The sequence below is a fragment of the Propioniciclava soli genome, from assembly GCF_038502305.1.
Taxonomy (GTDB): Bacteria; Actinomycetota; Actinomycetes; order Propionibacteriales; family Propionibacteriaceae; genus Propioniciclava; species Propioniciclava soli.
Map to the genome: position 1 here is coordinate 114,409 of NZ_CP115965.1, position 56,805 is coordinate 171,213.

47 protein-coding genes and 3 pseudogenes (2 of these 50 cut by a window edge) are annotated in these 56,805 nt (G+C 70.5%); 13 read left to right on the forward strand and 37 right to left on the reverse strand.

Annotated features, from left to right (window positions below):
* The 3 genes in view from ureC to PCC79_RS00530 are tightly spaced (at most 27 nt apart) and all read right to left on the reverse strand, a layout consistent with a single transcriptional unit that may run on beyond the window.
* On the reverse strand, positions 1 to 1,324 hold the 5' portion of the coding sequence (gene ureC / locus PCC79_RS00520; protein WP_232549331.1) for an urease subunit alpha. It extends 389 nt beyond the left edge of the window; only the first 1,324 of its 1,713 coding nucleotides appear in the window; its start codon is at positions 1,322 to 1,324; its stop codon lies beyond the left edge, outside the window.
* A 27-nt stretch (positions 1,325 to 1,351) separates the two neighbouring features.
* Complete coding sequence (locus PCC79_RS00525; protein WP_232549332.1) at positions 1,352 to 1,660, reverse strand: urease subunit beta; 309 nt, start codon at positions 1,658 to 1,660, stop codon at positions 1,352 to 1,354.
* A 12-nt stretch (positions 1,661 to 1,672) separates the two neighbouring features.
* On the reverse strand, positions 1,673 to 1,975 hold the full coding sequence (locus PCC79_RS00530) for an urease subunit gamma (protein WP_232549333.1): 303 nt from the start codon (positions 1,973 to 1,975) through the stop codon (positions 1,673 to 1,675).
* 337 nt (positions 1,976 to 2,312) lie between these two features.
* On the opposite strand from PCC79_RS00530, the gene PCC79_RS00535 reads away from it, so the two are divergent.
* Both PCC79_RS00535 and PCC79_RS00540 read left to right on the forward strand, forming a co-directional pair.
* Entirely contained in the window at positions 2,313 to 3,311 is a 999-nt protein-coding gene (locus tag PCC79_RS00535; protein ID WP_342372694.1) for a zinc-dependent alcohol dehydrogenase, read from the forward strand.
* Between the two features lie 9 nt (positions 3,312 to 3,320).
* Positions 3,321 to 4,412 (forward strand): ketopantoate reductase family protein, encoded by a 1,092-nt coding sequence (locus PCC79_RS00540; protein WP_342372695.1) that lies wholly within the window; start codon positions 3,321 to 3,323, stop codon positions 4,410 to 4,412.
* On the opposite strand, the gene PCC79_RS00545 is transcribed toward PCC79_RS00540, so the two are convergent.
* The 4 genes from PCC79_RS00545 to PCC79_RS00560 all read right to left on the reverse strand — a co-directional run bounded on the left by PCC79_RS00545 (position 4,399) and on the right by PCC79_RS00560 (position 9,252).
* Positions 4,399 to 4,773: a nuclear transport factor 2 family protein gene (locus PCC79_RS00545; protein WP_232549336.1), complete on the reverse strand. Its 375-nt coding sequence runs from the start codon at positions 4,771 to 4,773 to the stop codon at positions 4,399 to 4,401. The two genes, PCC79_RS00540 and PCC79_RS00545, sit on opposite strands and share 14 nt — an antisense overlap.
* A 26-nt stretch (positions 4,774 to 4,799) precedes the next feature.
* The gene (locus PCC79_RS00550) at positions 4,800 to 5,786 is read right to left on the reverse strand and encodes an acetylxylan esterase (RefSeq protein WP_232549337.1); all 987 of its coding nucleotides are present in this window, start codon (positions 5,784 to 5,786) and stop codon (positions 4,800 to 4,802) included.
* Positions 5,787 to 5,789: 3 nt separating this feature from the next.
* Positions 5,790 to 8,087 carry a glycoside hydrolase family 3 protein gene (locus tag PCC79_RS00555; protein WP_342372696.1) on the reverse strand — a complete coding sequence of 766 codons (2,298 nt, stop codon included), beginning with the start codon at positions 8,085 to 8,087 and terminating at the stop codon, positions 5,790 to 5,792.
* 121 nt (positions 8,088 to 8,208) lie between these two features.
* A complete protein-coding gene (locus PCC79_RS00560) occupies positions 8,209 to 9,252 on the reverse strand; it encodes a LacI family DNA-binding transcriptional regulator (protein ID WP_342372697.1) in 1,044 nt (347 codons plus the stop codon).
* Positions 9,253 to 9,437: 185 nt separating this feature from the next.
* Here PCC79_RS00560 and PCC79_RS00565 point away from each other — a divergent pair, with 185 nt between their 5' ends.
* Positions 9,438 to 11,429, forward strand: coding sequence for an alpha-glucuronidase (locus PCC79_RS00565; protein ID WP_342372698.1), 1,992 nt, complete (start codon positions 9,438 to 9,440; stop codon positions 11,427 to 11,429).
* A 20-nt stretch (positions 11,430 to 11,449) separates the two neighbouring features.
* Here PCC79_RS00565 and PCC79_RS00570 read toward each other — a convergent pair whose 3' ends face one another.
* The 8 genes and pseudogenes from PCC79_RS00570 to PCC79_RS00605 form a co-directional block, all read right to left on the reverse strand.
* A complete protein-coding gene (locus tag PCC79_RS00570) occupies positions 11,450 to 12,148 on the reverse strand; it encodes a hypothetical protein (RefSeq protein WP_342372699.1) in 699 nt (232 codons plus the stop codon).
* Positions 12,145 to 13,005 (reverse strand): annotated as a pseudogene (locus PCC79_RS00575) (GH39 family glycosyl hydrolase). Before PCC79_RS00575 ends, PCC79_RS00570 begins: the two are co-directional and overlap by 4 nt.
* Positions 12,899 to 13,663 (reverse strand): GH39 family glycosyl hydrolase, encoded by a 765-nt coding sequence (locus PCC79_RS00580; protein ID WP_425325647.1) that lies wholly within the window; start codon positions 13,661 to 13,663, stop codon positions 12,899 to 12,901. Before PCC79_RS00580 ends, PCC79_RS00575 begins: the two are co-directional and overlap by 107 nt.
* Positions 13,664 to 13,741: 78 nt before the next feature.
* Entirely contained in the window at positions 13,742 to 15,382 is a 1,641-nt protein-coding gene (locus PCC79_RS00585; RefSeq protein WP_342372700.1) for an extracellular solute-binding protein, read from the reverse strand.
* 40 nt (positions 15,383 to 15,422) lie between these two features.
* Positions 15,423 to 16,301, reverse strand: coding sequence for a carbohydrate ABC transporter permease (locus tag PCC79_RS00590; RefSeq protein ID WP_342372701.1), 879 nt, complete (start codon positions 16,299 to 16,301; stop codon positions 15,423 to 15,425).
* Between the two features lie 13 nt (positions 16,302 to 16,314).
* Positions 16,315 to 17,319 (reverse strand): ABC transporter permease, encoded by a 1,005-nt coding sequence (locus tag PCC79_RS00595; protein WP_342372702.1) that lies wholly within the window; start codon positions 17,317 to 17,319, stop codon positions 16,315 to 16,317.
* Between the two features lie 90 nt (positions 17,320 to 17,409).
* On the reverse strand, positions 17,410 to 17,793 hold the full coding sequence (locus PCC79_RS00600) for a DUF1304 domain-containing protein (protein WP_342372703.1): 384 nt from the start codon (positions 17,791 to 17,793) through the stop codon (positions 17,410 to 17,412).
* A gap of 543 nt (positions 17,794 to 18,336) precedes the next feature.
* Positions 18,337 to 19,704 (reverse strand): L-serine ammonia-lyase, encoded by a 1,368-nt coding sequence (locus tag PCC79_RS00605; protein ID WP_232549340.1) that lies wholly within the window; start codon positions 19,702 to 19,704, stop codon positions 18,337 to 18,339.
* Positions 19,705 to 20,075: 371 nt separating this feature from the next.
* On the opposite strand from PCC79_RS00605, the gene PCC79_RS00610 reads away from it, so the two are divergent.
* The 3 genes from PCC79_RS00610 to PCC79_RS00620 are packed head-to-tail and all read left to right on the forward strand — an operon-like array spanning position 20,076 to position 22,369.
* On the forward strand, positions 20,076 to 20,477 hold the full coding sequence (locus tag PCC79_RS00610) for a hypothetical protein (protein ID WP_232549341.1): 402 nt from the start codon (positions 20,076 to 20,078) through the stop codon (positions 20,475 to 20,477).
* Complete coding sequence (locus PCC79_RS00615) at positions 20,474 to 21,352, forward strand: pyruvate, water dikinase regulatory protein (RefSeq protein WP_342372704.1); 879 nt, start codon at positions 20,474 to 20,476, stop codon at positions 21,350 to 21,352. Before PCC79_RS00610 ends, PCC79_RS00615 begins: the two co-directional genes overlap by 4 nt.
* A gap of 45 nt (positions 21,353 to 21,397) precedes the next feature.
* Positions 21,398 to 22,369: an aldo/keto reductase gene (locus PCC79_RS00620; protein ID WP_232549343.1), complete on the forward strand. Its 972-nt coding sequence runs from the start codon at positions 21,398 to 21,400 to the stop codon at positions 22,367 to 22,369.
* 53 nt (positions 22,370 to 22,422) lie between these two features.
* Here PCC79_RS00620 and PCC79_RS00625 read toward each other — a convergent pair whose 3' ends face one another.
* The 3 genes from PCC79_RS00625 to PCC79_RS00635 all read right to left on the reverse strand — a co-directional run bounded on the left by PCC79_RS00625 (position 22,423) and on the right by PCC79_RS00635 (position 28,187).
* Positions 22,423 to 27,036 (reverse strand): ATP-dependent helicase, encoded by a 4,614-nt coding sequence (locus PCC79_RS00625; RefSeq protein WP_342372705.1) that lies wholly within the window; start codon positions 27,034 to 27,036, stop codon positions 22,423 to 22,425.
* A gap of 69 nt (positions 27,037 to 27,105) precedes the next feature.
* Positions 27,106 to 27,372, reverse strand: a complete 267-nt coding sequence (locus PCC79_RS00630; RefSeq protein WP_232549345.1) for a hypothetical protein — start codon at positions 27,370 to 27,372, stop codon at positions 27,106 to 27,108.
* 35 nt (positions 27,373 to 27,407) lie between these two features.
* Positions 27,408 to 28,187, reverse strand: a complete 780-nt coding sequence (locus PCC79_RS00635) for a phosphotransferase family protein (RefSeq protein ID WP_232549346.1) — start codon at positions 28,185 to 28,187, stop codon at positions 27,408 to 27,410.
* Between the two features lie 169 nt (positions 28,188 to 28,356).
* Here PCC79_RS00635 and PCC79_RS00640 point away from each other — a divergent pair, with 169 nt between their 5' ends.
* Both PCC79_RS00640 and PCC79_RS00645 read left to right on the forward strand, forming a co-directional pair.
* Positions 28,357 to 30,828 (forward strand): ExeM/NucH family extracellular endonuclease, encoded by a 2,472-nt coding sequence (locus tag PCC79_RS00640; RefSeq protein ID WP_342372706.1) that lies wholly within the window; start codon positions 28,357 to 28,359, stop codon positions 30,826 to 30,828.
* 951 nt (positions 30,829 to 31,779) lie between these two features.
* Positions 31,780 to 32,760 (forward strand): IS3 family transposase, encoded by a 981-nt coding sequence (locus tag PCC79_RS00645; RefSeq protein WP_342372707.1) that lies wholly within the window; start codon positions 31,780 to 31,782, stop codon positions 32,758 to 32,760.
* Between the two features lie 164 nt (positions 32,761 to 32,924).
* Here the strand turns inward: PCC79_RS00645 and PCC79_RS00650 are convergent, their stop codons facing one another.
* From PCC79_RS00650 to PCC79_RS00670, 5 genes are all read right to left on the reverse strand, one after another.
* Positions 32,925 to 33,959 carry a LacI family DNA-binding transcriptional regulator gene (locus PCC79_RS00650; protein ID WP_232549348.1) on the reverse strand — a complete coding sequence of 345 codons (1,035 nt, stop codon included), beginning with the start codon at positions 33,957 to 33,959 and terminating at the stop codon, positions 32,925 to 32,927.
* Entirely contained in the window at positions 33,956 to 35,311 is a 1,356-nt protein-coding gene (locus PCC79_RS00655; RefSeq protein WP_342372708.1) for a GH1 family beta-glucosidase, read from the reverse strand. Before PCC79_RS00655 ends, PCC79_RS00650 begins: the two co-directional genes overlap by 4 nt.
* A gap of 4 nt (positions 35,312 to 35,315) precedes the next feature.
* Positions 35,316 to 36,221 (reverse strand): carbohydrate ABC transporter permease, encoded by a 906-nt coding sequence (locus PCC79_RS00660; protein WP_232549350.1) that lies wholly within the window; start codon positions 36,219 to 36,221, stop codon positions 35,316 to 35,318.
* Positions 36,218 to 37,186 carry a sugar ABC transporter permease gene (locus PCC79_RS00665; protein ID WP_342372709.1) on the reverse strand — a complete coding sequence of 323 codons (969 nt, stop codon included), beginning with the start codon at positions 37,184 to 37,186 and terminating at the stop codon, positions 36,218 to 36,220. Before PCC79_RS00665 ends, PCC79_RS00660 begins: the two co-directional genes overlap by 4 nt.
* Positions 37,187 to 37,287: 101 nt before the next feature.
* Positions 37,288 to 38,607, reverse strand: a complete 1,320-nt coding sequence (locus tag PCC79_RS00670; protein ID WP_342372710.1) for an extracellular solute-binding protein — start codon at positions 38,605 to 38,607, stop codon at positions 37,288 to 37,290.
* 182 nt (positions 38,608 to 38,789) lie between these two features.
* On the opposite strand from PCC79_RS00670, the gene PCC79_RS00675 reads away from it, so the two are divergent.
* The 3 genes from PCC79_RS00675 to PCC79_RS00685 are packed head-to-tail and all read left to right on the forward strand — an operon-like array spanning position 38,790 to position 42,746.
* Complete coding sequence (locus tag PCC79_RS00675; RefSeq protein ID WP_232549353.1) at positions 38,790 to 39,203, forward strand: pilus assembly protein CpaE; 414 nt, start codon at positions 38,790 to 38,792, stop codon at positions 39,201 to 39,203.
* 23 nt (positions 39,204 to 39,226) lie between these two features.
* Entirely contained in the window at positions 39,227 to 40,480 is a 1,254-nt protein-coding gene (gene glsA, locus PCC79_RS00680; protein ID WP_342372711.1) for a glutaminase A, read from the forward strand.
* A gap of 40 nt (positions 40,481 to 40,520) precedes the next feature.
* The gene (locus PCC79_RS00685) at positions 40,521 to 42,746 is read left to right on the forward strand and encodes a glycoside hydrolase family 3 N-terminal domain-containing protein (RefSeq protein ID WP_232549355.1); all 2,226 of its coding nucleotides are present in this window, start codon (positions 40,521 to 40,523) and stop codon (positions 42,744 to 42,746) included.
* A 17-nt stretch (positions 42,747 to 42,763) separates the two neighbouring features.
* Here PCC79_RS00685 and PCC79_RS00690 read toward each other — a convergent pair whose 3' ends face one another.
* Positions 42,764 to 44,188 (reverse strand): protealysin inhibitor emfourin, encoded by a 1,425-nt coding sequence (locus PCC79_RS00690; protein ID WP_232549356.1) that lies wholly within the window; start codon positions 44,186 to 44,188, stop codon positions 42,764 to 42,766.
* 56 nt (positions 44,189 to 44,244) lie between these two features.
* On the opposite strand from PCC79_RS00690, the gene PCC79_RS00695 reads away from it, so the two are divergent.
* Positions 44,245 to 45,540: a glycosyltransferase 87 family protein gene (locus PCC79_RS00695; RefSeq protein ID WP_232549357.1), complete on the forward strand. Its 1,296-nt coding sequence runs from the start codon at positions 44,245 to 44,247 to the stop codon at positions 45,538 to 45,540.
* Here PCC79_RS00695 and PCC79_RS00700 read toward each other — a convergent pair.
* The 3 genes and pseudogenes from PCC79_RS00700 to PCC79_RS17360 all read right to left on the reverse strand — a co-directional run.
* Complete coding sequence (locus tag PCC79_RS00700) at positions 45,537 to 45,947, reverse strand: sortase (RefSeq protein ID WP_232549358.1); 411 nt, start codon at positions 45,945 to 45,947, stop codon at positions 45,537 to 45,539. The two genes, PCC79_RS00695 and PCC79_RS00700, sit on opposite strands and share 4 nt — an antisense overlap.
* A gap of 27 nt (positions 45,948 to 45,974) precedes the next feature.
* Positions 45,975 to 46,184: pseudogene (locus PCC79_RS00705) on the reverse strand (Ig-like domain-containing protein); the annotation flags it as partial.
* 61 nt (positions 46,185 to 46,245) lie between these two features.
* Positions 46,246 to 46,533 (reverse strand): annotated as a pseudogene (locus tag PCC79_RS17360) (immunoglobulin-like domain-containing protein); the annotation flags it as partial.
* Here PCC79_RS17360 and PCC79_RS00710 point away from each other — a divergent pair.
* On the forward strand, positions 46,493 to 46,663 hold the full coding sequence (locus PCC79_RS00710) for a hypothetical protein (protein ID WP_232549360.1): 171 nt from the start codon (positions 46,493 to 46,495) through the stop codon (positions 46,661 to 46,663). The pseudogene PCC79_RS17360 and the gene PCC79_RS00710 overlap by 41 nt on opposite strands.
* Before the next feature lie 1,106 nt (positions 46,664 to 47,769).
* On the opposite strand, the gene PCC79_RS00715 is transcribed toward PCC79_RS00710, so the two are convergent.
* The 10 genes from PCC79_RS00715 to PCC79_RS00760 all read right to left on the reverse strand — a co-directional run.
* Positions 47,770 to 49,101, reverse strand: a complete 1,332-nt coding sequence (locus PCC79_RS00715) for an ISL3 family transposase (RefSeq protein WP_342372712.1) — start codon at positions 49,099 to 49,101, stop codon at positions 47,770 to 47,772.
* 78 nt (positions 49,102 to 49,179) lie between these two features.
* The gene (locus tag PCC79_RS00720; RefSeq protein WP_232550252.1) at positions 49,180 to 49,575 is read right to left on the reverse strand and encodes a hypothetical protein; all 396 of its coding nucleotides are present in this window, start codon (positions 49,573 to 49,575) and stop codon (positions 49,180 to 49,182) included.
* Positions 49,569 to 49,907, reverse strand: a complete 339-nt coding sequence (locus PCC79_RS00725) for a hypothetical protein (RefSeq protein ID WP_342372713.1) — start codon at positions 49,905 to 49,907, stop codon at positions 49,569 to 49,571. Before PCC79_RS00725 ends, PCC79_RS00720 begins: the two co-directional genes overlap by 7 nt.
* Positions 49,908 to 50,261: 354 nt before the next feature.
* The gene (locus PCC79_RS00730; protein ID WP_232550250.1) at positions 50,262 to 50,909 is read right to left on the reverse strand and encodes an ABC transporter ATP-binding protein; all 648 of its coding nucleotides are present in this window, start codon (positions 50,907 to 50,909) and stop codon (positions 50,262 to 50,264) included.
* A gap of 9 nt (positions 50,910 to 50,918) precedes the next feature.
* A complete protein-coding gene (locus tag PCC79_RS00735; RefSeq protein ID WP_232550249.1) occupies positions 50,919 to 52,337 on the reverse strand; it encodes a hypothetical protein in 1,419 nt (472 codons plus the stop codon).
* A 38-nt stretch (positions 52,338 to 52,375) separates the two neighbouring features.
* Complete coding sequence (locus tag PCC79_RS00740; protein ID WP_232550248.1) at positions 52,376 to 53,110, reverse strand: hypothetical protein; 735 nt, start codon at positions 53,108 to 53,110, stop codon at positions 52,376 to 52,378.
* 93 nt (positions 53,111 to 53,203) lie between these two features.
* A complete protein-coding gene (locus PCC79_RS00745) occupies positions 53,204 to 53,587 on the reverse strand; it encodes a hypothetical protein (protein ID WP_342372714.1) in 384 nt (127 codons plus the stop codon).
* Between the two features lie 162 nt (positions 53,588 to 53,749).
* Complete coding sequence (locus PCC79_RS00750) at positions 53,750 to 54,463, reverse strand: DUF4913 domain-containing protein (RefSeq protein ID WP_232550246.1); 714 nt, start codon at positions 54,461 to 54,463, stop codon at positions 53,750 to 53,752.
* A 90-nt stretch (positions 54,464 to 54,553) separates the two neighbouring features.
* A complete protein-coding gene (locus tag PCC79_RS00755; protein ID WP_232550245.1) occupies positions 54,554 to 55,975 on the reverse strand; it encodes an IS1380 family transposase in 1,422 nt (473 codons plus the stop codon).
* 225 nt (positions 55,976 to 56,200) lie between these two features.
* Positions 56,201 to 56,805: the 3' portion of an IS481 family transposase gene (locus PCC79_RS00760; protein WP_342372715.1), read on the reverse strand. 355 nt of this gene lie beyond the right edge of the window; 605 of the gene's 960 nt are visible here — the last part of the coding sequence; the start codon falls outside the window, past its right edge — the gene reads right to left on this strand; it ends in the stop codon at positions 56,201 to 56,203.

A 56,805-nucleotide genomic window follows, 5' to 3' on the forward strand; every position in this document is an offset into this window, starting at 1 on the left:
ACGCCGGCTCCCACAGCACGAGGTCGGCCCACTTGCCGACCTCGACCGAGCCGACCTCGTCGGCGATGCCGTGGGTGACGGCCGGGTTGATCGTGTACTTGGCGACGTAGCGCTTGATGCGCGTGTTGTCGTCGAATTCGCTGTCGCCGGGCAGCGCGCCGCGGGTCTTCTTCATGTGGTCGGCCATCTGCCACGTGCGGATGACGGTCTCGCCGACGCGTCCCATGGCCTGGGAGTCCGATGACGTCATGGAGAAGATGCCGAGGTCGTGCAGCACATCCTCCGCGGCGATGGTTTCGGGGCGGATGCGGGAGTCCGCGAACGCCACGTCCTCGGGGATGTTGGGGTTGAGGTGGTGGCACACCATGAGCATGTCGAGGTGTTCCTCGGCGGTGTTCCGGGTGAACGGCAGCGTCGGGTTGGTCGAGCTGGGGAGCACGTTCGCCAGCCCGGCCATGCGCATGATGTCGGGGGCGTGGCCGCCGCCGGCACCCTCGGTGTGGAAGGTGTGGATGACGCGGCCGTCGATGGCCTTGATCGTGTCCTCGACGAAGCCGCACTCGTTGAGCGTGTCGGTGTGGATCGCGACCTGGATGTCGAACTCGTCCGCAACGCGCAGCGAGGTGTCGATGCAGGCGCGCGTCGTGCCCCAGTCCTCATGGATCTTCAGGCCGATGGCACCGGCGGCGATCTGCTCGGCCAGCGGGTTCGTCGCGGACGCGTGTCCCTTGCCGAGGAGGCCGATGTTCATCGGGAACTGCTCGACGGCGCGGAGCATGCGCGCCAGGTGCCAGGCGCCGGGAGTGATCGTGGTGGCGTTGGTGCCTTCGGCCGGGCCGGTGCCGCCACCCAGCATGGTGGTGACGCCGGACGCCAGCGCGGTGCCGATCTGCGTCGGCGAGATGAAGTGGATGTGGGAATCGATGGCCCCCGCGGTGACGATGCGGCCCTCACCGGCGATCGCCTCGGTGGCGGTGCCGACGATGATGTCGACGCCGTCCTGGGTGTCCGGATTGCCGGCCTTGCCGATGCCGACGATGCGGCCGTCCTTCAGGCCGATGTCGGCCTTGATGATGCCGGAGTGGTCGATGATGAGGGCGTTGGTGATGACCGTGTCGACGACGCCCTCGTCGCGGGTGAGGCGTCCGTTCTGGCCCATGCCGTCGCGGATCACCTTGCCGCCACCGAAGACCACCTCGTCGCCGTAGTGGGTGAGGTCCTTCTCGACGCGGGCGTGGAGGTCGGTGTCGGCCAGGCGGACGGCGTCGCCGGTCGTCGGTCCGTAGAGGTCGCTGTACTCGCGGCGGCTCAGTTCGCGGCTCATGTGCGTGGCTCCTGGGGAATCGTCGGGTCAGTCGAGGGGGCCGTCGGTGCGGTTCGCGAGGCCGTAGACGGCGCGGCGGCCGCCGAGGGCGACGAGCTGGACGGTGCGCGCGTCACCCGGCTCGAAACGCGCGGCGGTGCCGGCGGGGATGTCGAGGCGGAAGCCGTGGGCGGCGTCCCGGTCGAAGTCGAGCGCCGGGTTGACCTCGTCGAAGTGGTAGTGGGAGCCGACCTGGACGGGTCGGTCGCCGGTGTTGGTGACCTCGACCTCGATGGTCGGGCGGTCGGCGTTGATGACGATGGGCTCGTCGGCCAGATGGTACTCGCCGGGGATCATGGGGGTCTCCTGTCAGCGGATCGGTTCGTGCACGGTGACGAGCTTCGTGCCGTCGGGGAACGTGGCCTCAACCTGCACGGCATGGATCATCTCCGGGACGCCGACCATCACGTCATCGCGGGTGAGCAGTGTGGTGCCGAAGGACATGAGGTCGGCGACGGTGCGTCCGTCGCGGGCGGCCTCGAGGAGTTCGGCGGTGATGAGCGCCACCGCCTCGGGGTGGTTCAGCTTCAGGCCGCGCTCGCGGCGGCGGCGCGCGAGATCTCCGGCCACGACGATGAGCAGCTTCTCCTGCTCGCGTGGTTCGAGGTGCATGGTGGGCTCCCGGTTCGGATCGGTGGTGCGCGGCGTCCTCGTCCGTCGGCGGGCGGGGGCGTCCCTGCGTGGACACGGTAGGCGAGTCGGGGGGCGCCACGTGGGGCGTCCACGGGGTGTAACACGGCTCTTACACGGCGGGTGGTCATGGGTGACGGGGCCGGCCCGCCGTGCTCGCCCCCCGGGTTGGGGCTCAAACTCCAGTTCTGTGCTCAAACTCCGCCTCCGGTAGCGGAGTTTGAACCAGAAGTGTGCGTGTCGGCCGCAGTCTGGACGCGCCACGAGCGGCGGCCATCGCCTAGGCTCGGGGCACAACGAAGTCGAAGGGGATGACGCCATGAAGGCAGCCAGGCTGCACGCCGCCCGGGACCTCCGCATCGTCGAGGAGCCGACACCCGCGGAGGAGCCCGGCCACACGCTCGTCGCCGTCGGCGCTGTCGGCCTGTGCGGGTCGGATCTGCACTGGTACGTCGACGGCCACATCGGGGACGCCGGGCTCGACCAGCCGGCGATCCCCGGCCACGAGATCGGCGGCACCGCGCTGACCGGACCCCTCAAGGGGCAGGTCGTGGCCGTCGATCCCGCGATTCCGTGCTTCGACTGCCCCCGCTGCCACGAGGGGTGGACCAACCTCTGCGAGCGCATCAAGTTCGCCGGGCACAGCGACACCGACGGCGGCCTCGCCGAGGTCATCAGCTGGCCCACCGACCGGTTGGTGCCGCTCCCGGCGGGCATGGACGCCGTGGATGCCGCCGTCCTCGAACCGCTCGGCGTCGCCGTCCACGCCTGGGATCTCGGCCACGTGCGCCTCGGCGATCGCGTGGCCGTCGTGGGCTGCGGCCCCATCGGGCTGCTGCTCATCCAGCTCGCGAAGAACGGCCTCGCCAGCCACGTCGCCGGCGTCGAACCGCTGGAACACCGCCGCGAGGCGGCGCTGGCCTGCGGCGCGGACGCCGTCCACGACACCGACGACCTGCCCGGTGACGACTTCGACGTCGTGTTCGAGGTGTGCGGCAACCCTGACCCAGTGCGCGAGGCCATGACGGTGGCGCGGCGCGGTGGCCGGGTGGTGCTCGTGGGCATCCCCGACGCCGACGAAACGACGTTTCCCGCCTCGCTGGCGCGCCGCAAGGGGCTGACGATCGCCGTCGTGCGGCGGATGCCCGAGGTCTACGAGCGCGCCGTCGCGCTGGTCGAGCGCGGCCACGTCGACGTGAAGGCCGTGGTCAGCGACACCTTCGGGCTGGACGCGTCCGACGAGGCCTTCGAGCGGGCGACCCGCCGCGAGGGGCTGAAGGTCGTCATCACGCCCAGTTCGTCGGGTGGCGCCTCGTAGGGTGGCGGCGTGACTCGCTACGTGATCGTCGGCGCCGGCGCTGTCGGCGGAATGATCGGCGGACGCCTCGCGCAGGCCGAAATCGACACCGCCTGGGTGGCGCGCGGGGAGCACGGCCGGGCCCTCCGCGACCGCGGCCTCACCCTCATGACGCCTGAGGGAACCGAGACGCTCCGCGCGCCCGTTTGGCTCGACCCGTCGGACGCGGACCTGCGCCCCGATGACGTCCTCGTCTTCGCCACCAAGACCCAGCACGTGGCCGAGGCCCTGGCGAGCTGGGCCGACGTGCCGGTGACCGGGCCCGACGGAACACCGGCCACGGCCGGCGAGACGCTGCCCGCATTGCTCTCCACCAACGGCGTCGCCGCGGAGACGATGGCGCTGCGCTGGTTCCGTCGTGTGTACGGGGTGTGCGTGTGGGCGCCCACGGCCAACCTGGAGCCGGGTGTCGTGGTGGCGCGCTTCACGCCCACCTCGGCCGTGCTGCACTGCTCCCGGGTGCCCGCCACCCTCACCGACGACGCCGACTCCGCGCTCCTGAACCGGCTGCGCGCCGACTGGGAGAGCGCCCGGCTCGACGTGCCGCTGCCCTCCGACGTGATGCCGTGGAAGTACCGCAAGCTCATCAGCAACCTCGGCAACGTGGTGCAGGCGCTGCTCGGCAGCCAGGACGCCGACGACGTGGTCGAGGCGGCCCGGCAGGAGGCGCGTCAGGTGTTCGAGGACGCGGGCATCGTCATGGTCGACGACGCGACCGAGGCCGCGGCGCGGGCGTCCGGGCCGCGCTCAGCCGATGTCGCGGGCGCCCCCGACGAGCTCGGCGGGTCCACCTGGCAGTCGCTCACCAAGGGGCGGGGCAACGTCGAGACCGACTTCCTCAACGGTGAGATCGTGGCCCTTGCCCATCAGATCGGTAGCGAGGCGCCGGTCAACGCGGCGCTGGCTCGGTGGGGACGCCGGGCCGCAGCCGACGACGTCCGGCCCGGTGATCTCAGCCCGGACGCCCTCCGCGCGGGGCTGCCGAAACCGAGCGGGGCTGCCGAACCGAGCGGAGCTGCCTTGAAGGACGGGTGCAGGAGGCGTCGCTCTACCAAGTCGTGACGCGGGACGCCGTGCAGAGCCAGCGGCCGTCGACGTTGCTGAAGTCCTGGTCGAGTTCCAGACGCCACGTCTGACCGCGGCCGTCGGCCCGGTGGCCAGTGAGGATGCGCCCGGTGAGCCACGCCCGCTCGCCGTCCACCGTCACGTCGACGGTGCGGGGCAACACCTCGTGATAGACGAACGTGCCGGCGCGAATGCCGTCCATCCAGTCGTCGAGGGCCTGCACGTGCCCAGTCATGTGGCGCAGGGTGGCCTCCGGGGTGAACTGGGCCGCCAGCAGTTCGGTGTCGGCGGCGTCCATGCCAGTGAGCTGGGCCTGCCAGTTCGCGCGGATCGCGCGCTCGGCGTCGACATCGGTCATGCGGCCACGGTACGACGGCAACGATCTCAGCGCAGCACCCGCGCCAACCACGCCATGATGCGCTCCACCTGGTGGCCGCGGCCGCCTTCGTGGCCGTTGAACGGGTACACCTCGATCTCCTTGGCCCCGGCGTAGTGGTGGTACGCGGCGAACACGGTCGAGGGTGGGGTGATCGCGTCCATCAGGCCTGCGGAGAACAGGGCCGGGGCACTCGCGCGCGCGGCCGTCGACATGCCGTCGAAGTACGACAGCGTGTCCATGACCTGCCCGCGGTGCTGGGGGTGGACGGCCAGGTAGTCGGCGACCTCCTTGTACGGGTAGGCGTCCGTGAGGCCGATCGCGCGGGTGAAGTGGCACAGGAACGGCACCTCCGCCGAACACGCCGCCACCTCCACACCGCGGTGGGACGCCAGCCCTGCGGCGGCCAGCGCCATCGCCCCGCCCTGGCTGCCGCCGGCGACGGCGATGCGGGCGGGGTCGACCGCGGGGTGCGTTCCCGCCGCCTCCACGAGGCGCACGACGTCGACGAACAGCCGCCGGTAGTAGTACGTCTCCGGCGCCAGGACGCCCTCGGTCATCAGCCCGCGCGCGGCACCGGCCATCCGCGTGCCCGTGTCGTCCGTGCCGGGGTGGGACGCCGGCGTGGCCCACCCCTGCCCGCGAGCGTCGATCACGAAGTGTGCATACCCGCCGGCGACGTAGATGAGCTTGTCGAACGGCATGCCTCGTCCGATGGAGTAGCCGGTGTACTGCACCACCGCAGGCAGCGGCCCGGACGCCCCCGCCGGCAGCAGCAGCCAGCCCTTGACGCGCTCACCGTTCCAGCCGCGCCAGCTGATGTCGTAGGTGTCCACCAGGGTCATGAACGTGGCCACCGGCTCGACGCGCAGGTCCACGTCCCCCGAACCGTGCTCGGCAAAGGTGCGCGCCCAGAAGGCGTCGAAGTCGGCCGGCTCGTCCAGCGGTGGTGCGTAGGACGCCAGCGCGTCCGGCGAGAGGTCGAAGAACGCCATGGCTCACTCCACCGTGACGGTCGGGCTGAGGGTGCGGCCCTCGCCCACTACGCGCAGGCCACCGGTGAGCCGGAAGTCGGCCACCAGCGGCAGGTTCTCACTCGACGTGCCCACCGAGAGCTTCATCGCGCCCGGCTCGACCACGCGCGTCAGATCGACCCCCGTGAAGCTCATCAGGTCGGTGGAGAAGTCCACGCGGAGCGTGGCGGACGCCCCCGGCTCCAGGTGCACCTTGCGGAACGCCGCGAGCAGCTTGATCGGGCGCACCACCTGGGCCGTCACGTCGGACAGGTAGAACTGGACGACCTCCGCGCCGGCGCGCTCGCCGGTGTTGGTGAGGCGCACCGTCGCGGTGAGCGTGCCGTCGGTGGGCACCTCGTCGGCCGTCAGCGCCAGGTCGGACACCGCGAACGTCGTGTAAGACAGGCCGTGGCCGAAGGGGTAGAGCGGGCGCGGGTCGAGGTTGGAGACCCCGTCGGTGAACCACGCCAACGGCGCCGCGATGTAGGTGCCCGGCTGGCCGCCGGGATGATCGGGGACGCCGACCGGCAGCTTGCCACTCGGGTTGACCCGCCCGGAGAGGACGCCGGCCAGCGCTGCGCCGCCCTCGGCGCCCGGCATGAACGCCTGCACCACCGCGGCCGCCCTGTCGCCGAACTCGCCCAGCGAGTAGGGCCGCCCCGAGACGACCAGCAGCAGCGTGGGCGTCCCGGTGTCGAGCACCGCCCGCACGAGGTCGGCCTGGGCGCCGGGCAGCCGCAGATCCACCGAGTCGCAGCCCTCGCCGGAGGTGCCGCCGCCGAACATGCCGGCCAGGTCACCCACGGCCACCACGGCCACCGCCGCGTCGCGTGCCGCCGCGACGGCCCCCTCGATGCCGGAGGTGTCGGGGTCGAGGATGTCCACGCCGGCCACCACGTCCACCCGGGTGTCGGGGAACTCGGCGCGCACGGCGTCCGCGAGGCTCGTCAGCGGCAGGCCGCTCGCGAGCTCGGGGTAGCGGGGCAGCACGTGGTTGGGGAAGGAGTAGCAGCCCATGAACGTGAGCGGGTTCTCGCTGATCGGGCCCAGCAGGGCGATCGAGTCGGCCCGGAGGGGCAGCACGCCGGCGTCGTTGGCGCACAGCACGACGCTCTGCTCCGCCATCCGGCGGGCGATCTCGCGGTTGCGCTCGGAGTCGAGGTGGACGGCACGGCCGGCGGCCGCGGCGTCCCACCCCTCGTCGAGCAGGCCGAGCTGCACCTTCTGGCGCAGGATGCGCCGTGCCGCCTCGCGGATGACGCCCTCGCTCACCAGACCCCGCTCGACCGCCTCGGCGAGGTGGGCATAGGCGCCGGTCTCGGGCAGCTCGATGTCCAGGCCCGCGTTGAGGCTGAGGGCACCCGCCTCGGTGAGATCGTCGGCCACGTGGTGCATGGACTCCAGGAAGCTGATCGACCAATAGTCGGACACCACGGTGCCGGTGAAGCCCCAGCGCTCCCGCAGCACCTCGGTGAGCAGGTGCCGGCTGGCCCCGGCGGGCACGCCGTCCACGTCGGAGTAGGAGTTCATCACCGACGCCACCTCGCCCTCCCGGACGGCCATCTCGAAGGGCGGGAGCAGGACGTCCTCGAGTTCGCGGGTACCGATGGTGACGGGGGCGTGATTGCGGCCGGCCCGCGCGGCGGAATAGCCCACGAAGTGCTTGAGCGTCGCCTGGACGCCGGCGTCCTGCAGGCCGCGGACGTACGCCGTGCCGAGCGTGCCCACCAGGAAGGGGTCCTCGCCGATGGTCTCCTCGACGCGGCCCCAGCGGTAGTCGCGCACGACGTCCAGGAGCGGGGACAGGCCTTGGTGGACGCCGAGGGCCGCCATGTCGGAGCCGATCGCGTGGGCCATCTCGCCGACGAGCTCCGGATCGAACGTGGCGCCCCAGGCGATGGCCGCCGGATAGACCGTGGCCCCGTAGGCGGTGAAGCCGGTCAGGCACTCCTCGTGCGCGATGGCGGGGATGCCGAACCGGGAGCGCTGCTGCACCTGCTGCTGGAAGCGCGCCAGCGTGGCCACCCCCGTCTCGGGGTCGATCGGGGCGCTGCCGAAGACGCGCGTGAGGTGGCCCAGCCCGTCGGCCGACACCTCCTCGAACTCCCCGCTCGACATCGCCGACTCCATGGGGGCCACGTCGTTCAGGCCGGCGCCGTTGGACTTGGGTCGGGGCCAGAAGGCCCCGAGTTGACCGATCTGCTCGGCCAGGCTCATCGCGTCGAGCAGCGCCTCGACGCGCTCGTCGACGGGCCGTGTGGTATCTGACCAAGGGAACATGTGCACCATCCTCGCTGCATTCCGAAACATTCGGGGTTCCCGGCCAGAGTAGGGCGCGCCTCGTGCCGTGGTCAACGGCACGGACGCGGAAGGGCCGATCGAATCTTTCGCCGAGGACGACTCAGGGTACTGGTGTGCCCGCGGTGGGTTCGGCCGGCGGCGCGGTGCTCGCCCGTTGCACGAAGCGGACGGCCAGCTCGAGGCTGGGGGCCGGGGCCTGCTCGCCCCGCGAGAGCTGCAGGACGAGCCGCGTGGCCGCCTCGGCCATCTCCCGCAGCGGCTGGTGCACGGTGGTGAGGGGCGGGAAGACCCACTCGGCGATCGGCAGGTCGTCATAGCCCACCACCGAGACGTCGCCGGGGACGGCGAGACCGAGAGCGTGGGCGGCCCGGTAGACGCCCATCGCCTGCAGGTCGGAGGAGGCGAAGATCGCGGTCGGCCGCTCACGCAGGGCCAACAGCTCGGATCCGTGCGTCTCGCCCGCCTCGATCTTGAAGGTGCCGTGGCGCACGTAGGCGTCCGGGAGAGCCAGCCCGGCCTCGGCCAGCGCGTCACGGAAACCCGCCAGCCGCATCCGGGCGGCCAGGGTTTCCATCGGGCCGCTGATGACCCCGATGCGGGTGTGGCCGAGCACGATGAGGTGCTGCGCGGCGAGGCGTCCGCCCAAGAAGTGCGCACTGCCCACCGACGGCCCGGTCTCCGCACACTCGCCAATGGGATCCACGACCACGCACGGGATGTTGCGGGCGGCCAACTGTGCGCGCTGGTCGGCGTCCAGGTCGGAGAACACGATCACGACCCCGAGCGGTTTGCGGGCGATCACGGATTCGATCCAGGCGCGGCGGGGCCGTCGTGTGCCGCCGCACTCGCTGATGATCACCTCGGTGCGGTGGCGGGACGCCTCACCCTCGACCCCGCGGATGAGCTCGACCGCCCAAGGGCTCTCGATCTCGTGGAACACCAGGTCGATCATCGGCACGCTCTGGGGCTGCTTGGGCTTGCGGCGGCGGTAGCCGTGGCGCCGAATCGTCGCCTCGACGCGGGCACGGGTCTCTGCGGACACGTCGGCCCGGCCATTGAGCACCTTGGACACCGTCGGCAGGGACACCCCGGCGTCCTCCGCGATGCGAGCGATCGTCACCCGCGGGGTGGGAGAGGCGACCATGGGCGCACCTCCTCCGGGGGTTCATTTGCGCAACTTCGTGCCGTGCCAGCGCCAGCGTAGGGGTGGGATGAAGGCAGTGCAACGCGGGTCGCAGGGCGGCCCCCCGGGTGGGTTGACCGGACGAAAGGCCCGTCCTAGGCTTCAGAAGTCCGAAAGTTTCTGCCCACGACGATGTGAGGATTCCCATGGCATCGCTGTTCCCGGCGTCGGATCGGTGTTGGCTCGGCGGCCCAGGCTCGGTGGAGCTGGCCCACTGGCAGCTCGAGGTGGACGGCGCCGACGACGGCCTGGTGACCATCGCGCGCGATCACGCGCTCCTGGTGCGGCGGCACGGCGGTGCCGAGGCCGGGTACGGAGCGGACGGGGGGGCATCGGGGATGCTGCGCGTCGAGCAGGTGGCCGAGAACGGCCCGCCCGAAGGCTTCGAGATCCTCACGCCCGAACCCGGCCGCGTCGTGGTCAGGGCGGCGGATCGGCGCGGGCTCGTGGCGGGCTTCTTCCACGTGTGGAACCGGGGCCCGGGTGCCGTGAGCGCCGGACGCCACCGGCCCGCCACCGCCATCCGGATGCTGAACGACTGGGACAACATGGTCGTCGACGCCATGGGCAGCGTCGAGCGCGGCTACGCGGGCCCGTCGATTCTGTTCTCCGGTGGGGAGATGGTCGACGACCTGAGCCGGTTCCGCGACTACGCGCGTCTCCTGGCGTCGGTGGGTATCAACGCGCTGTGCCTCAACAACGTCAACGTCAACGACGTGGAGACCACGCTGGTCACCGACCGGCTGGACGACGTTGCCCGGGCGGCCGCGGTGCTCCGCGAGTACGGCATCGCGTGCTACGTGGCCGTCAACTACGCCGCACCCCTGACGGTGGGGGACGTCGACACCGCCGACCCCCTCGATGACGGCGTCCGCGCCTGGTGGCGCGCCACGGCCGAGCGCGTCTGGGGGCGCATCGGCGACTTCGGCGGCTTCGTCGTCAAGGCCGACTCGGAGAACCGGCCCGGCCCCTTCCGGTACGACCGCACCCACGTCGACGGCGCGAACATGCTGGCCGAGGCGGTGGCCCCCCACGGCGGCACGGTGTTCTGGCGGTGCTTCGTCTACGACAACCACCAGGATTGGCGCGACCGCTCGACCGACCGGGCGCGGGCGGCCGCCGACCACTTCGCGCCCTTCGACGGCCAGTTCGCCGACAACGTGGTGCTGCAGGTCAAGTTCGGCCCCATCGACTTCCAGACCCGCGAAGGCGTGTCCCCGCTGCTGACCCGGTTGCGCGCCACCCACGTCGCGATCGAGCTGCAGATCACCCAGGAGTACACCGGCCAGCAGAAGCACGTGTGCTACCTGCCCGAGCTGTGGCGCGACGCCCTCGACACCGAGATCGGCTGGGAGACCGACGGCGGTCCGCGGTTGTACGAGACCGTCGGCGTCCACACCGGCCGGCACAACGGCTTCGTCGCCGTCTCGAACGTGGGGGCGGACCCGAACTGGACGGGCCACCCGTTCGCGCAGGCCAACCTCTACGCCTTCGGTCGACTCGCGTGGGAGCCGAGCCTGACGGCCGAGGAGCTGGCCCACGAGTGGCTGCGGGCCACGTATGCCGTGCCGGACGCCGCGCGCGACGAGCTGGCCGCCCTCCTGCTCGGCTCCTGGCAGACGTATGAGGCGTACACCGCGCCGCTGGGGGTCGGCTTCATGGTCACCCCGCACACGCACTACGGCCCGAGCGTCGACGGGTACGAGTACACCCCGTGGGGCACCTACCACTTCGCCGACCGGGACGGCGTCGGGGTGGACCGCACGGTGGCCACCGGCTCGGGCATGATCGGGCTCTACCCGCCCGCGATGGCGGCGCGCTACGAGACGTTGGACGCCTGCCCGGACGCCCTGCTGCTGTTCTTCCATCACGTGCCGTACGGCCACGTGCTGCACTCCGGGTCAACCGTCATCCAGCACATCTACGACAGCCATTTCGCCGGGGTGGAGCAGGGGGAGGCCATGATCCGCCGCTGGCACGGGGTGAGGGAGTCCCTGCCCAGCGAGGTGAGCGCTGTCGTGGACGTCCGGTTCGCCGAACAGCTCCGCAGCGCCATCGAGTGGCGCGACCAGGTCAACACCTACTTCTGGCGCAAGTCGGGGGTTCCGGACGCCCGTGGACGCCTGATCCACCGCTGACAGCGGCGTCCCGCGCGTCCTCAGACCGCGGTGTCGCCGCCGACGAAATGGTCCTCGACGTGGTCGGTCACCGGACGCGCGAGCGTCACCACCGCCCAGGCGACGACGCTGCCCAGCGGGGCCAGGATCCAGTCGAAGGTCTGGGCCACGAGCAGACCCAGCCCGACGGTGAGCGCGATGAGGCCGAGGCTGACCATCGGCTTGGTGAGGGTGTAGAACATGCAGAGCCGGGCCACGTCCCGGCTGCGGAAGGTGAAGTTCGCCACCACGGTCAGCGTCAGCCACAACCAGGGCACGGCGACCAGCAGCACGAGCGCGAACGCGAACTGCCAGGCGGCGCCCGCCCCCGTGTCCGCCACCCCCGTGAGCGTCGTCACCATCGCGGCGGTGACGACGGCGAGGAAGGGCGTCCAGAACACCAACGCCTGCCGCCAGCCCTGCCGCAGGCCGGCGAAGTAGAGCTGGGTGGGCGTCCGGTCCTCCGTGGGTCCGCCGCGGCGGCGGATGGCGTAGAGCGCCGCGACGAGCGCGGGGCCGATCGGGAGTGCCGTCAGCGCGAAGACCGCCGCGTTGCCGACGACCGGGGCCAGCAGCAGCAACCCCAGCCAGAAGGGCAGGGTCAACAACAGGAACCACCCGGACACCGCCAGGAACATCGCGATGCCATCCGTGGCGCGGTAGAACGGCCGGTCGTGCGCCTCGAACCCCGAACCACTCACGGCACCTGACCGTAACCGGGCACCCTGCTGTCGTCCAGCCCGGGGTAGCTCGGCGTCTCGTCGCTGACGGGCGTGACCTCGACCAGGGTGACCTCGTTGCGCACCAGCTCCAGATCAATCTCCAGGCGGCCGTTGAGGGCGGTGGCCGGCCAGGCCGTCCGGTGGGGCTCGGCGAGCTCGCGCAGGGCGTCCCACTGGGCGAGGGTGGGCCAGCGGGGGCGTCCCATGGCCTGCCACGCGGCCCACGGGTTGGCTGCCTCCTCGTGCACCCGGGCGCGCCGGACGACCACCGGGCCGTCCGGCAGCGGCAGTGCCAGCGAGAGCGTGTGGGTGTGCGGGTCGGTGGCCGGGTCGGCCACCGGGTGCCACGCCACCACCTAGACGCCGCCGTCGCGGCCGGAGCGCCGGACGTGGCAGTGCTCGTCGCGGTGCAGGATCTCCTCGCCCAGCCGGGCGAAGAAAGCGTAGAGGTGGAAGGTGGGCTTCTTGACCTGGCGGTGGGTGAGCAGGCCGAAACCGCCGTGGAACGGCGCCTGCGGCACGCCCTCCTCCTCGAACACGTCGCAGAAGGTCCAGTAGCTGAACGAGTCGACCAGGTCCCCGCCCTCGCTGAGCACGCGGCCCAGGTAGGCGGCGTTGAAACACGTGTCGTGGACGGGGCTGACCGGCTTGTACGAGGTGTTGAACTCCGTGACGTGCGCGGGCAGCCGGACGCCGTGACGCGCGGCGGTCTCGCGCAGGGTGGCGAAGTCACGCAACAGATGGGACGCGGGTGCCAGGTCTTGGTGCACCGAGAACGGGATCACCTCGGCGGGCCCCGAGGTGTAGGCGTGCCGGGAGAGGAAGTCGACGGGGATGTCGTGGCCCGCGCAGTGCGCGAGGAACGCGTCCAGCCACGCCTCCCCACCGCCGCAGATGGCGGGGCCCCCCCACCTGCAGGCCGGGGTGCACGTCCTTGACGGTGCGGGCGCTGGCCTCGTACAGCGCAAGGTAGGCCGCCTGGTCGGCGTCGCGCCAGAAGTGGGTCAGGTTGGGCTCGTTCCACACCTCGATCGGCCAGGTGAGCACCTCCTCGAGCCCGTAGCGGGCAATGAGGTGCTCGAGTAGGGCGCGCACGAGGTCGCACCAGGCGGAGAGGTCGCGCGGCGGCGTCACGTTGCCGCGCCACCAGAACACGGTCTGGTCGCCGGAGGCCAGTGCCTCCGGCATGAAGCCCAGCTCGACGAAGGGCCGGATGCCCCGTTCGAGCCAGGCGTCGAACACGAGGTCGACGTGGGTGAAGTTGTACGCGGTGGCGCTCTCGCCGGCGTGGGACCAGGGCTGGACGACGGCCATGTCGTCGCACAGCAACCCGTGGCCGCGGACGTGGCGGAACCCGATCTCGCGTTGGACGAGATCAAGACTGGCGAGGTGGTCGTGGCGCAAGGCCAGGCTGAGGCGTCCGGTCCCGACGCACGCGCGCCACGCGTCGGCGCCGTCGCGGGAGCCGGTGGGAGGAACGTCGATGCGCGTCATGGTGGCCTCGGTCGTGGGTTCTGACGGAGCGCGGCGGGGGCGTCCGGTGGGGACGCCCCCGCCGCGGGGGTCGTTCGGTCAGGCGTTCTTGGCCCGCTCGTAGGCCGTGTTCACCATCTCGAGGTACTGGTCGACGCCCCGGCCGGCCAGGTCGGTCTGGAAGGCGTCCCACTCCGACATGTCGCGCTGGCCGGTGGCGAACTTCAGGGTCTCCTGCTCCACGAAGTCCTTCAGCGGCGTCTGCAGCAGGGTGACCTGCTCACGCTCCAGGTCGTCGAAGGGGTAGGGGGGCTGGACGGGGGCGGGCTCGCGCTCGGCGGCCATCCGCTCCTGCCACTCCTTCTCCTCCGGGGCGAACATCGACTGCAGCAGGTCGGTGGTGCCGCCGTAGGCGAAGTTGCCGCCGGAGAAGCCGTAGTCGGCGTTCAGCTTCTTGGGGGCGCCCGGGTTCATCCAGACGTAGGTGATGCCCGGGTCGAGCGTCCGGGTGCCGTCGGTCGCCTTGGTGTAGGTCGTGCCCTCGACGCCCCACTTGGTGAACTCCTGGCCCTCGTCGGAGTACCACAGCCAGTCGATGAACTGCATGGTGGCGACGAAGTTGGGCGAGTCCAGGATGTTGGCGTTGATCATGATCCCGTTCTCGAGGCGGGAGTTGGTCATGACGTCGCCGGCCGGGCCGCCGGGCAGGATGCCCTTGCCGATCTCGTAGTTCCCCGCGCCGATGTTCTGGTCCATGATCTCGCGGTGCGCCGAGGGATCCTGGGAATTGCCGCTGATGACGGCGGTGTTGCCGTTGCGGAACGCCTGCAGCGCCTGGTCGTCCTGCTGGGTGAAGGACTGCGGGTCGAGCAGACCTTCGGTGACCAGACGGTTCAGGTACGTGACCATGTCCTTGTACTCGTCGGTCTGCGCCGAGAACTCGAAGGCGTCCTCGGCCTCGTTGAAGGTGACGCCGCCGCTGTAGGCCCAGCCGGCCGTGGTGCCGTAGGCGGTGCCCAGGATGCCGAGCAGGTTCTTGCCCTGGTAGCGGTCGCTGAACGGAGTCTGGCCCGTGGCGGCCTTGAGCTTCACGAGGGCGTCATAGACCTCGTCCCACGTCTGCGGCTCGGCGATGCCGTTGGCCTCGAGCAGATCCTTGCGCCAGATGAGGGTGTAGTCGGGCCACACCTCCTCGTGGAGGCCGGGCAGGACGTAGTACTTGCCATCGGACTGCTTGAGCGTCTCGATGTTGTCGGCCATGTCCCACTTCTCGACCTTGTCCTGGTAGTTCGGCATGAGGTCGACGTAGTCGCTGACGGGCAGGATGGCGCCGGAGGAGACGAAGGCGGACTCCTGGCCGGGATAGGTCTTGGGGATGATGGTCGGGGCGTCGCCCGCGCTCACCACGAGCGAGCGCTTCTGCTCGTAGTCGGACATCGGGACGATCGTGGCATCCAGCGTGACGTTCGTCCGGTCCTCGATCTCCTGCCAGAACAGCCAGTCCGCGTTGTACGGGTAGTTGGGGTGGTCGGAGAACAGGGTCGTGACCGTGAACGGCTCGCTGGCCTGGAACGTGTCACCCACCCCGTAGTCGGCCATGGCGCCGGCGTTGTTCGAGTCGTTGACCTCGACGGGGCCGTCGGCGGTGCTGCCGCCGTTGCCGCCACAGGCGGCCAGGGAGGCCGACAGAACGAGCGCGGTCGCCGCGGCGGCGAGTCTGTGTGGTGTCCGTGTTTCCACGTTCTTCCTCTTTCCTTTGGTGGGTGTGGCGGGTGGGTCGTCAGCCCTTGACGGACCCGAGCATGACTCCGGTGACGAAGTAGCGTTGGACGAAGGGGTAGACGGTGAGGATGGGCAGGACGGTGAGCACCATCGTCACCGCCTTGATGTTGCCGGCGATCTGGGTCTGGTTGTCGACGCTGGCGCCCACGTCGTTGGCGCCCGTGGTGCCCGCAATCATGTTGCGCAGGTAGATGGTGACCGGGAACATGTCCTTGTCGGTCATGTACAGGAAGGCCCCGAACCAGGCGTTCCAGTGGGCCACGGCGTAGAACAGCAGCATCGTGGCCAGCACCGCCTTGGCCAGGGGCAGGATCACCATGCCGAATGTCTGGAGCTGGTTGAGCCCGTCGATCGCCGCGGCCTCCTCCAGCTCGACGGGCATGCCCTCGAAGAACGCCTTCATCACGAGCAGGTTGAACACGCTGATGGCGTTGGGGACGACGACGGCCCACATCGTGTTCATCCAGCCCAGGCTGTTGATGAGGATGTAGTTGGGGATCAGGCCACCGTTGAAGAACATCGTGAACACGGCGATGCCGATGAGGAGGTTGCGGCCCTTGACCTGCCTCTTGCTGAGGACGTAGGCATAGCACGTCGTCAGGACCAGGGAGATGGCGGTGGCCACCACGGTGTACACGACCGTGTTGCGGTAGTTGCGCCAGAACATCGCATCGCCGGCCACGGCCTCGTAGGTGGTGGTGTTGAAGCCCACGGGCCACAGGCTGACGCGGCCCGCCACGATCGCCGCGTTGCTCGAGAATGACTGGGCGACGATGTTGACGAACGGGAACAGCGTGATGAACACGATGCCCAGCAGGAACAGCGTGTTGATGACCGTGAACACCCGGTAGCTGGGTGACGTCTTCACTGCACTCATCGGTCCTCCTCCCTCACCAGAGACTCGTTCCGGCGACCTTGCGCGACAGGGCGTTGGCGCCCAGCACGAGGGTCAACCCGATGATGGCTTCGAACAGGCCGATGGCCGTGGCGTAGGAGAAGTTGTTGCTCACGAGGCCCACGCGGTACAGGTAGGTGGAGATCACGTCCGCCGTGGAGTACGTCAACGGGCTGTACAGCAGCAGGATCTTCTCGAAGCCGACGGCCAGGAACGAGCCGATGTTGAGGATCAGCAGCGTGATGATCGTCGGCGCGATGCCCGGAAGGGTGACGTGGAGGGTCTGGCGCCACCGATTGGCCCCGTCGATCCGGGCGGCCTCGTAGAGGTTCTCGTCGATCTGGGTGAGGGCGGCCAGGTAGAGGATCGTCCCCCAGCCCATCGTCTGCCACACGTCAGAGGCGACGTAGATCTGACGGAACCACTCGGCGCGCTGGATGAAGTTGATCTGCTCCCCGCCGAACGCCTCGATGAGCTGGTTGACGGCCCCGTTGAGGGAGACGATCTGCATGATCATGCCGGCGATGATGACGATGGAGAGGAAGTGCGGCAGGTAGGAGGCGCTCTGGACAAACTTCTTGAACCTCGTGCTGCGCACCTCGTTCAACGACAGCGCCAAGATGATCGGCATCGGGAAGCTGAACAGCAGGGTCAGGGCGCCCAGGGCGACCGTGTTGCCGAACACCTGCCAGAACGTCGGATCCTGGATGAACATCTGGATGTAGCGGAACCCCACCCACGTCTCGCCGAACATCGAGCCACCGGGGACGAACCTGCGGAAGGCGATGATGTTGCCGGCCATGGGGATGTAGCGGAAGACGACGAAGAACAGCAGCGGCAGCAGACACAGCAGGTAGAGCTGCCAGTCCTCACGCAGCGCGCGGCGCCACGACTTCGTCTCACTGCGGCGGCGTCGTCGACGGGGCGCCTCCTTGACGGCGGCCAGGTTCTCCTGGGCGAGTTCCGTCGGGGCGTCCGCGCCCATTTCGATGCGTGACACGAAGGCACCTCCCTGTGCTTCGCAAATTTCGAGAAAGTTTCGTGGTAACCCTAAGGAGCGCATCCTCCCCGTGTCAAGGGTCTGCCAGCCTCAGAGCAGATGGATCGTGAGGGCAATCAGGGCGAGGAGCGGCAGGGCTCCCTGCTTGAGAGCCGCGGATCGGTGCGGCGGAGAGCTGATGCCCAGCACCAGCGCGGCGGCGAGCATCGACCCGACGCCGGCGAAGACGAGCGTGAGGCCGACGACGGTTGCTCCCGCGAGGACTGCGACGACACCCGCCACGGCCAAGAGGGCGAGGAAGAGGTTGTAGAAGCCCTGGTTGAACGCCATGAATCGGGTTCGCTCCGCCTCCTGCGCCGTATGCCCGAACGTCCGCTGCGCTGCGGGCGAGGCCCAGGCGAACGATTCCAGCGCGAAGATGTAGCCGTGGAGCAGGGCCGCCAGGGTGGCGAGGACGAGGCCGGTGATGAGCATGCGTCCACACTAGGGCTGGGGTTGTGGCCGGACGCCGGACGGCGCCGGAGCAGCGGGATTCGGCAAAGTCACCTCCCCGGGGGATAGCGAATCCGGGGGGCCCTGCCTAACGTTGGTTGAGGCGGGGCTTGCTGGCCCGGGGGGATGGTCAGCAGGCCCCGTTTCGCATGCCGGAGTGAGCACCAGCCCCACCTGCGAGCGGAGCGAGCACTAGCCCCACCGGCGAGGTGTGTCTGTGTTGTTTGCGCGAGCGGAGCGAGCACCAGCCCCACCGGCGAGGTGTGTCTGTGGTGTTTGCGCGAGCGGAGCGAGCACCAGCCCCACCGGCGAGGTGCGTCCTTGGTCAGGGGCGAGCGGAGCGGGCACCAGCCCCACCGGCGAGGTGTGTCTGTGTTGTTTGCGCGAGCGAAGCGGGCACCAGCCCCACCGGCGAGGTGTGTCTGTGTTGTTTGCGCGAGCGGAGCGGGCACCAGCCCCACCGGCGAGGTGTGTCTGTGTTGTTTGCGCGAGCGGAGCGAGCACCAGCCCCACCGGCGAGGTGTGTCAGCACTCGATCACGTTCACGGCCAGCCCGCCGAGGGCGGTCTCCTTGTACTTGCTCTGCATGTCCCGCCCCGTGTCGCGCATGGTGGTGATGACGGTGTCGAGGCTGACGATGTGGCTTCCGTCGCCGCGCAGGGCCGTCCGGGCGGCGGCGACGGCCTTGACCGCCGCGATGGCGTTGCGTTCGATGCAGGGGATCTGCACGAGGCCGCCCACGGGGTCGCAGGTCAGGCCCAGGTTGTGCTCCATGCCGATCTCGGCGGCGTTCTCGACCTGCTCGGGGGTGCCGCCGAGCACGGCGGCCAGGCCGGCCGCGGCCATCGAGCAGGCCGAGCCGACCTCGCCCTGGCAACCCACCTCGGCCCCCGAGATGGAGGCCGTGTTCTTGAAGATCATGCCGATCGCGGCGGCGGTGAGCAGAAACCGGACGACGCCGGTGTCGTCCGCGCCGGGCACGAACGTCGTGTAGTACTTCAGGACGGCGGGGATGATGCCGGCCGCCCCGTTGGTGGGGGCCGTCACCACCCGTCCGCCCGCCGCGTTCTCCTCGTTCACGGCCAGGGCGTACAGAGCGATCCAGTCCATGGCCCGCAGCGGGTCGTCCGAGGACGCCTCGCCGATGAGCTTGGTGTGCAGCGCCGGCGCGCGCCGCAGGACGCGCAGGCCGCCGGGCAGGCGTCCCTCGGTCTCGATGCCGGCGGCGATGCAGCCCTCCATCACGTCCCAAATGTGGAGCAGCCCGGCCCGAACCTCGTCGCGCGAGCGCCACACCAACTCGTTCTCCATCGCGACCTTGGCGATCGACAGCCCGGTCTCGTGACAGATCGCCATCAGATCCGCACTCGTGTGGTATGGGTGGGGCACCTCGGTCACGTCGGGCACCACCGGGTCGGACGCCGCGGCGTCCCCCTCGACGACGAAGCCGCCACCGACCGAGTAGTAGCTTCGCTCGGCGAGGAGATCACCGGCCGCGTCCCACGCGCTCAGCACCATGCCGTTGGGGTGGGCGGGCAGCTCGACCGAGCCGTCGAGCACGAGATCGGTGGCGGGGTCGAAGGCGATGCGCTGGCGTCCGGCCAGCAGCAGCTCGCGGCGGGAGGCGACGGCGTCCACCTCGACCGTCGCCGCACGCGGGTCGACGGTCTCGGGTGCCTCGCCCAGCAGCCCCAGCACGACCGCCCGGTCGGTGCCGTGCCCCCGGCCGGTCGCGCCCAGCGAGCCGTACAGCGCGCAGCGGACGCGCGCGGTGCGCGTGAGCGCGTCGCCGAGCTCGGCGCAGAACAGCGACGCCGCCCGCATCGGCCCGACGGTGTGGGACGAGGACGGGCCGATCCCCACCGAGAACAGGTCGAACACGCTGAGCGCCATGGGGCCGACCCTAGCGGCTGCTCCGACCCGCGAAGCATCGCCCCGCCACCGGGGTCGGGCCCGGCCCCCGACCTCGGTCGATCCCGCACGGTCCTGGGAGCCGATGCGGGGGTGAGGCCGCGTCGGGGAGGGTGGGGGACATGATCGCTTTCGCCGATGTCGCCCTGCTGACCGCCATGGTCGCTCTCGTGTTGATGGCCGTCCAGCCGGTGCTCAGCGAGGTCGCCGAGGCGTCCTGACCCACCGGCCCTGCCGGCCCCTTCCCCACCCCCGGGCACGCCCCGGAGCCGCACCCGATGATCCCGCGGTTCCGGGGGGTGGTGGCGCCCGGGGGCGTCTAGTCTGGGGCCATCCCCAACGAAGGAGGACCCATGAGCGGCGGCATCTCCGTGGTGTTCGTGGTCATCGGGCTGCTGGTCATCGCCGGAATCGCAGCGCTGGTGCTGATGAGCGTCCGGCGCAACGGCCCGGACGCGCCGCCCTCGGCCCCGCCGCCCCCCGTCAGCGAGCCCACCCCCTGGTCGTCGGCCGTCGCCGCCGCGTCCGCCGCGGGTGAGGCGCCGGCGTCCGGGCCTGCCCGTGGCGCCGAATCGCTCTCGCGCGAGGCACTGGTGAACCCCGACCGGAACCTCGACCCGACGAAGTGGGACAACCGGCCCGACGGCAGCGAGGAGTACGACGAGGACGACCCGGCGCCGTCCGGCCCGAGCGGGGGGCCGGTGATGGACGCCAACTTCTTCAACTCGCTGCGCGACCGCCGGCCCACCGAATGACCGACCTCGAGATCCACCTCCTCGCCGACTCCACCGGGGAATCCGGGGTGCGGCTGGCCCGTGCAGCCGTCGCCCAGTTTCCCCATGTCGAGTTCCGGCTCGTGCGCCACCGTCGCATCACGACGGCGGCCCGGCTCCAGTCCGCCCTCGACGCGCTGCGCGAGCGTGACGGCCAGCCCACCGCGGTCTTCTTCACGCTCGTCAACGAGGAGCTGGCCAGCCTGGTCCGATCTGCCTGCTGCGAGCTCGACATGCCCTATGCCGATCTCATGATGGACGCGATGGGCGCCCTGGAGCGCATCAGCGGCCAGGACGCCGACCAGGTGCCCATGCGTCCCGTGGGGGTCGAGGCCGACTACTTCGTCCGCATCGCCTCCATCGACTTCGCGGTCCGCAATGACGACGGTGCCGCCCCGGCGTCGCTGCTGGAGTGCGACATCTGCCTCGTCGGCCCCTCCCGCTCGGGCAAGACGCCGTTGTCGATCTTCCTCGGGTACCTCGGGTACAAGACGGTGAACGTGCCGCTGGTGCCGGGCATCGCGCCGCCCGAGGAACTGTTCCGGATCGACCCCTGGCGCGTCGTCGGCCTCACGCTGGACCCGGAGCGGCTGCGCCTCATCCGTTCCGAGCGTGTCCGGGGCCTGGGCGTCCGGGGCATGAAGGACGGCTATGTCGACCTTGCGTCCATCTACGACGAACTCGACGACCTCGTCGCCCTGCAACGCCGCCTCAAGTGCCCGGTGCTCGACACGACCGGCATGGCGCTGGAGGAGGCCGCCGCGCGCATCGTCGACCTGGTCGAGGAACGTGCCCGCAAGCACGGCGGACGCCTGCGGCGTCCGGCCAACACGTCGAGCACCCTGCCGACGAGCTGACCGACCCGCCAACCACCCCTGCCACCGACCCACGAAGGAGCAACCGTGCACGAGCGACACCTGCGCGACCTGACCGTTTCCGCGATCGGCTACGGAGCGATGGGGTTCAGCCACGGCTACGGCCCCGGCGCGGACGAGGCGGAGGCGATCCGCCTGCTGCGGCACGCGCACGACCTCGGCTGCACCCACTACGACACCGCCGAGGGCTACGGCGGCGGCCACAACGAGGAGCTTCTCGGACGGGCCCTGGCGCCGATCCGCGACGAGGTCGTCATCGCCACCAAACTGCACGTGCCGGAGGCGTCCGGGCGGGACGATCTGGGCCGGCAGATCCGCGAGCACCTGCAGGCCTCGATGCGCCGCCTGGGCGTCGACCACGTCGACCTTTACTACCAGCACCGGGTGGACGACGCGGGGGTGGAGGACGTCGCGGCGATCATGGGCGAGCTGATCGCCGACGGTCTCATCCGCGGCTGGGGCCAGTCACAGTCCAGCGCCGACCAGATCCGGCGGGCCCACGCGATCACGCCGCTGACCGCGATCCAGAGCGAGTACTCGATGATGGAGCGCATGTTCGAGGCCGAGGTGATCCCGGCCTGCGAGGAGTTGGGCATCGGGTTCGTGCCATTCAGCCCGCTCGCCTCCGGCTTCCTGTCGGGCGCCGTGACGGCCGACCAGACGTACCCCGGCGACGACGTCCGCCGCGCCATCACCCGGTTCGATCCCGACAACGTCCGCGCGAACCAGCCCCTCATCGACCTGCTGCACACCTTCGCCGCGGAGAAGGACGCGACCCCTGCGCAGATCTCGCTGGCATGGATGCTGCACAAGAAGCCGTTCATCGCGCCGATTCCCGGCATGCGCACCCAGGCCCGGGTGGAGGAGAACCTCGGCGCTGCCGACGTGGTGCTCTCCGACGCCGAGTTCGAGCGCATCGAGGCCGAGCTGGCCCACGTGACGATTCACGGCAATCGCACTGATGCAGACATCGCCAAGCTGCGGGACGACCACCACTGACGCCGCGCCCGGGGGGTGAGGAGGGCGCCCCAGCGGCAGGGCCGCCCTGCTCCTCAGCGGCGCAGCCGCAGTGCCTTCGGGGTCTGGTGGAAGCCCGCCGCCAGCAGGGCGGCGGCGAACGGGTGGCGTCCGTCGAGGGTCGGCACCCCGTTGACCTTCTCGATCGTGAGGGCCGCGACCCGTCCGGAGCGGACCAGCCCGGCGAGGGCGTCCGCCACGGCTGCGAGGGTGGGGGCGTCCTCGGTCCAGGTGAGCGCGGTGCGCCCGCCGCGCTCGACGTAGGCGGCCAGCTCCCCCTCCGCCAGCGCCACCAGCGAGCCCGCCTTGCGGCCGGGGCGGTGGTCGCCGGCGTCGGGCCAGGCGAGCGCCGCGCCGAACGGGTTGGCCGGGTCGCAGGCCGCGAGCACCATCGCGCGGGGGCCGGACGCCTCCGCGCCCTGGCTGGCTGCCGTCCGGACGCCGGGGGACGCGGACGCGCCGGCCCCACGGAGCCGGTCGACGGCACCGACCGTGCCGAACTGCGCGGCCCCCAACCCCTCCACGAAGTAGCCGCGGCGGACGCGTCCAATGTCCTCGGCCGCGCTCAGCACCTTGTAGACCCCCGCGAAGCCGCCGGGGATCTCCTCGGCCTGCACCGCGCCGCGCGTCACCACGCCGTAGCGGTCGAGCAGCACCTCGGCGGTGGTGAGGATCGCCTCGGTGCGGTCGACCTCCGGGGCGGGGAAGAGCGACCACCGGCCGCCGGCGTCGCGCGCGACCTCCGGCCGCGGGCCGCGCGGCAGCCTCGGCCGGCCGTAGCGGGAGCGCGGCGTGGCCGTCCGCGTCCTGTGGGTGGTGGAGCCGGCCCCCAGCCGCGCCCGCAGCGGGGCGAGGGTGTCGTTGGTGACGAGCCCACGCCACACCAGCTCCCACAGCGCATCGGACGCCTCCGCCGTCGGCGGGAGCCCTGCCGCGCGGGCCAGGGCGCTGAAGAACTGCGCCCCGCCGGAGGCCAGGGCGTCCAGCAGCGCGCGCTGGGCGTCGGACTCCGGCTCGGTGGGCGCGGGTGCGAGGTGGGCCAGGTCGCCCGGCCACAGCGACACCCAGCCGTCGCGGCCGGCGAGCGAACCGTGGCCACGCCACACCACCTCTCCGGACGCGGACAGCTCATCCAGCAGCGCCGGGGCGTAGTCCCTGACCCGCGCGGCGAACACGAGCGGTTCGAGCGCGCTGGCGGGCAGGGGGACGCCGGCGAGCTGTTCGACCACCCGCATCACGCCGTCGGCCCCGCGCAGCGTGCCACCCACCCCCTGCCAGGCGGGCAGGAAGCGCGCGTAGTCCTCCACCGGCACGGGCTCCACCTCGGCGCGCAGCGCGGCCACCGAGCGGCGGCGGATCGTGCGGAGCACGCCGGGGTCGACGAACTCGCGTCCGGACGCCCCCGGGGTGAACTCGCCCTCGACGAGGCGGCCGTCCGCGACGAGGCGGCGCAGGCCGTCCAGCACCAGTGCCGGGCCGAGGCCGCCCAGCCAGGCGCCCACGGCGTCCGCCGAGAACGGGGCATGGGTGCGGGCGTAGCGCACGAGCAGGTCGCCGAACGGGTCGGCCACCGGCTCGGCAAAGGCGTGGGGGACCCCGGGGGGCAGGGCCACGCCGAGGGCGTCGCGGAGGCGTCCGGCGTCCTCGATCGCGGCCCACCGCTCGCCGACGGCGAAGATGCGCCGGGCGTCGGCGAGCTCGGCCACCCGGGCGGGCACCGCGTCCGGATCGACGGCGCGGGCGGCGAGATCGGCGGTGCTGAGCGGGCCAAGGGTGCGCAGCAGGTCGGTCAGCTCATCCGCATCCCGGGCGCGGCGGCCCTCGACGAGGTGTTGCAACTCGGCCAGGGTGCGGGCGAGGGCGTCCGGATCGAGGAGGTCGCGCAGGGCCAGGCCCTCGGCGGTGCCGAGCAGCTCCGCCAGCAGATCCGGATCAAGGCTGAGGGCGGCGGCCCGCCGCTCGGCGAGCGGGGAGTCGCCCTCGTAGAGGAACTGCGCGACGTAGCCGAACAACAGGCTCGCGGCGAACGGGCTCGGCTGACGGGTGGTCACCTCCGTCACGGCCACCTCGCGGGCCCGGACACGGCGCATCAGCTCGGTCAGGCCGGGCACGTCGAACACATCCTGCAGGCACTCGCGGACGGCCTCGAGCACGATCGGGAAGGCCGGGTACTGCGTGGCCACCTGGAGCAGCGCCGCCGAGCGTTGGCGCTGCTGCCACAGGGCCTGCCGATGGCCGGGGCGCCGGTTGGGCAGGAGCAGCGCGCGGCCCGCGCACTCGCGGAATCGGCTGGCGAACAGGGCGCTGCCGCCGACCTGTTCGGTCACCAGGGGGGCCACGTCGTCGGGGTCGAGCAGCAACAGCTCCAGCAGGTCGGCGTGCCGGGCCGGTTCACCGTCCGCGTCGCCGAGGTCGGGCAGGCGCAGCACGATGCCGTCGTCCGCGTGCATGGCCTGGACGTCGACGCCGTACCGCTCGCGCATCCGCTGCGCGATGGCCAGCGCCCACGGGGCGTGGACGGGGGCGCCGTAGGGGGAGTGGACGACGACGCGCCAGTCGCCCAACTCGTCGGTGAAGCGCTCGACGACGATCGTGCGATCCGACGGCAGCGAGCCCGTGGCGTCGCGCTGCTCGGTGACGTAGGCCAGCAGGTTCTCCGCCGCCCAGGTGTCGAGACCGGCGTCGGCCAGCCGCTGCATCGCCGGGTTCGGGGCCAGGGACGCCACCTCGCGCAGGAACGCGCCGATCGCCTCCCCGAGCTCGACCGGACGGCCGAGGGAGTCGCCACGCCAGAAGGGCAGCCTCCCCGGTTCACCGGGGGCGGGCGTGACCAGCACCTGGTCGTGCGTGATCTGCTCGATGCGCCACGTGGAGGTGCCGAGCGTGATCACGTCACCGACGCGCGACTCGTAGACCATTTCCTCGTCCAGCTCGCCGACCCGCCGGCCGGGCCCGTCCCCGGCGAGGAAGACCCCGAACAGACCGCGATCGGGGATCGTGCCGCCGCTGGTCACCGCGATGCGTTGGGATCCGCGGCGTCCGGAGAGGGTGCCGGTGGCGCGATCCCACACCAACCGCGGCCGCAGCTCCGCGAACTCCTCGGCGGGGTAGCGGCCGGCCAGCATGTCGAGCACGGCCTCGAGGACGCCGCGGGTGAGCGTCGCGTAGGGCGCGGCGCGGCGGACGAGGGTGTGCAGGTCGTCGACGGTCCAGTCGTCGAGGGCCACCATGGCCACGATCTGCTGGGCGAGCACGTCCAGCGGGTTGGCGGGGATGGCCAGGGATTCGATCGCGCCGGCCCGCATGCGCTCGACGATGACGCTGCTGGCCACCAGGTCGCCGCGGTACTTGGGGAAGAACACCCCGCGGGAGACGGCACCCACCTGGTGGCCGGCGCGTCCGACCCGCTGCAACCCGGACGCCACGCTGGGTGGCGCCTCGACCTGCACCACCAGGTCGATCGCCCCCATGTCGATGCCCAGCTCCAGCGAGCTGGTTGCCACCACGGCGGGGAGACGCCCGGCCTTCAGCTCCTCCTCGGTCTCGGCGCGCTGCTCGCGGGAGACCGAGCCGTGGTGCGCCCGGGCCAGCACCGCGGGCGCCCCGGCCGAGGAGCCGGCCTGACCCATGAGTTCGGCCGGGGCCGAGCGGGGGGCGGCGTCCGCACGCTCGTCGGGGCCGGACGCCGCCTCCCTGCGGTCGAGGGAGATCTCGTTGAGCCGGCCGGTGAGCCGCTCGGCGAGGCGCCGGGAATTCGCGAACACGAGGGTGGAGCGGTGCTGCTCGACGAGGTCGACGACCCGCTCCTCGACGTGCGGCCAGATGGACGCCTGCGCGCGCGGCGACGGGTCGCCGTAGCCGTCTCCCGACGGGGCCGGAGCGGTGTCGAGCCCGGCGAGGTCGGGCGCGGGGGCGACCACCGAGAGGTCCCACCGCTTGTCGGCCGGCGGAGCCACGGTCGTCACCGGACGCCCCCCGGCGAGGAACCGCGCGACCTCGTCCATCGGGCGCACCGTCGCCGACAGCCCGACCCGTTGGGTGGGGGCGTCCAGGAGGGCGTCCAGCCGCTCGAGGGTGAGCGCGAGGTGCGCGCCCCGCTTGGTGCCGGCCACGGCGTGCACCTCGTCGAGGATCACGGTCGTCACCCCGCGCAGCGACTCCCGCGCCTGGGAGGTGAGCAGCAGGTAGAGCGACTCGGGGGTGGTGATCAGGATGTCGGCGGGCGCCTTCGCGAACCGGCGTCGCTCTTCGGGCGACGTGTCGCCGGAGCGGACCGCGACGGTGATCTCGGGGCGGTCGGTGCCGAGCCGCACCGCGGCGTGGCCAATGCCGACCAGCGGGGAGCGCAGGTTGCGCTCCACGTCGACCGCGAGCGCCTTCAGCGGCGAGACGTAGAGCACCCGGCAGCGGCGCAGGGGCTCCTCGGGCGGTGGTTCGGTGGCCAAGCGGTCGATCGCCCACAGGAACGCCGCGAGGGTCTTGCCCGAACCGGTCGGCGCGACCACCAGGGTGTGGCGGCCCGAGCTGATCGCATCCCACGCACCCGCCTGGGCGGCGGTGGGCGCAGCGAAGCTGCCCTCGAACCACGCGCGCGTGGCGGGGGAGAAGCGGCTCATCACCGCGGCGTCCGTGCCGGCCTCGTCATCCATCGGCGCCCACTCTGCCACCCGGCACCGACAATCCGTGCCGCCCCCCGTCGGCGCCGGTGGGGGCGGGGGTCACCGGCCGCGCAGCAGGCCGGCGGCGTCGGCGTCCGGACGCCGTGGCCCGAGCCCCCAGGCAGGCCCGAACAGCGGTGAGCCGCGGCGGGCCACGTGCCCGGCGTCCTGCTGGGGGTGGTGCACCGGATAGCCGTGCTCGGGCGGGGGACGGTGCGCCGGGGCGGGCTCACCCAGCAACCGGGCGAGGACGGGGGCATCCACACACGCGGCGCTGCACTCGGAGCAGACGAGCAGGTCTTCGCCGCGGCGTCGCTCGGTCCACATCCGTCCTCCGCAGCGCGGGCAACGCGGGGCGGGGTTCACCAGCGGCGTCCGTTCATCTTGACGCAGGCCTCGAGCAGGGTGTCGGCCAGCTCGGTGCGCGGCTCGCTCGCGCCGCTGCGCCCCACCTCGCGCACGGTCGCGGTGAACACGGCGCAGCGCGCGGGGTGTTCGAGCGCGTTCCACGCCTCGCCCTCGTGGGGGATGACACCGCCGGCCTCGGCATAGCCGCGGAGCAGGGCGCGCCAGCTCGCATCGTCCAGCAGCCCCGCGGCCCACAGGCCGGCGGGACGCCCCAGGTCCCACCCCGGGTCGCCGAGGCCGAGCGTCTCGGGGCCGGTCAGCAGCCACGTGGTGGTTCCGGGGAGACGGCCGAGGTTGCCCAGGTCCCAGTCGCCGTGGACGACGCTCGGACGCGGCGGGTCGGGCCACTGGGCGAGCAGGGACGCGCCCAGCTCGCGAAGGATGTCGGTGGCGCCTCCGGGGTGCAGGCCCGATGCGGCGTCCACCGCCACCTGCAGGTAGCTGTGCCCGCCGTGCTCGGGCAGGCCGGGGGGCGGGGGCGTCCGGTGCAGGTGGGCGAGCAGCCGGCCGGCCTCCTGCCACGGGGGCTCCTCGTCCATCGGCAGCGGCTCGGTGCGTGGAGCCAGCGTGAGGAGCTGACCGTTGGGGGCAGTGATCGGATGGTCGGCGAGGGGCGCGGCGTACAGCGTCCGCAACGGGTCGGACGCCGCCGCGGCGAGCCGGGCGGCCAGCGCCTCGTGGGGCGTCCCGAGGGGGTGGCGGGTGACGACGATGTCATCGACGACGGTCTGCATGGGCACACCCTAGAGGTTGGCCCGGACACCCCGGAACGTGGGGCGGAGGTGTCCGGCGCGACACTGATGAGTGAACATCCGGGGCGGGGGATCCGGGGGGTGCCCAAGTGTCGGTGCGGGCCGATACCCTGCGGCTGTCCCCAACTGGAGCGCGTGTCAGGAGCCAGCCATGTCGTCTTCCCCCTTGCGCCGGGTTGTCATCGTCGCAGCCGCCTCGGCCTGCGCCCTGACAGGTCTGGTCGCGGTCGCGCCGCCCGCGCGGGCCGCGGTGACCGACCTGGTCATCAACGAGTTCTACGGGCGCGGCGGCTCGGCCAACCAGCCGTACACGCACAAGTTCGTGGAGCTCTTCAATTCGGCGGACGCCGCCGTCGACCTGGCGGGCACGTCGCTGCATTACCGCTCGGCCACGGGCGTCGGCAGCGCGAGCGGCGTCGCGGCGCTGTCGGGCACCGTGCCGGCGGGCGGGTACTTCCTGATCCAGCTCGGCTCGAACGGCAGCACCGGCGCGGGGTTGCCGACCCCCGACCTCGTGGCGTCGGTGAACCCGTCGGGCACCACCGGCACGGTGTTCCTGGCGCGGGCGATCACGGCGGTGAGCCCGGACGCTGCCGAGACGGTGATCGACAAGCTGGGTTACGGCGCCTCGAACTCCCCGGAAACGACGCCGGCGCCCTACCCGGGCAGCAACAGCACCCCCGGGTCGCTGCAGCGGCGCGGGGGAGCTGACACCGACGACAACGCCGCCGACTTCGCCTTCAGCAGCGACGTGACGCCGCAGAACAGCACCGCGTCCGGCCCGGCTCCCTCACCCAGCCCGACGCCCACGCCCACGCCGACGCCGACCCCGGCGGACGTGACGCCCATCGCGGCGATCCAGGGCCCCGGGGACGCGACGCCGCTGGCCGGGCAGCGGGTCGTGACCGAGGGCGTCGTCACCGCCACGTACCCGAGCGGCGGCTTCGGCGGCATCTACATCCAGACGGCCGGCACCGGCGGCGCCGCGAGGACGCCGGGGCAGGCGTCCGACGGGGTGTTCGTGTACTCGAGTTGGGCCGCGTCCAACACCGCGATCGGCGATTGCGTGCGCGTCGAGGGCACCGCGGCGGAGTACAACGGGCTCACGCAGCTCGCGGGCAATCCGTTCGTCACGGTGACGACCGGGTGTGCCCCGGTGACGGCCACACCGCTGGCGACGCTGCCGGCGTCCGATGCCGAGAAGGAGCCCTACGAAGGCATGCTCGTGCTGCCGCAGGGGCCGTACACGATCACGAACAACTACGCGCTGAACCAGTATGGGCAGGCCGGTCTGGCCGTGGGGACCGATCCGCTGCTCCAGGCGACCGACGTGGTGCCGTGGCAGCAGGCCGCCGCCTACGAGGCCGCCAACCTGGCGAAGTACATCACCCTGGACGACGGGTCGTCGTGGAACTACCTGACCAACACCACGGCGAAGAACTCGCCGCTGCCGTACCTCTCGGCGGCCACGCCGATGCGGACGGCGTCGCAGGTCACGTTCACCCAGCCGGTGATCCTGGACCACCGGTTCCAGTGGAACTACCAACCGACCGGGCAGATCGTGGGCGCTGACGGCCCGCTCATTCCGATCACGCGGGAGAACGACCGACCGGCCGAGGCTCCGAACGTGGGTGGCGCCGTGCAGATCGGCTTCTTCAACGTGCTCAACTACTTCACCGATCTGGGGCAGGACGAGGCGGGGTGCCGCGCCTACACCGACCGGGAGAACAACCCCGTCACCACCAACAACTGCCAGGTCCGCGGCGCGTACACCCCGGAGGCGTTCGCCGACCAGAAGGCCAAGCTCGTGGCTGCGATCAACGGGCTCGGCGCCGAGGTGGTGGCCCTGTCCGAGATCGAGAACTCCGCTGGGCTCAGCTACATCGACCACCCGCGGGACGCCGCCCTGGCCGACCTCGTGGCCGGACTGAACGCCGCCGCGGGCACCGAGCGCTGGGCGTATGTACCCTCGCCGACGGTGGTGCCGAGCAACGAGGACGTGATCCGCACCGCGTTCATCTACGACCGGACGCAGGTCCAACTGCTCGGCCCGTCGTACATCGACGTGCACGAGGCCTTCGCGAACGCCCGCTACCCGCTGGCGCAGAAGTTCAAGGTGATCGGGAGCGGCAAGCCGTTCGTCGTGGTGGCGAACCACTTCAAGTCGAAGGGCTCCGGTGAGGACGACGGGACGGGCCAGGGCCTGTCCAACCCGTCGCGCGTCGCACAGGCGAGGCAGCTCGTGGACTGGACACGCGACATGTTCCGGGGTGAGGCGGTGTTCCTGGTCGGCGACTTCAACGCCTACAGCGCCGAGACGCCCATCGAGCTGATCGAGAACGCCGGCTACCTGAACCTCGCCGGCCGGTTCGATCCGTCCGGTACGAGCTACCAGTTCTCCGGACGCCTCGGCTCCCTCGACCACGCCTTCGCCAACGGCGCCGCGCGGCGGTTGGTGACCGGTGCGGCGATCTGGGACATCAACGGCGACGAGTCCGTGGCGTTCCAGTACAGCCGGCGCAACTACAACGTGGTGGACCTCCACGCCCCCGACCCCTACGCCAGCTCCGACCACGATCCGGTGCTCGTGGGCGTCAACACCGGCCCGCGCGGTCGGGGCTGACGGGAGCGCCCGGGGTCGCTCGGGTCGGGTCGTTCCGGGGTCGTCCCGGTGGGTGACCCCGCAGGTGGACGCCCCCGGTGGGTACCCAGCGGATGGGTGCCCCTGAGTCGCGCCTCACCTGGCGCAATGGAATTCCACCTGGCGCTTCACGTGGCGCAGTGGAGCCCCACCTGGCGCTGCAACAGCTCACGTGGCGCAGTGGAGCTCACGTGGCGGCCCGCAGAAGGCCCGCCAGGTGAGCTGCGCTGCGCCACGTGGATCTGGGGTGCGCCACGTGAGGCCCAGGTGCGCCACGTGAGGCCCACGCGTGCCAAGTGGACACAGGTGGGCGCCACCTCCCCACCGCTGTCGTCGCCCCCCTGCCTTTGACGCTCCCCCCCTGCCCTAAGGCCACCCCCCTGCCGTTGCACCCTGCGTGTCAGCCTGTTGTGGGACAGCGGGGTGGTGGAGAGGATTGATGATGGATAACGATGATGTTCCGTTCCGGCCGTCTCGTTCGAGCAAGTTCACCCCGCAGCAGCGTTGGGCGTTGTTGTTGGAGTATGACCAGTGTCTGGAACGAGGGAGTCGGGTGGCGTTTTGTCGGCGAATCGGGGTGTCGTCGTACACGATGAACTCGTGGGTGCAGCAGCGGGCGGCTGGGTTGATCACGGAGCCTGACCCGGCTCGTTCGCGTGGGGATCGGAGGGGCGTGTTGACGTATGAGGAGCGGCAGGAGCTGGAACGGCTCCGCCGGCAGAATGAACGCCTCAAGGTGGAGTTGGAGCAGTCCAGAGCGGCTGCTGACATCTTGGGAAAAGCTGCCGCGTTCTTGGAGGGGTTGGCCAAGAACGCGGATCAGAACCAGACCCAACCGGAGCCTCCACCGGTGCCGGGCCGGCCGGCGTGGCTGGCCGATTCCGATACCTCGAGTTTGCCCTCGATACCGCCACGTCCCTCGAAGGGGTTGGGGTGAGCGTGGTCCAGGCATGTCGCTGGCTCGGGGTGTCGCGGTCCACGCTGTATCGGTATCGCAACCCGAACCCGGCTGGTGGGGTGGTGGTGCCGCACGCGGAGCGGAACTATCCCCAGCGGCTCGCCCCTGCCGAGACTGAAGCTGTCGTGGCTAGGTTGAACGCTGAGGACGTGGCCGACATGTCGATCAGGGAAGGGTTCTACCATCTGCTCGATCGCGGGGAGTACCTGTGCTCGCTGGCCACGATGCACCGGATCATGCGGCGAGCCGGGCAGTCCACCGATCGTCGTCGACAACGGACCCGGACCGGTGTCAGGGGCCGGCGTCATGCGCCACGCCTGCACGCGACCGCGCCCCGGCAGGTGTGGTGTTGGGACATCACCAACGTGCAGGGCCCGGGACGGATCTGGTTCAAGCTGTATGTCGCGATCGATCTGTACTCCCGCTACGTGGTCGCGCACCGGGTCGAACACCACGAACGGCCCGACCTGGCCAAAGACATGTTCCAAAAGGCGTTCACCGACCAACACTGCGTTCCTGCGGTCATCCACGCCGACAACGGCTCCCCGATGCGTGCCGGCACCCTCACCGACATGTTCAGGTTGTTGCACATCACCACGTCCCACTCCCGGCCCCGAGTGTCCAACGACAACCCGTTCGCTGAAGCCGTCTTCAAAACCGTGAAGTACGACCTCGCCTACCCCGGCCGGTTCGACACCATCGACCAGGCCCAAGCCTGGTTCACCGCCTTCTTCGACCACTACAACAACCACCATCACCACGCAGGCCTGGCCGGTCACACCCCCGCCCGCGTCCATGACGGCACCTGGCCCACCACCCACGACCTGTGGACCACCACCAAAACCGCTTACGCCGCCAAACACCCCCACCCGCCACCCCAAACCCCCGAAAACCCCACACCCCCAGACCACGTCTGGATCAACCAACCCCCAACCCAACTGTCCCAGACAGCTTGATTCATTCCGTGCAGCACTAGGGAGGTGGCCCTGCGGCAGGGTGGCGGCGCCTACGGCAGGGAGCCGCCCCTGTACGGCAGGGTGGCGGCGTCAGTGCCAGAGAGCCGCCCGCAAGACCCGCGCACAACCCGTCACCGCAGCGACCGCTCCACCGGACGCCGCGGCTAGGCCGAGTCGCGCAACACCAGGTCGGGGGCCAGGATGACCGGGGCCGGCAGGGTGGAGCCCGACAGCAGCTCCCGCAGCATGCGGCCCGCCTCCTGGGCGACCTCGTGGGCGTGGCCGCGTACCGTCGTCAGGGCGGGGCGTACCCGACGGGCCATCTCGGAGTCGTCGAACCCGACGATCGCGATGTCCTCGGGCACGCGGACGCCGGCGTGCTGCAACTCGGCCATCACCCCCGCGGCCATGAGGTCCGAGGCGACGAACAGGCCGTCGATGTCGTGGCGGGCGCTCAGCACGGAGCGTGCCGCCTCGCGCCCGGACGCCTCGGTGAAGCTCCCCGGAATGATCGCCACCGGCGTGATCCCCGCCTCGGCGCACGCCCGGGTGAAACCGGCACGCCGGTGCTGCCCGGCCACCATGTCGAGGCTGCCGGTCACCGTGGCGAGGCGGCGGCGTCCGCTCTGGATGAGCCGTTGGGTGGCGAGGACGGCGCCGCGGGTGTTGTCCAGGTCGGCGTAGGCCAGCCCGGGCACGCCGGGATCGCCGATGAAGACGACCGGTTGGCTCACCCCGGCCAGGGCGCGCGGGAGGTCCGAGCCGTGGTGGGACGCGACGACGGCGCCGTCGATGCGACCGCTCGTCAGGTATTCAACCAACCGCTCGGCGGGCTCGCCGGGTTTGCTCATCGCCAGCACCACCTGGGCCTCGTGACCCGAGAACGAGGAAATGACCCCGTGGTAGGTGGCGGCGAAGTAGGGGTCGGAGAACACGCGCAGATCGGTCTCCGGCACCAGCACGGCGACGACGCCCGAACGGCGTGTCACCAGCATGCGCGCGGCGTGGTTCGGCTGGTAGCCGAGTTCGCGCACGGCGGCGTTCACGGTCTCGGCCGTCTCTGGGCTGACCAGCGACCCCCCGTTCACCACGCGCGACACCGTGGCCCGGGACACCCCGGCGAGACGGGCGACGTCCTGCAGCGTGGGTGCCGCGCCGGCGGTGGGGGCCTGGCCACCCCGGGGTGAGGGCTCGGTCATGAGCGTGGCGCGCCCAGGCGGCCCGTGGCGATCTGCTGCGCGAACCATCGCGCACTGGCCTTCGGGATGCGGCGCAGCTCCTCGTCCACCCGCACGATCCCGAACCTCTTGGCGTAGCCGAAGGCCCACTCGAAGTTGTCGAGCAGGGTCCAGGCGAAGTAGCCACGGACGTCAGCCCCCGCCCCGCGGGCCTCCTCCACCGCCGCCAGGTGCGCGTCGAGGTAGGCGATGCGGTCGGTGTCGTCGACGAAGCCGTCGGCGTCCGGCTCGTCGGCGCAGGCGGCGCCGTTCTCGGTGATGTAGATCGGGACGCCGGCCGGCCCGGCCCACGTGTCGTGCAGCCGTCCCAGCAGGCGCGCGAAGCCGTCGGGGTCGATCTCCCACCCCATGTCGGTGGTCGGCAGACCCCGCGGCACGACCTCCGCCTCCGGTGCGGTCACGTGGGGGCTGGGCCCCGCCGGCACGCCGGCGCGAACCATCTCGGTGGTGTAGTAGTTCACCCCCAGGAAGTCCAGGGGCGCTCCGATCACCGCCTCGTCCCCGGCCCGCACGGCCTCGGCCGGCCAGGCAGCGCCGGCGTCCGCCACCACGTCGGCCGGGTAGCCGCGGCCGAACACCGCGTCGGTGAACAAGCGGTGGGCCGTGCCGTCGACGCGGCGCACCACGTCGATGTAGGCCGGGTTGGTCGGGTCGGCGGGGACGGCCGGGGTGTAGTTCAGCGTGATGCCGATGGACGCCGAGGCGTCCGCGTCGCGGAGTGCCCTCGCGGCCAGACCATGGCCGAGCAGCAGGTGGTGGGCCGCCGTCAACGCCTCGGTCGGGTCGGCGTGACCGGGGGCGTGGACGCCCGCGCCGTAGCTGAGCATGCTGCTGCACCACGGCTCGTTCAGCGTCGTCCAACGGCGGACGCGATCGCCCAGCCGGTCGTGCACGACCAACGCGTACTGCGCGAACCGCTCCGCCGTGGCCCGGTTGAGCCACCCGCCCGGCAACGAGGCCGGCAGATCCCAGTGGTACAGGGTCAGCCACGGCTCGATCCCCGCGGCCAGGAGACCGTCCACGAGCCGCTCGTAGAAGTCCAGCCCGGCCGCGTTGGGCGTCCCGTCGGCCGACACGACGCGCGGCCACGCCACCGAGAACCGGTAGGCCTGCAGCCCGAGGCCGGCCATGAGCGCCACGTCGGCCTCCCACCGGTGGTAGTGGTCGGTGGCCACCGTGCCGTCGTCGCCGTTCGCCACGGCGCCCGGCACCTGGCAGAACACGTCCCAGATGGACGCCTCGCGCCCGTCCTCGGTGGAGGCACCCTCGATCTGGAACGCCGCGGTGGCGGCACCCCACAGGAAGTCGGTCATCGGGTCATCCCTTCACGGCGCCGGCCATGATGCCGGACACGAGTTGCTTGCCGGCCACGAAGAACAGCGCCACCAGGGGGGCGGTGGCGAGCACGACGCCGGCCATGATGAGGCTCATGTCCTTGAAGTAGGACGACTGGAGCAGCTGCAGCGCGACCGGCAGCGTCGGGTTCGCCGGGCCCAAGATGATGTAGGGCCAGAAGAACTGCGTCCAGCTCGAGATGAACGTGAAGAGCGCCAGCATGGCCGCGGCCGGGCGCGCGGCGGGCAGCGCCACGTGCCAGAACGTACGGATCATGGAGCAGCCGTCGACGCGGGCCGCCTCGATCAGCTCGTAGGGCAGGGCCTCGGTGAGGTACTGCGTCATCCAGAACACCCCGAAGGCGCTCACCATGCCGGGGATGATGACGGCGGGCAGCTTGCCGGCGAGGTCGAGCTGCACCATGACGATGAACAAGGGCACGATGCCCAGCTGCGGCGGGATGGCCATGGTGCCGATGACGAAGGCCAGCAGCCCCCGCTTGCCCCGGAAGCGCAGCTTCGCGAACGCGAAGCCCGCCAGCGTCGAGAACAGCACGGTGGTGAACGAGACGCTGACTGCGACGATCACCGAGTTCCACAACGCCGACCAGAAGGGCACCGAACTGAACACCCGCTCGATGTTCTCCATGAGGTGACCCTGCGGGATCAGCGAGGGGATCGGGTTGACCGCGATGTCGGGCGCCGTCGAGCTCGCGAGCAGGAAGGCGAAGTACAGCGGGTACGCCGAGATCAGGAGCACCAGGGCGAGGAGGGTGTAGGTGACCCAGCCCGGGCGGCGTCCGCCCGACTGCATCCGGGCGCGACGACGGGCCGCGGCCCGGGCGGCACCCGGGCCGGCGAGCTGGTGGGCGGTGGCGACCGAACTCATGCGCGGGCCTTCTTCCGGGATCGGGCGACAGGGGTGCCGCTGGTGGCGATGCGCGAGGTGAGCCAGAAGTTCAACAGCGCGAAGACGACGACGATGGCGAACAGGATCCACGCCACGGCGGACGCGCGGCCCAGGTTGCGCTGCGGCCCCCAGCCGAGCTCGTACATGTACATGGCGATGGTCATCCACTGGCGGCTGTTGCCGCCCAGGCCCGCGCTGTCGTACAGCCGCGGCTCGTCGAAGATCTGCAGGCCGCCGATCGTGGAGGTGATGACGACGAACATGATGGTCGGGCGCAGCATCGGAACGGTGACGTGCCAAAACGTCCGCCAGCGCGAGGCCCCGTCCACGATGGCGGCCTCGATGACGTCGTGGGGGATGGCCTGCATCGCGGCCAGGAAGATGAGGGTGTTGTAGCCGGTCCACCGGAAGTTGACCATGGTCGCGATGGCGATGTGGCTCGGCAGCACCTCGCTGTGCCAGCCGATCGGATCCAGCCCGATCGAGGTGAGCACGGCGTTGATGACGCCCGACTGGTCGGCGAAGATCTGGCCGAAGATCAGCGAGACCGCCACGGGGGCCACCACGTAGGGCAGCAGGACGCCCATGCGCCAGAACGTGCGCGCCCGCAGGTTGGCGTTGAGCACCGCCGCGATCGCGATCGCCGCGACCATCTGGGGCACCGAGCTGAGCAGGAAGATGCTGAACGTGTTTCGCAGGCCGATGAAGAAGCGGTCGTTGGTGAGGACGAACGCGTAGTTGTCGATGCCGGCGGGGCCGGCGTCCCCGCTGAGCAGCCCGTACTCCCGGGTGGAGACGTACGCCGTGAACAGCATCGGGAACAGGCCAATCACCGCGAAGAGGAGGAAGAACGGCGCGATGTAGACGTAGGGCGCTGTCGCCACGTCGAGCTTGCTGAGGCGCTGACGGACGGTCAGGTCGCGTCCTGCTGCGCTGCGGGACATGTGGGCGGTCTCCTGGCTGTGGTGGGTGCGTCGGGTCGAACGGGGGCGGGCGGGGCGGCGTCCGGCCGGCTGGGGGGGGGCCGGCCGGACGCCGCGGGGGGTCAGCCGATGTTGGCGTCGGCGTCGGAGACCGCCTGGTTCCAGGACTCCTCGGCGGTGGCCGTGCCGTCCACGTCGACGCGGCCGATGGCCTCACCGACGATGGTGTTCATGGCGAAGTAGTGCTCGCCCTTGAACGGCTGGGACTCGACGGCCTCGGCGCGCTCGGTGAAGATTTCACCGGTGGGCGCGTTGTTGAAGAACTCGTTGGTCGCCGCGGCGAGTTCGGGGCTCTCCTGGGCCTCGACCTGGCTCGGGAAGGTGCCGGCCTCGGCAAACGCCTTGAGCTGCTGCTCGGGGGCGGTCAGCCATGCGGCGAGCTCCTGCGCCTCCGCGGTGTGGGCGCCGGCGGCCGGCACGGTCAGGTACGAGCCGCCCCAGTTGCCGCCGCCGCCGGGGAAGGTGCTGGCGACGTCCCAGTTGGTCTGGCCGGCCGCGTTGCCCTCGATGACGCCGAGCATCCAGCTCGGGCACTGCATGGTGGCGAAGGCGCCCGACTGGAAGGCGTTGATCCAGTCCGTCCCCCACTGGCCGAGGCCGGCGGAGAGGTCGTCGTCGACGGCGGCGGCGAGGGTGCTGTCGTAGAGCTCCTTGATCTGGGTGTTCTCGCCGAGCGGGATGATCGTCTCCTCACCCGTGGTCGAGGAGTACGGGTTCGGCAGCTGCTGGACGCGGGCGTTCATCACCGCGCCCGCCGAGTCGAACCAGCCGACCTCGGGGGTCGCGGCCTTGAACTGGCGGCCGACCTCGAAGTAGTGGTCCCAGTCGCCGTCGAGCAGCGTCGCCACCTCCTCGCGGTCGCTCGGCAGGCCGGCGGCCTCGAACAGGTCGCGGCGGTAGCAGGTGGCCTCGGGGCCGATGTCGGTGGCGTACCCCATGAGGGCGCCGTCCTCGGTGGTCGCCTGGGCCTCGACCCAGTCGAGCCAACGGCCCTCCACGTCGGGGGAGGAGAGGTCGACGAACTGGTCCGACAGCGGGTTCAGCTCGGCGAGCCAGTCACCGTCGACGGCCTGGATGTCGGCTATGCCGGATCCACCGGCGGCCAGGCGCGTCATCAGGTTCTCGTGGGCCTCGGTGGACTGGCCGGCGCGCTGGTGGTCGATCGTGATGCCGGGGTGGTCAGCCTCGTACTCGGCGAACATCTCGTCGGTGTAGCCGAACTCGTTGAACGTGGCCACCGTGAGGGTGATCTGTTCGCCGGACGTTCCGCTGCCCGCGGTGGTGGCGGGGGTCGTGCCCGCGGTTCCGCCGCCGGAGCAGGCCGTGAGGGCCAGCGCAGCAACGGCTGTCGCGGCCACGCCGGTGAAGAGGCGAGTGCGCATGTGGACTCCTTTGTCGTGGCCCGGTCGGCCGGGCCAGGGTGGTCGGGGTGATCGGCTCCCTGGGTGAGAGCGCTCTCACAGTGAGGATCGTTACGTGGGAGCGCTCTCATGTCAAGGGTTCACGCGCATGAGACCGAATCGTTATCCGCCGAGGTGGGGCGGGGCCCGACTACCCTCGGGGCATGATCGCGTTGGAGCTCGCCCACCGGTTGGACGCCGCCCGCCGGGTCCGCGGCGAGGCGTGGACGCCCACGGCGGGCGATCGCTTCGTCATCCCCGGCAAGGAGATCGACGACGTGTTCGTCGTGGCCGACATGACGATCGAGGTCGAAGAGCTGTCCTCCGGTGCCGTCGTGAAGTTCAACGGCACCACCGAGTGGGCGTTGGACTCCCTGCCCGCCGACGAGGTGCTCTGGCTGCCTCGCGAACCCCAGCTCCGCGCGATGTTGGCCGAGCGATTCGTCCGCCTCGAACGTCTCCCGGGGGCGGACGGCGCCGCGTCCGGCTACGCGGTGCTGCTGACCGACGGTTCGCGTCACGTCGATGTCGACCCCGAGGACGCCTACGCCCGGGCCGTCCTGCACACATCGGCATGACGATGGAACCCTAGGGTGGGGCCATGCAGGTTCCCGTCGACGACTATCTGGCCGAGGTGCTGGCCGCGTGCAGGCAGGACGCCGGGGAGCTCAACAGCTCCATCCCCGAACTCGCGCGGGCCGATCCGGACCAGCTCGCGGTGGCCGTGTGCGTCGGCGGTGGCCGCGTCTACGCGGCCGGGGACGCCGGCGCCCGCTTCTCGATCCAGTCGCTGTCCAAGCCGTTCGTGTACGCGCTGGCGCTGCGCGACCACGGCGTCGGGTTCGTCGAGTCCAAGGTGGACGTCGAGCCCTCCGGCGATCCGTTCAACGAGATCTCGGTGGAGGAGGAGTCCGGCCGCCCCCGCAACCCGATGATCAACATCGGCGCCCTCACGGTCCACGCCCTGGTGGGTGAGGAGCGTCTGGACGCCGCGCAGCGCTTCGAGCGCGTCCGCGCCGGTCTGTCGGCCTTCGCGGGGCGCCGGCTCGAGGTGGACGAGGCGGTGTTCACCTCCGAGCTGGACCACGCCCACCGCAACCTCGCGCTCGCCCACCTGGTGCGCTCGCGGGAGATCTTCACCCTGGACCCCCACGAGGTCGTCGAGGGGTACAGCCGCCAGTGCTCACTCGTCGTCGACACTCGCGACCTGGCCGTCATGGGCATGACGTTGGCCAGCGCCGGCCGCAACCCACTGACCGGCGAGCAGGTCGTCTCCGAGCAGATCTGCCGGCAGGTGCTCAGCGTCATGACCACGTGTGGCATGTACAACGCGGCCGGCGACTGGATGACCGACGTCGGCATCCCCGCCAAGAGCGGCGTCTCCGGCGGGGTGCTCGGCGCGCTCCCCGGGCAGGCGGGCATCGGCGCGTTCTCCCCGCGGCTGGACGCCCACGGCAACAGCACCCGGGCCGTCGCCGTCTGCGAGCGCCTGTCGGCCGACCTGGGCCTCCACCTCATGTCACCCCCGGCGGACGGGGACACCGTCTCCGCAGCGGGCGTCGTCGACGCCGACGGTGGCGAGCAGTACCGGGCGGTCGTCCAGGGTGCGCTGCACTTCACCAGCGCCGAGCGGATGCTCGCCGAGCTCAGCACGGTCGTGCCCGGCAGCACGCCGGTCACGCTGGACGTCTCCCGCGTCGCGACCATGAACGATGTCGGACGCCGCATGCTCGGCGAGGCCGTCCGCCGGCTCACCGCCGACGGCCACCGCGTCGATCTGGTCGACCCCCACGGCCTCACCGCCGAGGTCGACACCGGCGACGCAACACAGACCCGCGTCCTAGGATCGAACTGAGCCCAACCATGTGAGCCCGAAATCCCCCCGAGGAGCAGCAATGACGCCCGACCCCGAACAGACGCCGACCGTGGAGAGCCGGGTCGCCGACCTCCTCGCCCAGATGACCCTGCCGGAGAAGGTGGGTCAGCTGCTCCACCTGGACGCCCGCGGTGACCTGACCGACATCGTCACCCACCGGCTCGCCGGTTCGATCCTGCACGCCTCGCCCGAGGACATGCTGGCCGCGATCGAGCTCACGCAGCAGACGCGGCTGCGCATCCCGCTGCTCACGGCTGACGACTGCATCCATGGCCATTCCTTCTGGCCCGGCGCGACGATCTTCGGCACCCAGCTCGCGATGGCGTGCTCGTGGGACGCCGGCCTGGTCGAGCGAGTGGCGCGCGCGACCGCCGTCGAGGTGGCGGCCACGGGCATCCACTGGACGTTCTCGCCCGTGCTCTGCATCGGCCGCGACCTGCGCTGGGGGCGGGTGGACGAGACGTTCGGTGAGGACCCGTTCCTCATCGGCGAGCTCGCCTCGGCCATGGTGCGCGGCTACCAGGGCGACGGGCTCGACGACCCGACGGCGATCCTCGCCACCGCCAAGCACTTCGCCGGCTACTCCGAGACCCAGGGCGGGCGGGACGCGTCCGAGGCCGACCTCAGCCGCCGCAAGCTGCGCTCGTGGTTCCTGCCGCCGTTCGAGCGGGTGGCGCGCGAGGGGTGCGCGACGTTCATGCTGGGCTACCAGTCGATGGACGGCGTCCCGATCACGCAGAACGGCTGGCTGCTCAACGACGTCCTCAAGGGGGAGTGGGGCTTCACCGGCACGCTGGTGACGGACTGGGACAATGTCGGCCGCATGGTGTGGGAGCAGAAGGTGTGCGCCGATCACGTCGAGGCGGCCGTCAAGGCCATCGAGGCCGGCAACGACTTCATCATGACCACCCCGCAATTCTTCGAGGCCGCGCAGGAGGCCGTCGAGCGCGGCCTGGTCAGCGAGGAGACGCTGGACGCGTCGGTGGCCCGCGTGCTGCGGCTGAAGTTCGCCCTCGGGCTGTTCGACGACCCCCGGCCGCCCTCGCCCGAGCGGCAGGCCGAAGTCATCGCCTGCGACGAGCACACCGCGCTGAACCTCGAGGTGGCGCGGGCCTCGCTCGTCCTGCTGCGCAACGACGGCGCGCTGCCCCTGGCCACCGACGCGCCGAAGACCGTCGCGGTGATCGGCCCGCTCGCCGACGACGCCCAGAACATGCTGGGCGACTGGGCGGGCAACTCCGGCCAGGTGCCCTGGATGCCCGAGGGACACCCCCGCGCGATGATCTCCACCGTCCTCGACGGCTTCAAGGCCGTGGTGCCCGACGGCTGGCAGGTCACCCATGCCCGCGGGGCCGACATCCAGGTCCTGACGCCGCGGGAGGGGACGTACCCGGACGGCCAGCCGCTGCCGCCCGAGGTCAGCGCCGCCCCGGTGGTTGAAAACCAGCTCGCCGAGGCCGTCGCCGTGGCCGAGGCCGCCGACCACGTCGTGGTGGTGGTCGGCGACACCGTCGCCTTCACCGGCGAGGGCCGCTCCACCGCGACGCTCGAGCTCCAGGGTGGGCAGATCGCGTTGCTGGACGCCGTCGCCGCCACCGGGGTGCCCACCACCGTCGTCCTGGTGCAGGGCAAGCCGAGCACGCTGCCTCCGTCGGCCCTGCAGGGGTCGCTCATCGAGGCGTTCAACCCGGGCATGGCCGGCGGTCGGGCGATCGCCGAGCTCGTGCTCGGCCAGATCGAACCGCGTGGACGCCTGCCCATCTCGTTCGCCCGTCACGCCGGGCAGCTGCCGATCTACTACAACCAGATCCGCGGCCAACACGGTGACCGCTACGCCGACCTGACGCAGGATCCGCTCTTCGCCTTCGGCGAGGGCCTGTCCTACACCACGATCGAATACGGCGCCCTCGAGCTGGACGCCACCGAGGTGCCCGCCGACGGGGTGGTCACCGGCCGCGTCACGCTCACGAACACCGGAACGCGTCCGGCCGTCGAGACCGTGCAGGTCTACGTCCGCGACCTGGTGACCAGCGTCACGTGGGCCGACCTCGAGCTCAAGACCTTCACGCAGGCCACCATCGAGCCGGGGGCGTCCGAGGTGGTCGAGCTCGCCCTGCCGGCCGCCGCCTGCACGCTGGTCACCGCCGACGGTCGTCGGATCGTCGAGCCCGGGGAGTTCGAGCTGCGCGTGGGCTCCAGCTCGCGGCAGGAGACCCACCAGGTGGCGACCTTCACCCTCACCTGACCTGGTGGCGGCGGGCGTCAGGCCTCCAGCGTGCGGTCGAACAGCTCGCGCACATCCTGCGGCACGGCCGGCTCGGGCAGCGTCACGTCCGTGGCCGGCGCGTCGCAGCGGACGCCGTAGCTGTAGGAGTCTGGCGTCGGCCGTTCGTCCGGCGCCGCGCTGGCCATGGACTCCAGCCGCTGCTCGGCCAGCAGCAGCCGCCACGCCTCGGCGTCGACGTCCGGCAGGTCGCCCAGCTCGACGGACGCCGTCCGCGTCAGCCCGGCGAAGCCCCCGGTGCGCCGCAGCACGACGCGGGTGGTGGCGTCCGCGTCCGAGCCGGTCGACGGGGCCGGCGTTCGGGTGGGCTGACGCGCCGGGGCCGGTTCCACCTCCACCGACGCCCAGGCCGCGGCGACGGCGTCCGCCTCGACCGAGCGAGCGCCGAAGCGCGCTCGCGCTGCGGCGAGGGTGAGGTGCGCGAAGGTGGCGAACGTGCAGTCGGCGCGGATGTCGCCGGTGAGCACGTCGTACCAGATCTGCAGCGGAGCCTCCCAGGCAGGCCCGCCGAGCCGGGTGGCCAACGCGTGGAACGCCTTGTTGGGGATGCCGGAGTTGATGTGGACGCCGCCGTAGTCGTCGGTGGTGTCCACGTAGTCGGCCATGGTGGCGGGTTGGGGGTCGCGGCCGAGCTGCGGATCGTCGTAGGCCGTGCCGGGGGCGGCCATCGAACGCAACGCCACCCCGTTCACGTCCGGGCCCAGCAGCGCCGCGCCGATCAGCCAGTCGGCCACATCCGCGTCCTGATCCAGGGCGTACTGCTGGGTGACGGCGCCGAACACGTCCGAGACGTGCTCGTTCAGCGCGCCGGACTGGCCCTGGTAGTTGAGCCCGGCGGTGTACTCGGTGAGGCCGTGGGCCAGCTCGTGGGCGATGACGTCGAGGCTTGCCGTGAACCGGTTGAACAACCGGCCGTCGCCGTCGCCGAACACCATCTGGCTGCCGTTCCAGAACGCATTGAGGTAGTTGCGGCCGTAGTGGACGCTGGCGGCGAGCCCCAGCCCGTTGTCGTCGAGGGAGTCGCGACCCAGCGCGTCGTGCAGCAACCGCCAGGTGGCGCCCAGGCCGTCGTAGGCCTCGTCGACGGCCACGTCGCCCGTCGGCTCGGCACCCTCGGCGCGCACCAGGACGCCCGGCAGCCGGGTGGCGTTCTGCGCGTCGTGGACGCTGCGGTTCGGACCCGTTCCGTCGTCCATGGCAGGGCGCTCCGACGAGTCCTCCGACGGCGCTACGCCCCGGCGCCGGCGGAACAGCCCTTCGTCGAGCTGCAGCGTGGTGCGCGCACCCTCGGCGACGGGCTCGGGTGCGGTCTCGGCGAGGCGGGCGAGGATGAACGGGGGCACGATCGTGCAGCGCGGGCGCACGGGGTGGACGTGCCGGGTGGGGGCCGGGGGGCGAGTCATGGCACCAGTCTGCCCCCGGGCTCCGACAATTCCGGAGGTGCTGCCATCATGGACGCGTGCCGCGCCCCTCACCCCTGGTCCGTTGGGGCCGCGACCCCGCCACGGCGTGGGCCACGGTGGCTGCCGTCGCGGTCGCCTGGCTGGCGCTGAAGCTGGTGTCGGTCTGGGCCTGGGTGGTCGTGCCCGGCGAGTACGGCGACACCTACTACTACTTCCTCGCCGCGCAGGACGCCTTCACCTCCGGCACGGGCGTGCGCGGTGTGCTCACCGAGTACCCCACCCCCGCAGGCCTGCTGCTCCTCGCCCCCTGGGCGCTCGGGGTGACCGACTACGACGGCTACCGCGCCGTGATCGTCGCCCTGACCTCGCTCGCGGACGCCGCGTTCGCGGCTCTGCTCGGACGCCGCACGGGCCCCGTCGGCGTGCTCGGTTGGGTGGCCCTCACCACCGTGCTCGGGCAGGTCGCGCTGTTGCGCCTCGACATGCTGCCCGCGGTGGCCGCCGGCGCCGCCGTGCTGTACGCATGGCAGGGGCGCTCCGCCGCGGCGTCGGTGCTGGTCGGGTTGGGCACGGGGCTGAAACTGTGGCCGGTCGTGCTGGCCCCGCTCGTCGCCCTGGCCGCCCGCGGACGACGCGCCCGGGCGTTCGCCTGGTTCGTCGGCACCGGGGTGCTCCTGGCGGCCGGGAGCCTCCTGGCCGGGGGCTGGGATCGGCTGGTCTCACCGCTGGGGTACCAGGGTGAACGCGGCCTGCAGATCGAGTCGGTGCTGGCCACCTGGCCGATGCGGGTGTGGGCGAGCGGAACCGACCACCGCGTGTGGTACTCCGACTTCCGCGCCTTCGAGGTGGAGGGTCCGTCCGTGGGCCTGTGGGTGCAGGTGGGCGGCGTCGCCGCGGCGCTCGCCGTCCTGGGGTGCGCCCTGTTGCTGGCGAGGTGGCTGCGGCGCGGCTCGCCGCGCGGCGCGCTCGGCCCGCTGGCCCTGACGTTCGTGGGGGCGTTCGTGATCACGTCGCCGGCGCTCAGCCCGCAGTACCTGCTCTGGCTCGCCGCACCCGCCGCGGCCTGGTGCGCTGCGGCCTGGGGTGCCGAGCCCGAGGCCGGACGCCAGACACCCGAGCCGAGCGGTGCGCGGGGCGTGGACGGGCGCGTCGTCTCGCTGGCGACCCTCGTGGCGCTCCTGGTGCTCTGCCTGCTGACCACCGCCGTCTACCCGGTGTTCTACGGCGGTCTGACGAGCGTGAACGATCACACCTCCCGCGCCCTGGCCCTGCTCACCGCTCGCAACCTGGGTCTGGTCGGGTTCGTGGCCTGGACCGCCGCGCTCGCGCGCGCCGCCACCGCCCGAGGCTAGGCCGAGGAGTCGGCCGCCTCGGCTGCGGCGTCCTCCTCGGCGCGACGCCGTCGCCGCGCCAGCGCCACGACCAGCACCACCGCCAGCCCGAGCCCGACGGCGCCGGCCAGCGGGCCCCACCGAGCCGTCAGCACCGCCGACCACAGGTCGCGCGGTGCGAACCCTCCGGCCACGTCGGACGCCTCCGCCGCCGTCACCGCGTCCGGAGCCACCAGGTCCGGATTGATCGCGGCCACCTCGGCGTCCGTGATGGGTGACCGCTCGGCCCGGACCAGCAGCCGATGGTCGTTGACCGGCGGGGGGTCGCAGGTCAGCAGCGTGAGGATGTCGTGCCCCGGCTCGAGGGCGATCACGTCCGTCTGGTCCGGCCACACCACCTCGGAAGAGACCATGACGTACTTCAGCACCCGCCGGGCTCCTCGAGGTACACCGCGTCACCGGATCACCACCACGGTCGGGTCGCTGGTGTTGCCTGCGGCGTCGGTGGCGGTGACGGTCACCGTGGTGCCGCCCATGAGCGGTGCCGGGGTGGTCACCGACCAGGCGCCGTCGGAACCGGCGGTGGTGGTCAGCGTGGTGCCATCGCGGAGCGTCACGGTGATGGACGCCCCCGGCTCCGCGGTGCCGGTGACCGTCGTCGCCGTCTCGGCAACGGGGGGCCACGTCGACCATCTCGGGCGGGGTGGTGTCGACGACGGTGACGACGCGGGTGACGGTGGTGGTGTTGCCGATCGAGTCGGTGACCGTGTAGGTCAGGGTGTAGCTGCCGGGCGTCGCGGCGTCGACGGTGCCGCTGACCGTCATGGCCGCGGTGAGGGTCCCGTCGACCCCGTCGGTGGCAGTCACCCCGGCCCGCGGATCGAAGGCGGCCCCGGCCTCGACCGTGGCGGCGGTCGCCCCGCTGATGGTGGGGGCGAGGTCGCGGTAGTAGTAGGTGTAGGCGTTGGTCGCCGTGGCCGAGATCGTCACGTCGGTGGACTGGCCGGCAACCACCTCGTACCCGGTCGGCGCGGCCGGGAGGGGGCCGACGTCGGCGGGTCCGGCGGGCAGCGAGCCGCTGTCGGCGGTGAGGACCCGCACCGGCGTGGTGGTGCGCGTGCCGTCCGCCCGCGTCGACAGGTAAGTGGTGGTGTAGGGGTACACGGCCGGGAAGCTCAGGGTCTGGCGGCGGTTGATGATCCAGGCCGTGCTGCCGGACATCGCCATCTGCACCGTGCTCGTCCCGCCGAACACGGCCATCATCTGGGCGTAGGTGTAGGTCTTGCTACCCGTGTGGGTGGGGGAGCCGGCAGCGCTCGTCGCGCCTTGGTAGTAGCTGTAGGCGTAGGTGTAGACGTTGTCGGTCAGGGCGTCGGTCGGGCCGGGATCGGTGAGGATCCAGGTGATGCGCGCCGTGTTGGTGGCGTTGTTGGAGTACGGCGTCGTGAGCTGGGAGAGGGCGTAGTGCTGCACCGGCGCCGTGACGCTCTCCCCGGGGTGGGTGATCGCGATGTGACTCCCCGTGTTCGAAGCGATCGCGGAGTCGGCCGAGTTCTCGCTCACGTAGTTGTCGAACTCGACGGCGAGGGAGTTGGCGACGGCGCGGGTGTCCGCCGACGTGTTGGACCGGTTCTTGTAGATCGCGAGCATGTCGTAGTCGTTGTCGATGTGGGGCGCGAACGTCGGGTCGTTGAACAGGATGAACGCCGAGCCGTAGTCGTTGCCGGACGCGGTCGAGTACCAACCGGCCGTGGTGAGCTGGTAGGTGAATGCGAGGTCGTTGATGGCCAGGTCCACCGGCTGGTTCACCGAGGCGAACCCTTTGCCTGCCGCCGTGTTGTCGGCGATCACGAGGGTGTTGCCGCTGAAGTGCGCGTAGTTCGTGCCGCCCGAGGGAATGGTCATCCCGGTGCCGTCCATCAGCGTGAGCGTGTCGCTGGAGGGGTAGGTCACCGTGGGGCGGTTGTCCAACTCGGACGCCGCCGCCGGCGCAACGACGCCCGTCACCAACCCGACGCACAGGAGCACGGCGAGCACGACGCCGAGGGCGTTGCGCAGCCGCATGGAGAATCTCCTTGGTAATGAATGATGAGCTCGCGAGCGGTGAGACGCTCACCGGTGACAGGCCTGTTGAGGCGAGATTTTAGGCGTAGTGCGCAGGGTTGGCGAACCTTGTTGCAGCCGCCGTTGGCAATGTTGCAGGACTTCTGTGGTGATGGTGATTCACAGTGGGAGTGGATTCTCGCCTCTTCACGAAAGAGAGTGGATGAGGGGTCGGAATCCGCCTGCTTCGAGGAGTGATCTGAGCCGGTAGTTGACGAGGTTGCGGAAGCCGAGCGCGATGCCGCGGAGGTGTTCGAGCCGGCCGTTGATGGCTTCGGTGGGTCCGTTGCTGGAGCCGGGGTGGTCGAACCACGCCAGGATGTCGTCGCGTCGCTTTTCGAGTGTCCTGCCGAGTTGCGCGAGCTCTTCCAGCCCGGCCGGGACAGCGGTCTTGATCCGGTCGATCACCGAGGTGAGCAGCTTCTTCCCGACGTCGGCGTCGGGGTGTCGGTAGGCGTCGATGATGTCTTGGTAGGTCAGCCAGGTGACCTCGAGGGGGACTGCTTCATCGATGGCCCACAGTGCTGACAGGCGGGCCTTCTGCTTGTCGGTGAGTAGCGCCCGGCCGGTGCGCAGGGTACGTCGGGCCTTGTAGAGCGGATCATCGGCTCGGCCGCGGCCGCCGGTGAGTTCACGTTGGACGCGTTGTCGGGTGGCGTTCAGCTTGTCGCCGGCCAACGCGACCACGTGGAAGGGGTCCATCACGGCGGTGGCGTCGGGGACGGCTTCGGCGGCGGCGGTCTTGAAGCCGGTGAAGCCGTCCATCGCCACGATGGCGACCCGGGCCCGGAACTGGTCGGTCTGAGCCTCCAGCCAGGTCTTGAACGCCTTCTTCGAGCGACCCTCGACCAGGTCCAGCAGCCGGGCGGGGCCGGTGTCGTCCCGGATCGGGGTGAGGTCGATGATCACGGTCACGTACTTGTCGCCCTTGCGGGTGTGTCGCCAAGCGTGCTCGTCGACGCCGACGACCTCGACGTCGTCGAGCCGTCCCGGGTGGTCGATGAGGAGCTGGGTCCCGACGTCGGTCACGGCCATGTGGGCGGTGTCCCAGCTGATGCCCAGCACGGCGGCGACACCGCTGATCGGGGTGTGATCGAGCACGACTTGGCACAGGGCCCACCAGTCCGCGGCCCTGGTCAGCTTCGACCGCGGTCGGGCCACCGTCTTCAGCGAATGCCGCCACACCCGCCCACACCCATCGCAGCGGAACCGGGGCACCCGGACCGACAGCCACGTCGGCCGTCGGCCCACGGGCAGGTGGGTGAACCGGCGTAGCACCTGGTCGTGCACCCGGCCCCCAGCGCCGCAGCGGGGACATCGGTCATCGACGGTGACGAGCGAGCAGAACAGGATCGCCTTGTCCGGCCAGATCTGCTGGGCGTCGACCCGCAGCCCGAGGGCGTCAACCCGAGCGAAGGTGGTCAGATCCGGGCTGGTGACCGGCGGGCAGGCGGGCGTCGTTGAGGTAGCGTCAGACATGGGCCTTGTTGTTGCTGGATGGGATTCGACACCCACATCCTCGCGGCGACAAGGCTCCTCAACGCTCAGCCCGCGCCGTCACCCACCCACCCTCGATTGGGAAGAGCCATCAACCCCGCCGTTCACCAAACACTCCCGCGTCTGGACGAAGAACTCATAGCTGTCCCGGCGCTCCCGCTCCGGCATGTCATCAAACCCCGCTCCCGGCGGAAGCGACGAGAAACACTCCTCCACCGCAGCCTGGTACTTCTCAATCTGACCATCAGGGATCAGACCAGAAGCAATACCCCCATCGGCGATCGAAACGGTCCACCCGCGCTCAGCCAAGCACTCCTTCGCCAACTCCAACCTCTCGGTACGAGCCGGAGCAGTCATCGGCTCGGTTCCCGGCCCAGGCGCCCCGGCGCAACCACTCATCAGCGTGAAGAGCACCAGCGAGAACACGAGAGGGCGGGACGGCGCGATGCTCAGCATCGGCTTTCCACCGCATGGATGGTGATATTCAAAGGAGTCACAACCTGACCACCAAGGATCTGCCTAAATCCCCAGTTCTTCGTCTGAACAAAAGGACCAGAAAGATAGTTCACATCCCACGACTGGCTGTACCAACCGCCAAACCCCTGGACTGATTGAGTGACTACGTAGCTCCTCCCCGTCAAGGTTCGTGAGCTAGTGGTCGCACTGGCAGAGGAGCAGGTAACGCCTGGCAGGGACCTGCCATCCGCCACCGCCGTCGAGACACCCACCCCTAACGTCAAGGAAAGGGTGGCAAACGTCGCGATCATGGTCTTCAGGGTTCGATTCATGGAGGGGGCTCCTTGTCTTTTGAGCGGGCCTCGTTGCCCGCTCACGCACCATAACACGGACGGGCGAGAGTCGAACCTGCACCCGATTTCACCGCGTAGGGCCTACCGACCTCCGCCGGCCTGCAGATTCGTGGAAGGGGGCAGATGAGAGTCCGATCCGCACCGATCTGCGGGCAGTGCTCGATGCCCGCAGCACTTTTAGTGCCCCCTGCTTGCTGGCTCGCGGGGCGTTCCCTTATCGCGGCTCCCCTGTCGGCGTAGTCGCCTCGGCGGAGGCACTCCGAACGGCACCGAGGGACCCCCCTAGTTAGAGCGCTCCGATGACCTCGAACCACATCGATAGCGCCGACACGATCAGGAAGGCGTGACGGGTTCGAGGGTGTGGTGGTTGATCCGCCACACGGAGGCGCACAGGGTGTCGATGTCTTCTTGCTGGTGGCTCGTGATGACGATGGTGCGTCCTTCGGCGTTGAGGTCGCGGAGGAGCTGACGAGTCGTCTCGACGCTCGAGGCGTCCAGGCCGTTGAAGGCCTCGTCGAGGAGCAGCAGCTGTTGGCCTTCCATGAAGGCCTGCGCGATCGCGAGCTTCTGTTTCATCCCGAGGGAGTAGTTCCGCACGTGCTGGCGGGTTCCTGGTGAGAGGCCGACTCGTTCCATGGCTGTGGTGACGTCGGCGCGGCTGGCGACTTTGCGGATGGAGGCGAGTTCCAGGAGGTTTTCCAGGCCGGTGAGCCCGGGGAGGTAGCCCGGGCGGTCGATGATCGCACCGACACCGATCGGGTAGGAGTCGCCTTTCTCACGGAGGTCTGGTGACAGCCAGACCTCACCGGCGTCTGGGGTGACGAGACCGCAGATCAGCTTGAAGAGGACGGACTTGCCGGACCCGTTTGGTCCCTGGATTCCGCAGAGGGAGCCGCGCGGGACGGCGAGGTTCACGTCTTGGAGGACGTCGAGTCCTTTGAAGGACTTGGATACGGCGGTGAGCGTGGCTGCGTACTCCATGGGAACCTTTCAGTCGAAAGAGGGTGCTTGGCGTCGGGCCAAGAGGGTGAGGATGATCAGGAGCGCGGCGAGGGTCGCGCCGGCGTAGAGGATGAGCAGAGTGGGCGCGGCTTCGGGTGGGCGCGCGCCGAGGAACGCGAGTGCTGAGGGCCAGGGCCAGGCGGGGTTGAGCGCCGGCACTGTGAGGATCGTGCAGGCGACCAGGGTGAGGGTCATCGGCGTCACGCTGTGAGCAAGCCAGCCGGCGATGACGCCGGCTGACGCGATCGACGCGGCGACCAGTGGCCCGGCCAGGAGCAGGTGGAGTGCATCGGCCCAGTCAAGCATGGGGCGGCCGGTGAGGGCGTCGAGGGCTGCGGTCACGGCGAGCAGCGCGATCGCGCTGACGAGGCCGGAGGCGACGTCGCGGGCGGTCTCGCGGGCGACGAGCGTGGTCGCACGGCCGTGGCGCAGGAGAAGGTCGGGAAGGCGTGTGGTGAGGGTGTGTGACCAGCGCAGCATGAGGACCAGCGCGAGACCGACCCACACGATGACGGCGAAGGCCCAGTGCAGGAACGACATCCCTTCGGTGCTCGCTCCGTAGAGGAGCTGGGAGGCCAGGGGCAGCTCGGGATCCTGAAGCGGGGTCATGAGCAGTATGCCGCTGCCGATGATCAGCCAGTACCACGCCCAACGGCGATCGATCCGCACCCTTGGCCAGGCTCGGTTCACGGGCCGTCGGTCCATGCCGAACGCCAGGACGCCGAGCACGGCGATGCCGATGACGCAGGCCGTGGGTGCGGCCCATAGCGGGAGCCCTGTCATGACGGCGTGCGCGGTGACCAGGGCGTTGATCGGGTTGCTCGCCGGCGGAAGCGGCCAGGCCTTGAAGATGACCGGCATCGATAGGGCGGCTGCGATGACGAACAGGCGGTAGTGCCGGGTGGAGGTGAGGGCGAGGATGGCGACGCCGGTAGCGAGGAAGGCGGCTGAGACGGCCAGGTAGAGAACCTGTGCGGCTAGTACCGGGATGAACGCGAGCCCGGCCGTGGCTTGGGCATGCAGCGACGCGACGAGGTCCTCGCGGGCCAGGGCGAGCGGGCTCCACATCAGCTGCCAGCCGAGCCCGGCTGTTCCCACCAAGGAGCTGGCCGTCAAGGCGATCGCCAGGACCGCTCCCACCGGTACGGCGCGCACCGCTTCGTCGAGGACGAACGCGGCTCGTGAGCCGTGACGAAGGAGGACCGCGGGCCGCGCGCGCAGTGAGATGCTGTGCCCGAGCACGACGGTCAGCACGGGCCACAGGAAGTACGCGATGACGTACGGATCCTGGGCGGTCATCAGCACCACGTCCCACGCCCCGAACGGGGCCTGGGCGATGTCAGCGGCCGTCAGGAGCTGGCCTCGGTACGCGAGAGCGGTCAGTGCTCCCGCGACCAGGGTCGCCACAGATGCGAACAGGAGTCCGCGGTAGCGACGCAGCCAGATCACTGGTAGCCCGCCGGTGAGCGTCGGGCAGATAGTGTCCAGGCCGCAAGTGCTGCCACTATCAGCAGGAACGCCAGTGTCGAGAGCATCGGGACATACAGCGGGATCTGGCGAAGGTTGAACGGGAACACCGCCGCGATCATGCCCCACCGTTCGAGCCCGAGGACGGCGAGTAGGAAGTCGATCAGGAACTGGCCCACCGCGGGTAACGCCAGCGCGAGCAGACGGTTGCTCACGTTCACCAACGCGAGGACGCCGAGCATCCCGTAGAGAGCTGCGTGAACCCCGACCCAGGCCGCATACGAGCTGAGGAACGCGGCGTCGCCCAGGGGAAGCAGCTGAGCGAAGGTGAACCGTTCGGCAGGCACCCGAGCCCCGGGATCAGGGAAGTAGGTCACCCAGCCGAACTTCGGGGTCGCCCAGAGCGTCAGGACGCCGACGATCACGATCATCACGGCACCAGCCACGAATCCGAGAGCAGCAGCTCGGCCAAGATGGCGCAGCAGGTATCCGCGTCTCCCGCGACGCAGCTGGAGCGGCAGCCACGCTCCGGCCGACAGCTCCTGGCTGAAATAGAGCCCGTACAGCAACGTGGTCAACAGCGGGAACGCCAGCGGGACCAGGCTGCTCAGGGCCAGGGTGAAGTGGTCGTAGCGGTCGACCAGCGCGTAGTCGCTCACCAGCCACCACCCGAAGAGGCCGGGTGAGGCGATCAGGAGCAGGACCACAGCCATGCTGGGCAGGTATCGGCGGATCAACGCGTTGTCTCCTCTGCGCACGAAACAGGTATTGACACGCCGGAGCGTGCCAATACCTGTTAGGTGGCGCTAGTTGCTGCGCCAGGTACCGGAGACCTGGACGTCGACGGCGGTGTTCCAGTCGTTGCTGAACTGCACGCGGGCGCTCGCGCCCTTCTGCACGGAGTTCCACAGCTGGCGGGTGTCGTTGTCGCCGACGTCGCGAGCCCAGCCGCCGGTGCCGGCGGCGGCCTGGAGACGAGCGTCGACGACGTAGTCGGCGCCCACCGTGCCGCTCCGCAGATCGGCCGCGGTGCCGGCGCCCACCTTCGTCTGGTACGCGGTGTAGCCGTTACCGTTGAGCTTGCCGACGGTCGTGCTGTAGCCCTGGAACGTGGTGCCGGCCCAGGCCGACGTCCCGACAGCGAGCATCCCGACGACCGCCAGGGGGATGGCGAACTTCTTGATCTTCATGATGATGAACCTTTCATCTAGGGGTTTCTCCGAACCTACACGAACCTACGACGGCTCGTTGTTGAGCTGGAAATCTGGGAACTTTAGTACCCTCAGATGGGCAGTCAACTGCCCGCCGGCAGCCCGCGTGCCTTCCCCGAACGGGGTAGGCCGCCATCGAGATCAGGCGTCTCGGACGTCTGGGAAGAGACCGGCTGGCGGAGCCTCGTAGGGTAAGGGCTCGTGCGGCCCGGCGGTGTCCTTAGACCGCGCCCACGGTCCCGTCGCGCTCATCAGGACTCCGAGATGGTGGTCTGCGTGATCGCGCAGCCACACCGAGATTCCCGTGGACGGATCCATGCGCAGGTGCTCCCAGGCCCGCCATAGCGCCTCGAGGCGCGTGATCGCTTCGGCGGATTCCCACCAGCGTGCTGACCAGCGATAATCCGCGCGGCCTTCCTCACCGACGTTGCGACGAAAGACCGGGCAGATGAACTCGCGTACGAACTCGTCGACCGACCCGTAGTAGAGGGTCGGCACGTCGTCCTCGACGACCTCAGGCTCGCCCGGAGGGCTGAGTTCGGCTTCCGCAGCAGCGGCGGCGACTTGGCGCAGCGCGTCGAGGCGCTCCGGTGTCAGAACACCTTTCACTGCTTCGGTGACGATAGGAGCGACTTCGCGCTTCACCTGGCGGTGGATCTCGCTGGTCACGGTTGCAGCAACGAGGCCGCCGGCGATCGCGGCCAGATCGAGGCCATCAATCTCGGCGGCAACCCTCTCTCCGACGATGTCGGGTGCGCCCAAGGGCTCGTCGGTCTCTTCGTCGACGTCAGCCATCGAAGTGGCCTCAACGTCGTAAATGGGGGCGTCGGTGTCCCACTCGCCGAGCCCGCTCATGACCGCACCGGATCGTCCAGGGCCGCGAGGTTCCGGCCGACGTCGACGAGCTCCCGCTGTGCGTCATCGAGCGTCGTCGTGGCACTCGGGTCATGAGCGGCGATCGACGCCTTGACGGCTGCGGCGTGCGGGCCGTTCATCCACGGCTGCGTCGTGATGAGCGTGGGACGAGTACCGGAGGCCAGCACGACGGCACGACCCTTCGGCATCCCCTGTAGGTCGGCGACATCCAGGATACGTTCGCGGGTGAGCTGCTCGTTGACACTGCGCTGTCCGCGGCCGGTGGAGACCGAGGTGACTCGCTTGTCGTAGCATCGCGCTCCAGGCCTGCAACTCGGAGGCCAGGGCGACGATCTGGCACCAGATCCGATTCTGGTCGAACCCGTGCAACGGGAGGTTGGCCAGGCCTGTGTCTTTCGCGATCCGGATCCGGTCTTCGCAGCGGGCGCGGCGACGATGCCTGAGCTCCAGCTGCTGCCGGGTGCCGAGGGTGGTGTTGGTCGCGAAGGCGGTGAGCCGGTAGCCGTCGACGTCGTCGAACCGCAGCTGAGCGCCGGGGTGGGGCCGTTCGCGGCGGACGATCACCCGCATCCCGGCAGGCCAACCGTCGAGATCCAGCAGTCCGGTGAAGTCAGCAAGATCGGCCCCCTCGCGAGCCTCGCCATCGCTGTTGAGGGCCGGCACCCAAACCCACTCAGGGACCAGGTGGTAGAAGTCGGGGGTGTCCATGGGGAGGGTGAACCCGACCGAGTACGCCACCCTGCGCCCGGTCAGCCACTTGGTGAACTCCTTCGTGCCGCCGGCCCCGTCCGCGCGGATCAGCACGCGGCGTCCGGGCCGCGGGTTCCGGTCGGGGAGCTGCGCGAGAGCTTGTTTGGTGACGGTGATGTGATCGGCGGCGGTGTTCGAACCGGCGTTCCCGGGGCGTAGGTGGACCTCCAGGGCTTCGCCGGTGCCGTCCGTCCCGTGGTCGGCGAACGCCAGCAACGGGTGGAACCCGAAGCCTCGCTTGAACGTCGCAGCCGCGCGCTGCTTCTCCGAGTGGGCGGTGATCAGCGACGCGTCGAGATCGATCACCACCGGATCCTCGGCAGTCGACTCGTGGTCGGGGGCATGCTCACCGGCCAGGGCCCAGACCCTGGCGCGGGCCTGCTGCCTGGCTCCGGCGATCGCCTTGATGGCCTTGTCCGCGTCCTCGGCCAGGGCCGCGATGAGCCGCGACACGGTCGGATCCGACGCCACCGGGCCGTAGACCCCTGGTTCAGCGCGCAGGGTGGCGAGGTCGCTCAACGCTTCACCGCCGAGCACCAGCGACATCGCCAGATCGCAGATGATCTTGCCTGGGTCGTGGACCGCCAACGGTTTCCGCCACCGGGAAAGCGCCTCCGACAGGGCCCGGTCCAGGCCGGCCGCGCGGATGGTTTCGGTCAGCAGGATCCCGCCAGCCTGGCCGACCGCGGTCACCTTCGCGGTATCGACATGAACCCTGGGATACGAGCCGGTACTCTTCACCTCGAAGGTGCTCCTCGCTTGTTGAATGATTGTGCTTCGCAAAACACATCATCCCAAGTCAGGGGCACTTTCGCCATCCCAGGCCACTGCAGTCCACCCACCGTCATGAAAGCACGAGGCTAGACGTGATGCCTGCAGGAGATCAAGTTTCCCTCAGGCTCGCCCTGTCCATCGAGTACCTCATCGGGGATGAACGAGTCCAAGTCGCCTAGATGTACCCGGCCATCAGGTTGGTAGCAGTCGGCTGATCGGGGGCTTCCCTCCGAGTGCGCTGTGGCCTCGTGCAGTGTTGTAGTGCTCGAGCCAGGGCGCAAGGGCTGCGGTGCGCTCTTGGTTGCTGGTGTAGGTGCGGCGGTATGCCCATTCGGTGGCCAGGGTCCGGTTGAGCCGCTCGACCTTGCCGTTCTGCCAAGGGCAGTGGGGTTTGATGAACTTCTGCCGGATGCCGTGTTCGGCGCATAGCCCGCGTAGTGAGTAGCGGTAGGCCCATGCGTTGTCGGTCATGAGGCGTTCGATCCGGGTGATGCCGTGTGCGGCGAAGTAGCCGATCGCCCGCTGCAGGAAGGCGGCGCAGGTGGTGCCTTTCTCGTCGGTCAGGACCTCGCTGTAGGCGAGCCTGGAGTGGTCATCGACCAAGGAATGGACGTAGTCGAACCCGGGCCCGTTGATCCGGTCCCGAGCGACATTCCCGCGACCGTGGACCCGCCACCCGCCGCCGTCGGGGATCCGACCCATCTTCTTCACGTCCATGTGGACCAGTTCGCCGGGATGGTCACGTTCGTAACGGACTGCGGTCTGCTTCGACGAGCGGATCACCGACCCGGTGATCG

What these genes read in the sequence shown, in the direction of transcription:
- PCC79_RS00555 (WP_342372696.1), bottom strand. Translation starts at nt 8,087, where the DNA reads ATGTTCCCTTGGTCAGATACCACACGGCCCGTCGACGAGCGCGTCGAG.
- PCC79_RS00660 (WP_232549350.1), bottom strand. Translation starts at nt 36,221, where the DNA reads ATGAGTTCGGTCGCCACCGCCCACCAGCTCGCCGGCCCGGGTGCCGCC.
- PCC79_RS00565 (WP_342372698.1), top strand. Translation starts at nt 9,438, where the DNA reads ATGGCATCGCTGTTCCCGGCGTCGGATCGGTGTTGGCTCGGCGGCCCA.
- PCC79_RS00655 (WP_342372708.1), bottom strand. Translation starts at nt 35,311, where the DNA reads ATGACCGACTTCCTGTGGGGTGCCGCCACCGCGGCGTTCCAGATCGAG.
- PCC79_RS00635 (WP_232549346.1), bottom strand. Translation starts at nt 28,187, where the DNA reads ATGCAGACCGTCGTCGATGACATCGTCGTCACCCGCCACCCCCTCGGG.
- PCC79_RS00665 (WP_342372709.1), bottom strand. Translation starts at nt 37,186, where the DNA reads ATGTCCCGCAGCGCAGCAGGACGCGACCTGACCGTCCGTCAGCGCCTC.
- PCC79_RS00745 (WP_342372714.1), bottom strand. Translation starts at nt 53,587, where the DNA reads ATGAAGATCAAGAAGTTCGCCATCCCCCTGGCGGTCGTCGGGATGCTC.
- PCC79_RS00610 (WP_232549341.1), top strand. Translation starts at nt 20,076, where the DNA reads ATGAGCGGCGGCATCTCCGTGGTGTTCGTGGTCATCGGGCTGCTGGTC.
- glsA (WP_342372711.1), top strand. Translation starts at nt 39,227, where the DNA reads ATGCAGGTTCCCGTCGACGACTATCTGGCCGAGGTGCTGGCCGCGTGC.
- PCC79_RS00630 (WP_232549345.1), bottom strand. Translation starts at nt 27,372, where the DNA reads ATGTGGACCGAGCGACGCCGCGGCGAAGACCTGCTCGTCTGCTCCGAG.
- PCC79_RS00675 (WP_232549353.1), top strand. Translation starts at nt 38,790, where the DNA reads ATGATCGCGTTGGAGCTCGCCCACCGGTTGGACGCCGCCCGCCGGGTC.
- PCC79_RS00580 (WP_425325647.1), bottom strand. Translation starts at nt 13,663, where the DNA reads ATGACGCGCATCGACGTTCCTCCCACCGGCTCCCGCGACGGCGCCGAC.
- PCC79_RS00590 (WP_342372701.1), bottom strand. Translation starts at nt 16,301, where the DNA reads ATGAGTGCAGTGAAGACGTCACCCAGCTACCGGGTGTTCACGGTCATC.
- PCC79_RS00650 (WP_232549348.1), bottom strand. Translation starts at nt 33,959, where the DNA reads ATGACCGAGCCCTCACCCCGGGGTGGCCAGGCCCCCACCGCCGGCGCG.
- PCC79_RS00625 (WP_342372705.1), bottom strand. Translation starts at nt 27,036, where the DNA reads ATGGATGACGAGGCCGGCACGGACGCCGCGGTGATGAGCCGCTTCTCC.
- PCC79_RS00730 (WP_232550250.1), bottom strand. Translation starts at nt 50,909, where the DNA reads ATGGAGTACGCAGCCACGCTCACCGCCGTATCCAAGTCCTTCAAAGGA.
- PCC79_RS00615 (WP_342372704.1), top strand. Translation starts at nt 20,474, where the DNA reads ATGACCGACCTCGAGATCCACCTCCTCGCCGACTCCACCGGGGAATCC.
- PCC79_RS00530 (WP_232549333.1), bottom strand. Translation starts at nt 1,975, where the DNA reads ATGCACCTCGAACCACGCGAGCAGGAGAAGCTGCTCATCGTCGTGGCC.
- PCC79_RS00740 (WP_232550248.1), bottom strand. Translation starts at nt 53,110, where the DNA reads ATGGCTGTGGTCCTGCTCCTGATCGCCTCACCCGGCCTCTTCGGGTGG.
- PCC79_RS00535 (WP_342372694.1), top strand. Translation starts at nt 2,313, where the DNA reads ATGAAGGCAGCCAGGCTGCACGCCGCCCGGGACCTCCGCATCGTCGAG.
- PCC79_RS00525 (WP_232549332.1), bottom strand. Translation starts at nt 1,660, where the DNA reads ATGATCCCCGGCGAGTACCATCTGGCCGACGAGCCCATCGTCATCAAC.
- PCC79_RS00670 (WP_342372710.1), bottom strand. Translation starts at nt 38,607, where the DNA reads ATGCGCACTCGCCTCTTCACCGGCGTGGCCGCGACAGCCGTTGCTGCG.
- PCC79_RS00725 (WP_342372713.1), bottom strand. Translation starts at nt 49,907, where the DNA reads ATGAATCGAACCCTGAAGACCATGATCGCGACGTTTGCCACCCTTTCC.
- PCC79_RS00690 (WP_232549356.1), bottom strand. Translation starts at nt 44,188, where the DNA reads ATGACTCGCCCCCCGGCCCCCACCCGGCACGTCCACCCCGTGCGCCCG.
- PCC79_RS00640 (WP_342372706.1), top strand. Translation starts at nt 28,357, where the DNA reads ATGTCGTCTTCCCCCTTGCGCCGGGTTGTCATCGTCGCAGCCGCCTCG.
- PCC79_RS00545 (WP_232549336.1), bottom strand. Translation starts at nt 4,773, where the DNA reads ATGACCGATGTCGACGCCGAGCGCGCGATCCGCGCGAACTGGCAGGCC.
- PCC79_RS00600 (WP_342372703.1), bottom strand. Translation starts at nt 17,793, where the DNA reads ATGCTCATCACCGGCCTCGTCCTCGCCACCCTGGCGGCCCTGCTCCAC.
- PCC79_RS00715 (WP_342372712.1), bottom strand. Translation starts at nt 49,101, where the DNA reads ATGTCTGACGCTACCTCAACGACGCCCGCCTGCCCGCCGGTCACCAGC.
- PCC79_RS00750 (WP_232550246.1), bottom strand. Translation starts at nt 54,463, where the DNA reads ATGAGCGGGCTCGGCGAGTGGGACACCGACGCCCCCATTTACGACGTT.
- PCC79_RS00550 (WP_232549337.1), bottom strand. Translation starts at nt 5,786, where the DNA reads ATGGCGTTCTTCGACCTCTCGCCGGACGCGCTGGCGTCCTACGCACCA.
- PCC79_RS00685 (WP_232549355.1), top strand. Translation starts at nt 40,521, where the DNA reads ATGACGCCCGACCCCGAACAGACGCCGACCGTGGAGAGCCGGGTCGCC.
- PCC79_RS00605 (WP_232549340.1), bottom strand. Translation starts at nt 19,704, where the DNA reads ATGGCGCTCAGCGTGTTCGACCTGTTCTCGGTGGGGATCGGCCCGTCC.
- PCC79_RS00720 (WP_232550252.1), bottom strand. Translation starts at nt 49,575, where the DNA reads ATGCTGAGCATCGCGCCGTCCCGCCCTCTCGTGTTCTCGCTGGTGCTC.
- PCC79_RS00560 (WP_342372697.1), bottom strand. Translation starts at nt 9,252, where the DNA reads ATGGTCGCCTCTCCCACCCCGCGGGTGACGATCGCTCGCATCGCGGAG.